Here is a 57671-nt window from a genome sequence, read left to right as displayed (position 1 = left end):
GATCAAGAGTATCTATTTATCTTAATCTACAATTGAATGAATCATTCATTTTAACGAGGGTTTTGACATCATGGAACATAAAAATCGTGAATATTATCTGGATTGGTTACGAGTCATTGTAGTTGCTCTTTTAATTCCACATCATGCAGCAATTACCTTCTCTCATCTCGGAGATGCCTATATATATAGCGACCATCAGATACCGTCGCTTTATTATTTTATTCAGTCCAAATTCCTTAATTTATGGTTTATGCGATTACTCTTTCTTGTCTCAGGATTTTCTTCATTCTATGCACTGAAAAAAAGGAATTTCAGAGAATACCTCTTAGAACGGGTAAAGAGACTTATGGTTCCATTATGTTTTGCTATTGCCTTTATTTGCCCCCCGACTGCCTATCTCATGGCAATAAAAACATATCATTTTGAAGGGAATATAATTGACTTTTATCCGGAGTTTTTTGAGGGCTTTGTAAATAGATATCTTGGTTGGGGACATCTGTGGTTTCTGGCCTATCTTTTCGTTTTTTCCTTAATCTTGATGGTACTGCTTAAGATTCTGCAAAACAAAATAGCCTATATAGAAAAAGCAAGCCGTTTTTTATCAGAGCATATTTTCTTTCCTATGATCGTTATTATCTTCCTTGAGGTACTACTCCGTCCTTTCTTTCCCGGACTTCAAAATTTATATTCCGACTGGGCGAATTTTGCGGTTTATTTAACCTTTTTCTTGTTAGGCTATCTCTTTGCTTTTAGAAAAACGAGTACTGAAACAATCCTCAAATATACACGCCTGTTTGGGATTCTCTCTCTTACACTGACCATCGTATTCATCTATCTGAATCACCGGATCATCATCTCAGAATACCATTTTGCAAAATATGAAAAAATGCTTTTAGCCCTTCTACAGGGAAGCGATGAGTATGTATTGGTTCTGTTTTTCATCGGTATGGCAAAGAGATATATAAATAAAAGAAGTCCATTATTATTATACTTATCCCGAACTTCCTTTGCCCTTTACCTGTTCCATTATCTGATTCTCAGCACAGTGATATACGGCTTGCTGAAAACAGGCTTACACCATTACGTCATATTTGTCATTTCAGTCCTTCTTACGTATGCAATTTTCTTTATCCTGTTTGAATTGGTAATAAAAAGAATTGAAATACTGCGGTATGTTTGTGGAATAAAGTCATAATCGCATTTGCGTCATGAAACATTTATGTTGCTCCAATAGATCAAATTCTTTTTCAGAACAAGCGCTTAAAAACCTTCTGGTACAGCTGCTTTCACGGCAAATATCGTCGTTCCGGGCCTGTCAGCGTCCTTACGTACAAATCCAGCCCCGACCATTTATGCCGATTTCTATCCAGGAATTCATAAGAAGATGTATAATAAAAAAACCGAGTGACAATACCATCGAAAAAAGCAATAATGGTCAAAACACGATCCGTATAATTAGCTATATTCCACAGACAAAGGGAATATACATGCACTATATCGCAAAAACAATACTTGCAATAGAATATATTGAGGACCACCTAACCGAAAGGCTCGATTTAAAATCGATTGCCAGCGCAATTCATGTATCCCCATATCACCTTCATCGGACATTCACCCTAACCACAGGAATGACTATTCATGACTACCTTAGGCGTCGTCGATTAAGCGAAGCCGCAAAAATGCTTTGTACCTCGGATAAGTCGATCTTAGAGATTTCTCTTTTATCTGGTTACGAAAGTCAACAAGCCTTCAGCAGAATTTTTACATCACTGTATAAGTATCCCCCAAACACATTCAGGGAAAAGAAGCTCTTTTACCCCCTGCAGCTACGGTTCGATTTTAAAGCGGATTTCGATATGCTTAGCAAAAAAAACGTGAATACTCACTTGGATATTAGGTTTGCACAAGAGGCTGATATTCCGGCATGGATGGACCTGGTACGGCTTGTAATAGATGGATATCCCTTTCTTAATGAAGACGAATACATACAAGTAGTAAAGAAGAATATCGGCAGAAAACAGGCATTGATTGTCAATGATGGGAATATCGTTGTGGGTAACATGCTTCTTTCTTACCAATCGGGAAGTATCGACTTTTTCGGAGTACATCCTCTGTACCGTAGGAGAACAGATCTTACAGAGACTCTTCTCGATAAAGCAATAGATATATTACGAAACGAAAAAAAAGAAATAAGCATTACTACCTATCGAGAAGGGGACAAGGCTGACACAGGGTACAGGAAGACCTTTCAAAAACTCGGTTTTATCGAATCGGAATTCTTGATCGAGTTTGGATATCCTTCTCAAAAATTCATATTTCATAAAAACACTTGAGGGAAAACATGCAGACACAAGAAGCCTGTGGAAAGGATACCTACAATCCCCTATCGCGAAACCATACGGTCGGTTCTCTTCTCAAATTCTCTTTTCCGACTTTATGCATGATGGTTTTCTCCGGGCTCTACACCATAGTTGATACAATATTCGTATCACGCCTTGTGAACACCGATGCCCTTTCTTCCATCAATATCGTAACTCCGATGATTAATATCATCGTCGGTTTAGGGGCCATGTTTGCAACGGGTGGTAGTGCAATTGTGGCTCGCAAACAGGGAGAAGGAAGGGATACTGAAGCAAGGAAAGATTTTACACTGATTATCCTGACAGTTCTGGCTATTGGTGTGATTATCACCCTTATTGGACTATTGTTTCTTGAACCGATTATATATGCTCTCGGGGCCAATAATGTGCTCCTGCCCTATGCCAAAGAATATCTCTTGCTACTATTTGTCTTTGCACCAGCCAACATGCTGCAGGTTCTTTTCTCAATCTTTCTTATTACAGCCGGAAATCCCAGGCTCGGCTTTATCTTAACGCTGTCGGCTGGGCTTACAAATGCATGCTTTGATTTCATTTTCATGGGCCCGCTGCACATGGGAATACGCGGTGCTGCATTAGCGACAAGTATGGGCTACCTCATCCAAACAACAGGCGGAGTGATTTTCTTCCTGCACAATAAAGGAAAGGCGCTTCATTTTGTTACACCACATATCGCTATACCGGTAATCACCGAAAGTCTTTCCAATGGACTATCAGAAATGGTGGGGCATCTCTCTTCGGCCGTAACGACGTTTTTGTTCAACAAAACAATGATGAAGCTTATAGGCGTGGACGGGGTTGCCGCCATAACCATCATTATCTACTCTCAATTTTTACTTTCTACCCTCTATATCGGATTCTCTATGGGAGTTGCTCCTATTTTCAGTTACAATTACGGAAGTCAGAATCATGTACAAATGAAACGGATATTTAAAATCTGTGTTTCTTTTATACTTTCCGTATCCGTGCTTGTTTTCTTTATCGCCGAGGCTGGAGGGCCATATCTGGCTGGAATTTTCGCATCGAAAGGTTCCGGGGTCTATTCGATCACCAAAGCCGGCTTTCTGATTGTCTCTTTTTCCTTTCTCTTCAGTGGCGTGAACATCTTTTCTTCTGCTCTTTTTACAGCCCTCTCCAATGGAAAATTATCTGCGATCATTTCATTCCTAAGAAGTCTGGTCCTCCTTTCCATCGGAATTTTGCTATTGCCCCTCTTCCTCGAAACAGAAGGACTTTGGCTTGCAATTCCCTCCGCGGAAGGTATCACGTTTTTGGTTTCAATACTGTTTATATGGAAAAAGAAAGAGACATACCATTACATATAGTAAGGCTCCCGCTCCCCAGAACTTCATGATTCCTCTTGGAATCTTTCAACTTCATAGCCGACATGTGTAACACCGAAGCTATTTGGCTTTTTTCTTTATCGACATTCCGGATAGTTTTCTAATTCATTTCTTTTTAGATAATCGTAACCAGAAGGTGACTAAAGACATCTTACCTTCTATCTTTTGTACCGTTATTATAAGCTCCGTTCAACAAATTGAATTCTCATACCATTGGGATCTAACGCAATGATAAATCTTGTTTTCGGATTGGGCTGAACTGGACCTTCAACGATTTCTATGCTCTCTTCCCTAAGAATCTGTATAGTATCATCAAGAGAGCGCACTTCAAATCCTATTGAAATGTCTTTACCGTATTCTTTTTTTCCTTCTTTAGAATCACAGATTAACTCTATCTTTGTCTCCTGAGAACCTAAAAACACTATCTCGTAGGATTCATTAGGTTTAAGCCGTGAATCAACCTCAAGGCCTACAATCCTAGTATAGAAGTCAAAAGACTCTTCCATATTGTTGACATGAAGTGTTGTCCAACAAAATTTCATACGTTTCTCCGTTAACTAAGATACTCTATGGACTTTAGCATTTATCATTATGTACTGACAAGCATTCTGAAGTGATGGACATCTCGATGAAGGGTTAGAGGCCACCTTCAGTTCTTCGGCGCGGAATCTTTCCTGCGAATAGTGACCTGCTACCTGATTGAATGCACCGAAGACTGGACAACAGGCAAATCCTATATTAAAAAGGAAGATATGACGAGTTCGACCTCTACGGAAAGAAGGGTTGCCATAAAATGATCCGCCCTGCCACAATCGAGGATACAAAGCCGATTGCCCACATCATTATAAAAGCATGGGAACAAGCATATACGGGTATTATTGATCCCGACTACCCCAAACGTATGAAAGAGAGCACCTTCATCGATATCATCGGCCCCAATATACTCCAAGAACGGGAAACCATATTTCTTTACGAAGACCATGCTCAAATCAGGGGGTTTATTTCTGGTAAACGCCAAGAGGGCACATATGATTGTCAAGTAATCGGCTTTTATATTCTGCCAGAGTATCAAGGCAAAGGGATCGGAACGGCTTTGCTCAGCCACATGAAACACCATTTTAAGGCCAAAGGTTGTAAAACCATGATTATTTGGACCCTACTTCATGCAAAAAACAATAGCTTCTACAAAAACCAAGGAGGCATAACCTCAGAAAATGCACAACTGGAAATTGGCAGCCGAAGATATCCAGGTGTCGGATTCTCTTATATACTCTGAGCCCATTTGCACAAGGAGAGGCTTTCATCTTGAGGCATACAACATGAAAAAGAGTATAAAAAGTGAACACAGGAAGAAGAAGAAAAAGGAGAGAAAACATATGAAACATACGGGATCTTGTCTTTGTGGTGAAATCACCTTTGAAATAAATGGAGATTTTGAAAATTTCTTTTTATGTCATTGTAGTCGTTGCCGTAAAGATACCGGCTCTGCCCATGCGGCAAATTTATTTTCTTCCACGGCTAAGTTGAGATGGCTATCGGGTGAAGATAAGGTAAGAACATATCAATTTAAATCAACCGGGCATATCAAAAGCTTCTGCCCCAACTGTGGATCCGCACTTCCAAATATTCAACAGGATGGAAAACTCTTAGTTGTTCCCGCAGGTTCTCTTGACAGTGAAGTCACTATCAGGCCCGAAGGCCATATCTTCATGGGAAGCAGGGCCAAGTGGGACAACGACTTGGAAAAAGTGCCCCGCTTTGACAAACTGCCATAGACGCTGTAAAACAACAAGGCGGGGAAGGAAGCCTTCTCCGCCTTGTATTATGTCGCGAGCGAATTGTACGAAGCGAATAGATAACCTACTCCACGTTTCGATGCCGTTTCTCCATTTCCTCAGAACTTACCTTACATCGTTTCTCCAAATCGAGAATCATCACATCAAAAAGCATGAAAAGGTGCTGCTCGAACAAGCTTCCCATAGGCTGAATGGACGAAACCACCTTATCGGTTCCATTGAACACCATTGCCGGTACAAAAAGTACCTGGTCGGCCAAAGCAGAGGCGGCTTTCCCGGAAGGTGATCCAGTTACGACCAAAACCTTACACCGGCTTTTTTTTGCTTGTTCAATAACATAATTAATATGACCGATGCGGGAACTTCCGTTGACGGCAATCAAAAGATCGTCTTCCTGCAGGCCCGGGGTGGTATCATCCCAGATCCAGTGAACCGTTTTCCCCACATGCATTAGACGCATGGCGAAGGAACGAGCGGCAAGGCCCTCGCGTCCTACACCGATGACAAAAATACGCTCATAGGATGCAATCAAAGCAACAGCAGCATCATATTGCTGCATATCCTGAGCAGCAAAAACCGCTTTATGCTCCTGCAAAATCGTTTCGGACAACTCTTTATACATATCCATAATTCTTTCCTCCACACTCCTTCAACAATCCTTTCGCCTTTTTGCGATACCCACTTTTTCAGAAATTCTTCTGGACACCCGCCTTATGCGATCAGATTCCCTCGTCAGGCCCATAACCACAACCAGCATCAGGCCCCAAATCATCTTCGTTGCATAGGGAGACAACTGCATAATGGTAAAAGAAGAAGAAAGCATCTGCATCAGGATTACCGCTATGACGATACCAATAGACCTTCCCCTGCCCCCCAGCGGATTAATACCGCCGATGACGCAAACGATCAGAGACTGTAAGAGATAGGCATCACCGTATCCGACTTTCGCGGAATTTACCCGGCTGATGATTGTCAGACCCGACAGACCGGCTAATACTCCAATTATGGTAAACACAATGAAGATGATCCGATCATTGTGAATTCCCGAAAACAAAGAAGCAACAGGACTCTCTCCACAAAGATAGATCTTTCGACCGAGTCTTGACCGTTCCAAGAAAAACCCTATGAGGAAAGCGACGATAATAAACATGATAAAGATGATGGGAACACCAGCCATGGATGCAATGCCGATTCTGGTAAAGGCTTCAGGAAATCCGACAATGCTCTTCCCGCCGGTAATCGCCATACCGATCCCCGCATAGAGCGTCATGGTCCCCAAGGTCGCAATTAGCGAGGGAGCCCCGAAACGGGTGATCAATAATCCGTTGAAACTGCCCAAAGCAGCGGAAACAAGAATAGCTCCGATGATTGCCACAGGGATCTTCATGCCCTCCGGAATAAACGGAAGCCACTGTCCTGTCAAAATATGCGCGGCCAAAATCCCCGAAAGGTTTGCATTTGCAATGATGGAAAGGTCGATACCGCCCAGCAGAAACGCCAACATCATCCCTAAGGTGACAAAACCAAATTCCGGCATCTGAAATGCCATGGAGGAAAGGTTTCGCCCCGAATACATGGCCCTGCCAAACACAATGGCAAAGACTACCAGTAATAAAATGGCCACATAGGACAGGGAGGTAGGATTTTTCTCAAAGGTCTTTTTTTCACATTTCATACCACACCTCCTTATATACTCACATTGAAAATCAGGTGTTTTTGGTTCTTTTTCTTTTCCTGATAGGAAGTAACTGCAACGGAAATAATCAGAATGGCACCCACAAACAATTGATTCCACGAAGATGTGAGGCCAAGGAAAATCAATGTTGAATTCAGGAGGTAGATAATAAAAATTCCCAAAAGGGCGCCTAAGATTCGTCCCTTTCCTCCGCTAATGCTGACACCGCCGATAATGACTCCCGCGACAACCATCAACTCATTTCCAACCATCTTGTCGGGATATACTGCATTCACCTGGCATACATAGATCATACCCGCACAACCGGCAAGAAAGCCCATATATCCATAGGCGACAATTCGCAAGAGGAGGGGCTTGTATCCAATTCGTTTAGTGGCTTCTTCAGAGTTTCCTAAGGCAACAATTCCCCGTCCCACTGTCGTGCGGTAGATTAAAAAGTAGGTAAGCAACACCGCTCCGAGCACAAAAAGGATACTGGTGCTTAGCCCCACATCGCCAATATCCGTATGAACCTTAAATAGGGTTGAAGATCCGAAATTGGAATAGCTCGGCGGTAATCTTCCTCCGCCATAGGTTTTCGCGCCGATAAAGGTCGCCATAACGCCGTGGAAAAGATTCGACGTCCCAAGGGTGATAATGAATGGAGGAAGCCGTAACCAGCTAACCAGTAAGGCGTTGATAATCCCCAAGCCGATGCCAACTCCCATGGAAATTGCAAAGGCAAGTAGAATACTGGAAGAACCCGTCGATACCAGGATCTTTGTCGCTGTATAGCTACCGAACAAGGCCATTGCCATAAAGGAAATATCAATGCCTCCACTCAGCATAACGACAAGTAGTCCCATTGCCAGCACCATGACGTAGGACGAGGAGCGAATGATATCGAACTGTGTATCAATATTGAAGAATCCGCTATTCACCACTCCAACTACAATGGAATAGATGAGGATGATAGCAAAGAGGGCCATTTCCGTATTGGTAATACCATTATGCCTTTTCAGCATGTTGCTTCCTCCTTGCACCGAGGCTGATCAGTTCCTGTAATTTCTTTTCGATTCCTGCTTCATGTAGTTCGGCGGCACCTAAGGTCTTCGAAACCTTACCATTCGAGAAGACCACCACCTTGTTGCAGTTGGTGAGAATCTCTTCCACTTCATCAGAAATCAAGATGATACCGATACCGGATCGGGCGAGATCCTGAATGACATGATAGATTTCGGCCTTAGAGCCGATATCTATCCCTACGGTCGGAGAGTCCATGATGAGTATAGTGGGATTGGTACGAATCCATTTGGCAATTGCAGCCTTTTGCTGATTTCCTCCGGACAGGTTTTCAATCAGTGTTGCGATCGACGGTGTCTTGATGTTCATCGATTTGACGCCCTCTTCGGCTATGCTGCGTTCCTTGCGCCAATCAAAAAAGCCTCTTTTCTCGGCCAAGCTATCTATCATGGCCGAAGAAATATTCTCACAAACCGTCTTCTGTAAGAATAAGCCTTGCGTGCTTCTATCTTCCGGTAATAATGCAATGCCATATTCCTTGGCAACCTGGGCATTTGCAATCGTACATTCCCTTCCATTTAGGGTGATGGTTCCACTTTTGGCAGGATTTAATCCAAATAGGGATAATGCAAATTCCGACCTGCCGGAACCAAGCAGACCTACAACGCCTACAATGTCGCCCTTGTTTACTTCTAAGGATATATTGGACAGTTTATTTGCTTTTAGGTTCCGAACCTGCAACAGTGTCTGCCGCTTCGTCTCGGAATTTTGATATTTCGGATACACAACATCTTTGCCGGTCATATAAAATGACAATTTCTTGGCAGTCATCTCCCCGGCAGGGAAATCACCTACTTTGTTGCCATCCCGAAAAACGGTAATGATATCGGATACCTGCAGAATTTCGTCTAATTTGTGGCTGATAAAGATAACGGAAAGCCCCGAACGTTTCAGATCAACGACAATATCCAGAAGGCGTTCGACCTCTTGTCGTGTCAAAGCGGTTGTCGGTTCATCCATAAAGAGGATTTTTGCATCCATGGCCAAGGCACGGCAAATAGCGGCAATCTGCCTGTTTCCCATGGAAGATTCACGGACCGTCGCATGCAAATCCAGGTCGACACCAATCTTGGAAATTTGCTTTTCCGCTATCGCCATGATATGACTTTGCCGCACAAATTTTTCATCACGGTGTATTTTGCTTATTGCAATATTCTCAGCAAGCGACATGTGCTCAAACAACGACAAATCCTGATAGATCACATGAACACCTTGGCTCATGGCCATGCTGGGATTGAGCTTCTCATATGTCGTTCCATGCAAAGAAATTGTTCCGTTAGTCGGCGTATATACTCCGGAAGCAATCTTTACCAATGTGGATTTTCCCGAACCGTTCTCCCCCGCAAGACAATGGACGCTTCCCCTATCCAAACGAAAATCAATATTTTTCAGAGCATGAACACCGGTAAAATACTTGTTTATCTTTTTGAATTCCAGCAAAGGCTCTTCATTCATAACATTCCGACCTTTCTCATACGAAAAGGCCAGTTGCAGAGCCCAAGGTATTGCAACTGGCCTCGACAGCAATGATTAGAAATTATAGTTGTCGACATTCTCGGGGGTAAATTCCAATGGAGCAAATCCATAGGCAATATTTCCTTCCCGAGTCACATTCTCATAGCCGGTAGCATGTAAATCGGTACCGGTCTCGATTGTCTCCTGATTAATGAGCATGAGGGCCGCAGCTGCCGTTGCATATCCGGCATCGGCAGGGCGCCAGGCAAATCCCGTACTCATACTACCATCTTTTATATAATTTGAAGACATAGACGGGACGGCAAGGGACACGACCTTAAGATCGGTTCGGCCCTTGTCCTTCAGCGCCTGAGAGATTCCAACACCATGAGCGGAACAATCAAAGAAGCCCTTGATGTTCGGATATGCCTTCAGGATTTCAACGGTCTTGCTATAGGCCGTGTCGATGCTGTTGCTATCCTCATAGGGTTCCTTGGAGATATTCTGCATACCGGGGTAGTCACTTGCAATTTTCTGCGTTGCCGCAGCATACCATTCCATGTGGGTGGTCATCGTCAGTCCACCGACAAAGCCGGCATACTGCCCCTTGCCTCCCAACGCCTTACCAAGGGCTTCACCAAACAAGGCACCGAACTCTTCACCCTTGAAGGCCTCAATATCAAGGTCGACATATTCTGCAATATCCGGAGCCTCGTGTGTCACTACGATGATTCCCGCGTCGCGAGCCTTCTTTATGGTGGGAATCAGGGACTTGGGATCATTCGGAACGATGCAGATAGCATCCACATTCTGGGCAATCAGATTCTCCATAATGGATATCTGTAAAGAGGGATCACCGGAGGCAGGAACCTGTACATACACATTCATGCCGGTATCTTTTTTCAGCTGTTCGATACCCAAAGCCATGTCGTCGAACCACGGATCACTCTGCTTAACAATCATTACAACTGTCTTCGTGGTACCGTCCCCGGCAGCACCAGCCGCCTCACCCGAGCCCTGAGCAAATACATTGCCCACAGCAAGAGCAACCAAGAAGCACATACAAAGAATCTTTTTCACAACACTTCTCCTTTGGTTTTCAAAACCATATCATTTGTTATGATTTTTACGTTATTTTGTTAATAAATTTTCTTATACATCCATATTTATCCCCAAAAAATGGATTTGTCAAGAAAGAAAAGCAGAGGAACATGGATAATCATGTAATTATTGTCACAAAACTATTTATAAGGAATCACACGAGGATAAGATTAACATCAAGATCTTCGAGGTATTTTCTATATGCATCCGGAATACCGGTATCGGTAATGATAATGTCGAAGGCTTCGGGCTCGGCAAAATAATATGGCCTGACAAAATCGAACTTACTGGAATCGATCATGAGGATCTTCTCCTGACTCGACTCCAATGCCGTTTGCTTAATAATGGGTTCCCCTTCATTCGAACAGGTAATTCCCAGCTGACTGCTAAATCCCGTTGCACCGATAAACGCTTTATTAGCACGGAACTGCCTGATTTGCTGTATCCCTTCGGGAGAATCAAACAACATGGTGTTCTCATGATAATGTCCACCGGCAAGGACCTTCTTGCACTGCTTCTTTTCGAGAATCGAAAACAGAACATTAAGGGTATAGCAAAGTACGGTAAGCTCGATATTGTCGGGAAGAAACTTCGCAAGAAACTCCGTTGTGGTTCCTGAATCTATGATGATGGAATCATGGGGGCAGACCAACTCCGCCGCCTTTCTCCCAATTTGTATCTTGGCATTTCGATTAAGACACGACTCTGATAAAAGTGAGTAAGATGAGTTTCTATCGACGGTACTTGCATCGTTGATGATTGCACCGCCGGGAACCTGCTTGATAATCCGATTTTCCTGAAGCTTTTCAAGATCTCGCCGGATCGTCATTGAAGAAACACGAAGACGGGCAGCAAGTTCCTGAATACTGAGGAATTGCCCATCCTTTAAAAGAGATACTATCTCAACGGCTCTCTGATTCTGTTTTCCCATTCTTGTCATTCCATATACCTCAAGAATGTGAATATATTAACATATTATCAAAATAAATCTACATCTTGAAATTTTTTATACAAAGCAATGAACCTTTCATAGCTTGCATCCATTGCAGGAAACCAATCCGGCTCGGGATCAATCACCCTATCAATGGAAACAGATTGAGAAACAGCTTCCGCATAATCGGAAAACCATCCACTTCCAACACCCGCAATCATGGCAGCACCCAAGGCTGTGCACTCCTGGCAAACAGGTATCGACAAAGATCGATGAATTTTTGTCGCTATCATACGACTCCAAAAATCAGAGAAAAAACATCCACCAGTCACATGAATGGGCTTTCCATTGTCGAAAAAGAGACCAAGCTTCATGCGTATCTCGTCGGCGGTTCCTTCCATGACAGCTTTTGCAAGATCCTCTGCAGTGGAACCTGAGCGAATACCCCAGAATACGCCCGTCGAATGATCGGAAGTGCCATACTCTGCCTGTCCCGCCAGGAACGGAAAGAACAACACATCGGTGCCGTCCCTTTCGTTTTCTAATACAGCATCGATTTCCGATAGCTTTTCACTGCCGATGATCTGCCGGAGCCAAGCATAACCGTTTCCGGCAGAAAGCAAAAGCGTCTCGTAATCCCAGCTCCTTGCAAAAACATGTCCTCCGATTATCATCCCTTTCTTGGCTGCCGGAAGATTTTTTTGCAAAGAAACGATAGCCCCCCCGGTCCCAAGGCTCATATGGATATCATGTTCGGATAGGGTCCCGGTGCCGAGTGCCGCACATTGCTGGTCGCCCCCTCCGAGGAAAATGGGAGTTCCTGCGGTAAGCCCCGTTGCCTCGGCGGCAGATGCCGAAACAGCACCGATGCAGATCCCCGACTGCTCAATCCTCGGTAATTGCGCCTTGGTAATCCCTATATGATCCAGGATCGTGTCTGCCCAGTCAAATGATCTGACATCCATCATACCGTTCATGGTTAGGGCAGAGGGAGACGTGGCAAAGAGATCGGCTCCAAGCATATGTCCGATCCACTCCTGTTCATTACAAAAGGCAAAGATGTCCTCCGGCTTGGGATAGGAATGAACAAGCCACCGTATCTTCGATGCCGTCCAAAGAAAAGAGGGAAGACAACCTACCATCTCTGCATGAGCATCGTCATCGATCTCACGGGCAAGAGCCTCAGCCTCTTGCTTTGCCCGCATATCGGACCAGACGATCGCATTTGCGAGGGGACGGAAGCGGCTGTCGACGGGAATGAAGGAGCCCCTTTGGCTGGCCATACTCACGCCCCGGATCTCCTCGACATCTACGGCTTCCCTCAAGGTTCGCTGTATGGCGCCGCACACCCCATTCCAGATTTCATCGGGGACCTGCTCCTCATATCCCGCCCGAGGGTAGATTCTGGAATAGGAAACAGAACCAACGGAAATAACCTTACCTGAGTCACCTATAAGCAAAGCAGTAGTTCCGCTTGTACCAATATCAATTCCTAAAAAGCTCATTTGGACCTCATTTCATTCCCACGAGTAGAAATATAGTATAACATCACCAATAACGATTCAACAAACAGAAGCCTCCAAGGTACAAGGTTGAAGGTGGTATATTTTCATGTTATGCCGCAGATGAATAAGAAAGGAGATGGTCATGCAAACGAACGTCTTATTACTCGGAGATCCGCGGTTACGCGAAAAAGCAGCCCGTGTTTCCCTTCCGCCCGATACACAGCGTTGTAGGGAAAATGAACCTTTGCAAAAGGCTCTCGAAGCGTTCAGGGCCGAAAAAGGGTTCGGCAGAGCCATCGCCGCTCCTCAGATCGGAATCTCAAAGCGCGTCATTGCATTGCACCTCGAAGGAAAGACCTTCTCGATCTTCAACCCCGCTATCACCAGCCATTCGGAGGAGACCTTTCTGCTTTGGGACGACTGTATGTCCTTTCCCGATCTTCTTGTGAAGGTCAGACGATATACATCGATCAGCATCGTATACCAGGATGCATTGGGCAGGGAACATCGATGGGAAAATCTTGACCGCTCCCGGTCGGAATTATTACAACATGAAATCGATCACTTAGATGGTATCCTGGCGATCGACCGGGCCATAGATCAAAAGAGCGTTATCTACCGATCTGTATTTGAAGAGAATAAACCCTACTTTGTCAGGCAGGTTGACTGAAAGACTACAGAGAATAGTATGAGTCTGTAAAGTTTTCTGGGTATAGGTGATATTCCCCTTCTATTCGTTTATTGGCTCCACCGCCAAACAGTACCCTTTGATTTTTGTTACTGTCCTCTTTCCTTTGTAATTGTATAAGATTAAAGCTTTCCATTGAATTATTCTGCTCAATCCTCAACATTTTTTTGTCCCACATGCTATTACTCATTAGATAGTAGCCCAAAGCAGAATTTCCCGATCCTGTAGCAGGGTCTTCCAAATAGCCAAACATTGGCGCAAAGACTCTCACACGGTAGTCATTTTCCATTTTCGCCGTTTTTCTTGTGAAAACCTCAATAATATCTATTTAGTTATCCACACAAAAATCATTTAGATGATTAATATCAGGCTCAATCCTGGTAATTGTTTCCAGTGATATTATTGGAACAATTAACGTACGAAGCCGGCATCAATGAGTTTGATCGGCAATTGAGAATACACACTACCGTTACTTATATGTAAACTTGCCGACTTTTGCATTTGACTTTCATTAATATCCTGTTTTGCAGTCAACCAAATCGTACCGGCAGGATTACCGTCGGAATATTCCGTTGCAAATGCATCCATTTTTTTAAATTTGTAACTCATTTTGTGCATCCCAATCCTCCTTGATCATTAACACCGCTAGGCGATTTGATATCCCCTTGAAAATGGACAGACCGACCGACACGTATAGCATTTGATCCTCCATTCACCGCCTTCCGCCGGTTCTCCAAAGGCAAAATTCCAGCACTTCTTTTGATCCATAAATGCACCTCCGTCCAGAGCATTGGCAGGACAGGCATCTATACATAATCGGCAGGAATTGTTGCATGGAGAATAGGTCATCACCTCATCAGGTGTTAAAGAGGCATCGGTTAGAACCGCTCCCAGCCAGACCATGTTTCCAAACTTGGGGGTTAGTAAAAGGGTGTTCTTGCCTATCACGCCAAGCCCAGCCTGATAGGCTGCGTTTTTCAATGAGATGAGTCCTACAACCCTATTAAGACTGGAATCATAATTGCAAGGCTCAATGGCACCCGTGGGAACAGCCCTTACACCTGCAGATTCCAGAAAATAGGATAGCTCTACGGTTTTTATATCTATGAAGCTGCTTAACTGGTTTCTGATAATTGTATACGGGATAGATGAATATATGGTAGTGGTACTATTCAGAAATTTTTTCGCCACAACAATTACGGAACGGCATCCCTCCATAATGTGCGCAGGATCACTCTTTTGCGAAACTCCTGAAAAGCGTTCAACAGGAGCAATTCCGCAAAGATCAAACCCAAGTTCACCTGCCTGTTCTTTAATCGTTTCTGCTGTAATCATAAAAGACCTCTCCTTTTTCAGAATACCATAGAATACAATGGGCATCGACATGTACGCAGAGATAGGGATAAACTGATTATTACTTGCACAATAAGGGAAAGGAGAAAAGGCCATGTTACAGCTACATGAGGCATTTATTGCACATGCTCTTGCATACTTTCAGCGTGATGAAAGGATTGTCGGCCTTGCCTGTGCCGGATCCTTCATCACAAAAACCATGGATGAATTTTCCGACATTGATTTCGTCGTCGCCGTCGAACCAGATCGTTATGAGCAGGTCATGGCCGAGAGATTCGACATGGTGGAACATCTGGGAACTCTGCTCTCGGCCTTTACCGGAGATCACGTCGGTGAGCCACGAGTCCTTATCTGCTTATATGGCAATCCCCTGCTCCATGTCGATGTGAAATTTGTCTCTCTTGATGATATTGCGCACCGAGTCGAAAATGTCAGCATCTTGTGGGAACGAGGCGGGCGAATATCCGCCAAGCTCAAAGAGGAGCCGGCAAAGTTTCCACTTCCCGACATCCAATGGATCGAGGAAAGATTTTGGGTTTGGATCCATTACGGGGCGACAAAGATTGGACGCGGTGAAATCTTTGAAACAATAGAGTTTATTTCATTTTTGCGTCAGAGTGTTATTGGCCCTCTCATTCTGCAAAAAGAAGGAAAGCAGCCGAAAGGCGTACGAAAGATCGAGTATGACGCACCGGAATATCTCGATAGACTCAAGGCAACGGTTGCCTGTTACGACAAAGGATCATGCTATTCAGCAATAAAGATGCTCATCGAACTCTATAAAGAGCTGCGAGAGGTGCACAAATTCGAAAGCTCCCGGTATAATACACAGGCAGAAAAGGCTGCTGTAGCATATTTGGATGATGTAGCAAAGAAGTATCTATGAGTCGCAACAAAAAAATAGAGACAATAATACGCTTTGGCGATCCCCGGCTTCGTGTCGTTTGTTCGGAGGTTGCGGTGTTTCACAAAGGATTGCATGATAAAATTGATTGCATAGCCCGGACGCTACACGAACATGGAGGAGGAGCAGCTCTCGCTGCTCCTCAAATTGCACTGCTTAAGCAGATTGTCGTTATCGACTATCTTGGTGAATACTATGAATTGATCAATCCGCGGATAGTCGAGGCTTCGGGAAGCTCAATTGACTACGAAGGCTGCCTTTCACTACCGGGCTTTTGGGGACAGGTCGAACGTCATCAGCGTATCAAGGTCAGCTATCAAGATCGATTCGGCGAGCTCCATAGCGTTGACGCACATGATCGAATGGCACGCTGCTTTCAGCATGAGATCGACCATCTCAGCGGGGTTTTGTTTATAGATAGGATGAGTGATGAATATGTGTTCAACGATGACACGAAAGAACGCCTTCCGGTAGCATACCTGCGCAATGCAACAAGATCACAATAAGGATGGTATGCATCCGCAATGTATGGATAGAAGCCGATCAGGCCGGGATGAAGAAGTAGCATGCTGAAAAACTCTATCTATCGTCAGCTTTTCGCCAACCGTTCGTTGAATCTACTCTACCGGGATATTGCAGGTATCGCCAGATTGGACGCCGACTTTGTATCAGAGCTGCTGGCCCGTAAGGCTTCCGGCAGAGGGCCAACGGAGGCTGAACTCGACGAGGCGGTCGATGCTGTCGTCAGAAGTCTCTATTCAGTGAATCAGTACCTGGATTTGGATACGACGGCCCTAAAGGCGTTACGCAACCTCTACCGGCGCACCTGGGAACGGTTCTCCCCCGGACAGGCAAAAGCGGTTCATGCCGATCATCTGGAAGCGCTTGGTAATATCATCGCCCGTTATTACCCGCAGGAATTTCGTACAGCCCTGGCTGGGATACCGGAAATCGGAGGAGTAGTCAATGCAGAATACGATCCCCGCTTTCAACTTCAGGCACTGGGAATCGAGACCACGGCGTTAAGAGAGCCGGTTCTCGATATAGGGTGTGGGCCTTCGGCAGCCCTGGTGCGTCATCTCCGTGGCCTTGGGATCGAGGCTTTCGGAATCGACCGGCTTTTGGACGATGAAACGAACTTCTGTTACCACTCCACGTGGTTCGACTTCGACCTGAAACCAGAGACTTGGGGCACGGTGATTGCGAATATGAGCTTCAGCAATCATTTCATTCACGCCCTGATCTATGCACCGGAAAGGAGCTTCGCATATCTGGATCGTTTCCAAGATATTTTACATTCTCTTACTATTGGGGGAAGTTTCTTTTACGCACCCAGCTTACCAGCGGAGCAGGAACTCATCGATAGTCGCTTTTATCGAACTCAATATATTTTCCGGACTTCTGGGGTATCCGTTACCAGGGTCGACCGCCTGTCCTGACCTTGTTCAAAAGGGGCGTGTGTGCCCTCGTTCTCAGTTTTTTTAGAAAATGGTGTATTGTTACTTTATGTCTATTCCTTTGGAACATGGAGACCCCAGAATGTCAAAATTTCTCTCTTTAACACTATTGCCTCTTTTTTGTCTCTCCCTATCTGCCTGCCTTAATCACACCAGCGATATCCTTGCCTCAGACCCGAAAGATTACCGCCAAGAAATGCGAACATTCGTTGAAGAGGTAAGTTATTATGCAAAGGGAATAAACCCCGGCTTCATCATAGTACCGCAAAACGGACATGAGCTATTAACGAAAACAGGAGAAGCAGAGGCTTCTGTTTCTGATTCATATGTGTCGGCAATTGACGGAATAGGAAGAGAGGATTTGTACTATGGATACACCGAAGATAACATAGCCACGCTGGAACCAGATAGAAAAGAAATGCTGCTATTTATGGACCTTGCCGAGACAAACGGGGTACAAGTATTGGTAACCGACTATTGTAGCGAAAGGGAAAAAATCGATGATTCATATCGAAAAAATGCAGCAAGAGGATATATTTCATTTACCGCCCATCATAGAGCATTAGACGCTATTCCTGACTACCCAGAAAATCCTTACAATGAAAATACATCGGATATTAATACCCTATCAGATGCAAAAAATTTTCTGTATGTAATCGATCCTTCGGAAAACAAAAGCGCTTTTACAGATAAATCGGCATTTTTATCACAACTTCGATCAACAAACTATGACATCCTTCTTATCGACGTATTTTACGACGGAAGTCCAACAACAAAACTATCGAAGCGTGACGTTGCCTCCTTAAAAGAGAAGGCTAATGGAGGAAGAAGGCTGGTGCTTTGCTATTTGAGTATAGGAGAAGCAGAAGATTATCGATATTACTGGAAAAACGAATGGAACATGAAGTCACCAAGTTGGCTAACAGAGGAAAATCCCAAATGGGTGGGGAACTATAAAGTTCGTTATTGGGAACATGACTGGAAAGCAATTATATATGGAAATGATCAATCATATGTGAAGAAAATACTTGATGCCGGCTTTGATGGAGCCTATCTCGATATCATCGATGCCTTTGAGTATTTTGAGGATCAATAAAAGAGAAGCTGTACTCACCCGTTATCCTCCCGTTTTCTCTATCCATTGAATCCCTCCGGCAAACATCGTAAGATCAAAGTCTATCGTTGACATCAGGAGGATAATAATGAATGGGAATTTCGATTTCGTCAGTGACAAGCGACTTGAAGGTCAACTTGATTTTATTGTTGAAATAGACAAGTTAAAAAATATTGCAAGAAAATCAATGGTCTTTGACGGAAGTCATTTCGAAAATGATGCAGAACACTCCTGGACCATCAGCGTTCTTGCCATCCTTTTAAAAGAATATGCGAACTTCAAAGTGAACATAGAAAAGGTCATCATCATGCTCCTTATCCACGATATTGTGGAGGTCTATGCAGGAGACACCTTCCTCTATTCTGCCAAACGCTCGGCAGCCCATATCGAAGAGGAGAAATCAGCAGAAAAAATCTTCGGTTTTTTGGAAGATGACCAAAAAGCATATTTTCTATCGCTTTGGAAAGAATTTGAAAAACGAGAAACAAACGAAGCCAAATTTGCGACGGTCTTCGACCGATTAGAGCCCCTTGTCCAGAATTACATGACCCAGGGGGGTACGTGGAAAAAATACAACGTAACCTACCAAATGGTAATCGACAAAACCTCGCATATACAAGAAGGATCGAAAGAGATCTGGGACTTTGTGAAAAAGCTGTTACAGACCTGCGTGGAAAAGGGCTACCTGGCGAAAGAGGAGTAAGGCTACACCTCCCCCTGAACCTGGTACCAAAGCGTTCGGTTCCTGGGGCCTGTATCACATTCGATCAGTAAAACGTTTTGCCAAGGGCCAAGCATGACCTCGTGGTTCAAAACAGGAATGGAAAGGGAATGATGCAACAGCAGTGAGCGGAGATGGCTTGAACCGTTGTCGTCATGCCAGGTTTCATGATGTTTGTAGGGGGTGCCGTCTGCGAAGCCCTGGCCATAGGGAATTCCCATTCCTTTTTCAAAGAGATAATCCAAATCATGTTTGACGATTCCCGGTTCATACTCCGTTACTGCCAGGGCTGCAACACAGCCGGCGACAAAGACCATGACATAGCCTTCTCTGATTCCACTTTCAGACACCACCTGTTTTATTGTGTCGTCAATGAGGAGTTTCGACATCCGCCCCTTAAGGCTATACTCCACCTTTTTCGTAAATACGGCCATACGGTGCCCCTTCTACCACAATTGTGTGCAATTGTGATTTCAGATCGTCATATTCATGACGGTACGTACCTCTTCGAGGGTCTTAATTGCCTCTTCCCGAGCCGCCGCAACCCCGCCACGAAGTACATCACGAACATAGTCAATATTCTGCTCCAGCTCCTTGCGTTTCGTCCTTAAGGGCCGAAGGTATTCATTAAGCGAATCGGTGAGAAGCCTCTTCAGCCGGCCGGAACCACCGTCGCCGATTTCCTCTGCAATCTGTTCCGGCTTCCTGCCGCTTGCCAGGGAGATAAGCAACAAAAGGTTTGAAACTTCCGGGCGGTGTTCAGGATCATAGGTAATGTGCCGTTCGGAATCGGTTTTTGCCTTTTTGATCAGCCGTGCGGTTTCATCTTCGTCAGCACTGAGCATGATTGCGTTGTTTCTGCTCTTGCTCATTTTCTGTGAGCCGTCAAGGCCGAGTATGATGGGAGCCTCGCTTAAAAGGGGCTGAGGCTCCGGAAAAACAGGCCTCTTTCCTGCAAAACGGTCATTGAAGCGCCTTGCAATGGTCCGTGTAAGTTCGAGGTGGGGCAACTGATCCTTACCGACCGGAACAACCGATCCCTTACAGAAAAGGATGTCGGCAGCCTGATGTACCGGATAGGTATACATTCCCGCATTGATCCGCTTCTGACCGGAAGCGGCAATTTCTTCTTTTACAGTTGGATTGCGATCCAACTCGGCATTGGTGACAAGGGTCAAAAAAGGAAGGAGCAACTGATTAAGCTCCGGAACATGACTATGCGGAAAGATAAAAGTCTTTCCGTCGGTAACGTCTATGCCTGCGGCAATATAATCTATCGTCAACTGCCGAATATTCTCAGAAATGTTATCAAAGGTATCGCGATCGGTCAAAACCTGGTAATCGGCAATCACAATAAAGGTAGAAACCCCAAGTTTATGCAGCCTCACCCGATTCTGAAGAGACCCGAACAGATGGCCGATATGCAAACGCCCCGTGGGTCTATCACCGGTTAGAACCTTATAGTTTTCCGGATGAACCTGAAGATCCGCTTCAAGCTTCCTGCTTTTCTCTAAAGTTGCCTCAAAGGTCCCGTAGTCAAGTTGTTCTTCCGCCATAAGCTCTTCCTCTTTTCCTGCTGTTGTTACTATTGGCATCATTCTACCATAAGCACATAGTATGGCAAAGAGCCGTCACCTCGCCCATTCCAGGATTGATTGTTGTGTGATCAAGAGATAAAAAATCGGTGAGTGTTTACTATGGAACATCTTCAGCCTTTCAGATAGCATCATGTGAAAAAGGAGATGCAACGTGGAGATTGCCATCCGAGAGTTCACCGAAGATGACATAGATGAAATGATAACAATCTGGAATGCTGTGGTGGAAGAGGGGCTGGCCTTTCCCCAAACGGAGCCTCTTATCCCCGCAACCGCTTCAACCTTCTTTGGTGAACAAAGCTTCACCGGCGTGGCAGTAGAGGACAATCGAGTCGTCGGTCTCTATATATTACACCCCAACAATATAGGACGGTGCGGCCATATTGCAAATGCTTCCTATGCGGTCGGAAAAGAAGAACGGGGGAAGCATATCGGCGAGCTCCTGGTCCGGCACTCTATCAAAACCGGAGGACGATGCGGTTTCAGAATTCTTCAATTCAATGCCGTGGTTGCAACAAATCACGTTGCTTTGCATTTATATAAAAAGCTTGGCTTTTCCCAGTTGGGTACGATCCCGGAAGGCTTCCTGGCAAAAAACAACGAGTATCTCGATATTATTCCCCACTATATCAAACTGGCAAACGAGTAATCAAGAAACGCAGATTTTGCCAACTCCATCGCAGCTTTTATCATGTACACCTCACGCCTCACAACGTAGGTTACAAAGGATCAAAAGCCAAGGAGTGTTACATGGAAAAGATGGTTCGTGAGATTGGATACGTTGTAGCGGGAAAGAACGTTTTTATCCAGATGTTGCCGAAGTATACCCAAGGCCTGACCGGCTTAGAGGGCTTCAGCCATTTGATGGTACTCTGGTATCCGCATAAAGCGAACAAGGAAGAAGAAGTCCCAATCCTGGTAGAAAAACCTTATCGGCTGGCCCCGGAAGCACTTGGAATTTTCGCAACACGATCGCCCCTGAGGCCGAACAACATCTGTGTAAGCATCGCCACGGTTGCATCTGTCGATGAATCACAAGGTACAATAGGGCTCTGGTGGATTGATGCCGAAGACGGAACACCTGTCCTGGATATAAAACCCTATCATCCATCTTCCGATCGTGTCCGTGATGTCACCCTTCCCGCCTGGTGCGCCGCTTGGCCCGGGTACTATGAGGAAAGCGGCGATTTCGCATGGGACAAGGAATTCCTATTCTAACCGGCAATCTTCCTCATGGAGAGCAATTGGAATACATATTTCAATTGTCTCTCCTTTATCGACATATCGCTGACACTCCCACGAGCCCACAGGCTTGACCTCATGTGAAGCAAACCAATCGTGATAGATGTACGTATAGGTAGCCCACAGATCAGAAACTTCGGAATTGTGGCGGAATCGGAGATAGGAAGCAGGAGGAACCCGTCGCGTATAAAAAAACGGATCCTGCTGCACATCACCTACCGTTTCAATAGCACAAAGAATCGACAGGCCACTTACCGATTCATTATCGGTCCAGGACGAATATTGACAATAGAGTTCCGGCAGCAAACGCCCTGACACCTGTTCTTGAACATTCATAAAAATCGCCCATTGTTTGTGAAACGATGTTGTTCCGGCTTCAATATAAAAGGGAAGACCCGTAAGGTAATGGGCATCCATTTCTACTATTTCCGGCTGATCGGAAAGAAGATTACCGGTTCCCTTTTCAAACTCCGGCATCACCCGTTTCAGATACCCGGCAGGAAGGGAATGATCGCTCCGAACGGAACGGGGTGGCACACCAAAAAATCTCTTAAATCCACGAGAAAATGTCTCATATTCATCGAAACCAAAATCGTACGCAATGGACTTCAAAGAGAAATCGCTCTCTACTATCTTCTGTGCCACCTCGGAAAAAATTCGGCCGGCCATATACTCTTTCGGGGAATACCCCGTCACGGTAAAAAAGAGTCTCGTAAAATGATATACAGAATAGCCAGTCAGTTCTGCAAGTTGCGATACCGTTCTGACGATTTCCCTTCGCCCGGCATTGCGAAGAGACGTCTCGAAAATATTAATTGCTTCACAGATACATTCATATCCGGTCATTGTTGTTTTATTCCGTCACAGAGACTGAAGGTGTAGCCAATGCGTGACTAAACGTCTCCCCTTGCTTGTCCGCCAATCCCTCTCGATCGCCCAATGGCACTCCCTGCCTAATCCTAAACGAGTATGATGACAAAATCGACATTCAAGCGGCCGAAATTTCGTTAAAAAGAGATCACAAAGGCCATTGTGGAAAAATGTACATGTATTACCTGCATATTCTTCCAGAGCAAAATACCCTTCATTGCCATGAAATGCAGGTGCAAGAACAGCAAAAGAAAAATCAGGGGCCCACTCAAGCATCATACGTCCGGCATAGCCATGATCCAAAGCTTCACGAGCCTCCGAGACAAGCCACCAACCAGGTCTTGTACAAAAATAGATGCATATATCACATGAACATGGATCGGAGTCCGGAAATTTTTTATAGAGAAGATGTGATTTCTCACTCAATATGCTACCCTGTAAAAGAAGGTATGCATTTCGGTTAGAAACATATATAGCGAGAATTGATCATTTTATGAACAAAGAATATGAACGAATTAGGAATTCGTTAAGCTGTTCGGTATCTCCGGAAGATTACAGAACACTGGAGCTACGTCTATCATACCTTGCCGAAATGGCGCAGATCGAAAACCGGTCAATATCACTTTATGACGTGCACAAAAAACAATTTCTCCTAAAAGTAGATAAACATATCCAACTTCTTGGTTATGATCCGAGCGAGATTAATATAAACGACATTGATGGCTACCATTCGATGATTCATAGCGACGACCTTCCATGTATGTACGATGCCGAAATAAAAATGTACAACTTCCTGCAACATATACAGGGGCCGGCAAAAAAGGATTACAAACTTATATACGACTATAGGGTTAAAGCAAAAAATGGTCAGTATATACGATTCCTCCACCAACTGATTATTTTTGAGCTGGATTCAAACTATCACTCATGGATTCTTCTCATCCTGTCGGATGTTCTTTCGAATCATCCGGCGAACGAACGGCCGAGACGTTTTTTGCTCAACACAAAGACAAAACGAGTTTGCCTTTTTAATGAAGAGGCCGGTATCGCTTCGGAGATAGTGACAAAACGAGAGAGAGAAATCATCGAGTTGGTCTCGCAAGGAATGGACAGCGATGAAACTGCAGAAAGGCTTTGCATAAGCAGACACACCGTACACAATCACCGCAGAAATATACTTTCCAAGACACATACGAAAAACATGATTCAAGCGATCACCTACCTAAACGCAATCGGCGTGCTTTCATAACGTGTTATACTTACTAATGATGAAAGTTATTTTTCAGGAGGAGAGGCGATGAGAAGATCTACCATTTTCACGCTTCTTGCGGGAATAGTCGTGGTGTTCTTTGCTTCAAGCTGTGCAAGCGATTCCCCGGATCTTGGCATACAACGGCCATAATCAGCAGGGGACTCCCACAACTCGGTTTCGGCCCTGCAATTTTGCTTCATAGAGACGGGAATCCGCTGCTTTGAGCAAAGCCTGGATGGAAGAGCTTTCTTCACTGGAGGCAATCCCAAAGCTTGCGGTAACCGAAGGTAAGTCAGGGATACGATGCTTGCTGATCGTATCCCGAAACCGTTCGGCAAGGATGAGTGACTGGTGGCAATCAGCTTCCTGACAGATAATCAGAAACTCTTCGCCACCCCATCTGCCACAACTATCGGCTTTTCGTATATTGTCCAGTAAGATTCTCGATAATTCTTTCAGCACAAGGTCTCCCGCATCATGGCCGTAGGTATCGTTAATCTTTTTAAAATGATCGATATCCATCATGATAACGGTAAATTTTGTCTTATAGCGAATCGCCCTTTCCCATTCGTGTTTCAAAAGATCATCAAGCTTGCGACGATTATACAAACCTGTCAGTTCATCTTTTACCGAAATCCTTTTTAGCTCTGTATTGATACGCTTAATTTGGTCATGTTTTTCATATAGATCCCGATTTTTCTCTTCAATGATTTTTTTGTTTCGGAAATTTGTTACAAAGTTACGGTAATTAATCATCGAAACTATCCAGGCAAGCATACCGTTGGAAATAATATCGGCCGCAAATACGGCACTCATTGCTTGCGGATGAACAATCGGAATAAGAGTAACCGCCAAAAGGCAAAGAAGGGCATAGAGCAAGAAACTTTTCCAATAGGGGAAAAAAAGAATAACCGCAATCCCGTAGATTACCCCGAAATAGATAGTCGGAATTCGGAATCGTGTAAATTCGATCCGAAGGAAGCGAAGAAGAGCAATCCCCATCCAGAAAAGCGCCGGTATAATCTCATACACGTTATGGAATATAGTTGTATGTTTCGGTGGCCGAAAAAGCAGATATCCGCTGATCAATGAGAAAAAGATCATCGACACGGCAGAATATACATATATTTGATGCAAAACAGAATGGGGCGATGCGATGAACAAAGCATATACACCCTGTTCAATCAGAAGAAAAATTGACAGCAGGAATATTTTGAGATTGTTCTGGTGGAACCGTTGCCGTACGAATTCATCACGATAGGTACCGGAAACGTTGGGCAGTACGCGTGAGTATAGTAGCTTAATGATACCTTTCGATAGCTTCGTCGCCACAAAAATCTGTCTCATAGATATTGGTATTATATAAAAAAACCCCTCGACGACAGAAGAGATCGAAGGGCTTCTCAAACGAAAAATAGTACCGATTATTAATAATGGTGGCCAAGACCTATAAACAGCTCGGGAGAATCAAGCGGGCTTGCCCCATCCTCTATCACCGCTTTCAAGTCAATACCGACAGAAACACGAAGGTAGAGACTCCGGGCCGCCTTGGCAAAGGCAAAACCCTCAAGGCCGGCCGTATAATATACGTTGTCGGAACTAAAACCGTCGTCAACGGTTCTGAACATGGCCGCATCAAAGAACGGAGAGAGATGGCCCTCAAACCAACGGCTCATAAACCATATCCACATCTTAAAGGGAAAATCAAGATTCATATACAAACCTGCGGTAGTATCGTCGATGTCGTCATCAAGAATACCGCGAAGAGGACCACCCTGGTTGTCACGGTCGTCACCATCAGAGAAGATATAAAATCCTCCCACCCTGCTATTTACGCCCCCCCAGCCCCATGTCTGATGGGCAGCAACGGTAAAATCCATGTCAAAGGTCCAATGATCATCGAAGGTATCATAGGAATTCCCTTCGGAGAGATCAAATTCGAGGCCTCTTCGAAAATTTCCGATCCAGTCAATCCTGCCAAAAGATAAGGTGTGGTCATAGTAAGCCGTAAGGCCCCGTCGCTCGTCACGAAGCGTCTCACCAAGGCCGTAACACCAGGAGATCCCTGGTGTACCGGAATATACCGCCTCCTTGTGTGCAAGAGAAAACCCAAGAGGAACGCTGCCGTTCAACCAAAGGGCGGACTCCATATAACTCTCATGCTGTTCTTCATCGTTGTCATCGTCATAACTGTTTTGCAGATACATGTTCTGTTCCAATGCAGTCTTAAAAGAGACGTCTCCAAGGGAAAAAAGATATGAAATGCTGTTTTTCAGATCATATTCCAGAGGATCATGCTCAACATATTGAAGTTCCTGCGAAAAGTTATATATCCATTCACCATTCCCAATTGTGAAGGGAATCTCGGCTTCATTGGTAAAACCCAGCTCATGCTCATTGTCCTCGTTATAACTATAATCAAGATTGAACTTGAGGGCCTCCATTGATCCGAGAAAATTGTAATCCCTTCCTCTGAGACTCAAAAGAAGTCCGTCATTGGAGTCATACTTTCCATAGGGCAGTACAACGACATTCCAGGTGTCCTCGGCATATACCGCAAGATCGGCTATCCGAACATCCCCTTCTTCTCTCAGATCGGAAATCTCAATTGAACCCGTATCAAGGATCCGTAAGTTTATAAGCTCCTGGGTCTTTCCCACAAGATACGCTGCCAGCTCCTCTTCATTTGCGAAAAGCCGTTTTTTATCAAAATCGAGGTAATCGTCAAGAAGACGTTCCTGAGTCCGGCCCTCAATGGTATAATCAATCTTGCCTATCTTTATCGGCAATTCCTGCGCATATAGCGGTGCGGTGAACAAGACCACACAGATTATCAGAAAAAATCGATTCATTCATCCTCCGCTGACATAGGTGTAAACGAGGATATCACATTACCATGAATTCCGCATCTAATTTCAAGTGCTATCTTGAGAAAATTCTCGTGTTGTTAAAGAAAATAACGGTAGAGAGATCTTCTTGTATCAAGTAGAATTATTATCTTGTAGGGATAGCATTTAATGGAGATGATGGATAAGCAAAAACGGCTTCTTGAGACGGCAATATCGCTAATAAGCCAATACGGGTATAACAATATCTCAGTAAGTAGAATCTGTAGAGAGACCGGAGTAGCAAAGGGCACATTCTATCTCTATTTCAATTCGAAGGCGGATATCCTCAACGAGATTCTTTCGAAACTTAATGACGAACTGTTCGGAAATATTATATGGAACACTGCGATTCCCGCTTCGGAACAGCTGCTTGAATATACACATGAGTATCTTACATTTGTGGATAAAAACGGACCTGATTTCTCCAGAGAAATTTTAAAAGTCATTATTGACGAACGCCCGACGCCTGATCAGGCAAATTCGAATATGCACGTGCAAAGGATTGAAAATATCCTCACCGCAGGTGTCCGTGACGGTTCCTTTCGTGACGACATTGACATCAAGCATGAAAGATTTTTTATTCAGAGCCTGCTCTTCGGCATAATCATCTTTTGGTGTGAGACAACGGCTGCATTCGATCTATCGGAACATGGACTAAGGGCCGTGGAATCCTACCTTCGCGGCTTAGTAGATAATAAAAAATCGATATAATACTACCTTTTCAAACCGGAATAATTGACTTTCTTTTCTGCTTTGACGTATGGTCAATAAAAATGACCGCGGTCATTTTGTCAAATCACAGAAAGGAGATACGTTGAATGAGTCAATGGAAAAAGCCAACTCTATCGTTTGTGTTGTTCTTTGTCCTTTTATCCCTATCACTGCTGGTATTCGGCTGTGGAAAAAGCAGCGGAAAAGCCGGAAGTTACAGTGCTTCGGCAAAGGGACTAGGTGGTAATGTTACCGTCACCCTGAGGCTTACAGATTCAGGCACCATAGAGGGTGTCCAGATCGATGCTGCTTCGGAAACCCCGGAGATAGGAGGTGCGGCGGCAAAAAAACTTGGGAAAAAGATTCTGGATACACAAAGCCTCGATATCGACGGCATATCAGGAGCGAGTATCACAAGTGAGGCCGTAAAGGCGGCGGCCGCTGCAGCCTTGGCAAAAGCAGGGCTTACGCCCCAGGATCTCAAAAGAAAAGAGCAAGGACCCGCTGCAGAGGAAAAAATCAATGCCGATGTTGTCGTTATCGGTGCAGGAACATCGGGAACAGGGGCTTCCCTTGCCGCCGCTCAGAATGGAGCAAAGGTGGTGGTCCTGGAAAAGACAGATCATGTAGGGGGGCTTGGAATCGTCGGGATGGGACTCCTTGCAACGGAATCGCCTCTTCAAAAGGAGAAGGGCCTTACCGTTACCACGGAGGACATTTTCAGGCATCTTATCGAATATAATCACTACAGGACAAACGGGCCTCTCATGAAGGCGGTACTCGACAAATCCGGCAGCACCATAACGTGGCTCATGGAAAACGGAATAGGGCTAAAACTTGGGCTTGGCATCGATCAGAAGGCCCACGTAGATTACCCAAAAACCTATCATATGTGGACAAATTCGAAAGAGGATTTTCCAAACCTTTATAAGCGCATGGCAGAAGAGTACGGCCTTGATCTTAGGCTCAATACCCGTGGATACAAACTAATCGTCAATGACGGTGTTGTCTCCGGGATTATTGCCGAAACGGAAGACGGGGGAAAACTTACGGTACATGCAAAATCCGTGATCCTGTGCACCGGAGGATTCGGCGGCGATCCTGATAGGCTGAAAGCCGCAAGCGAGATCAATGCATACAACTATTTCGGTCTTGGAAACAAGGGAGAGGGCGTGGATATGGCATGGTCGGCGGGAGCAGACAAGCTTGGAGAACATGTCATTCAAATTCACCTTGGCGACTTGGCGAACTCAACTGCAATATATAGCAATCATATGGACAGTGCAGTCTTCCAGGTAAAAGATGTGCCTCTGATGTGGGTTAATAAAGAGGGGGTGCGATTTGTTGATGAAAGCGTTGTATATGACAATGTCATTTGGGGGAATGCAGCATTCTCGGCTGGCGGCGAATATTATACCATTGTGGATCAGGCATCTGTAGACAGCTTCATTAAAAATGGAATTCCCTTCACCGGTGCCTACCAGATGAACGGCTCAGGTTTATCGCACAAGGACGGGGGAAACGACGTGAATGTCACGATTGCTCCTCTCCCAACCCTTCAGAAAGACCTGAAAGCCTTTGAAGGGGATGTTGTGTTTTCCGCCGATACCCTAAAAGAGCTTGCGACGAAAACCGGTATGAATCCTGATAAACTCACGGCAAGCGTCGCTCGCTACAATAAAGCCATCACATCGGGCCATGATGATAATTTTTATAAAGACCCGGCGTACCTTAAATTCAGCGTCGAAAAGGGGCCGTTCTATGCGATTAAGGTCCGCGGTTCCGTGTACGGTTCAATTGGTGGTGTAAGGATTAATGAAGAGACCCAGGCGGTCAGAGAAGACGGAACACCGGTTGAGGGACTTTTCGTTGCAGGAGCGGATGCGGGGGGGATGTATGACAATACCTATCCCGACCTGGAAGGCCTTACCATGTCTTTTGCAATGAATACGGGACGAATCGCCGGAGAAAACGCTGCCAAGCAATCCAGTTTATTCTGACGAGCCACCAGGATTCCGGACAGTACAAAAACAAAAAAAGCCGCCCGGCCGGGCGGCTTTTTATAAACACATGCTGTGTAGCAGGTGGAACACAGGACTCATTCCCCTTCGAAAGTATCCATAAATGAAGATATCAGACTCCCACGGATCCTGCACCCGAATACAAGCTCGGGCCAAGAAAAACCATCATAGTTGTAGTAACACAGGGACGTGTAGAGGGAACTCTCCCACCGTTTTCCCACAGGAAAACCGTAGCGAAACGTCAGGGCAGAGGCAATGCTTTGCACATGGTCCGCATCCTCTATCTCATCGGAAGAGTAATAATTCGTCGAAATAAGGGATGCAAGTTCGTTGTGATCAAGATAGGAAAAGAATAGCTCACTGGAAAGGCCTTGCTTCCCACCGACCTTTAAGGTTCCCTCGATCCAGGTGGCACCCGGCCCGTAGGGGCTGGTCAGGGGAATGGCATGAACACCGCTCTGGGTACGGTAACGATAGATGGCCCTGGCAAAGTAAATTCCATCTTTTCGCTTCTCCGACCAGGCATAGAAGTTTCCCCACAGATAGTGGGTCGTTCCCACCTCGGTAATCAGACCGATCGGAAGCGTTTTTTCTGAAAGGTTGAGATTTCCCTCCCAATCGGCGCCGAGAAGATAAGCCCCGATGGTCGGAATCGATCCCTTGTCGGGAATACCGATCAGATCGGTTGCATTGATATCGTCCCATCCGGCCTGAGCGTACAAATCGAGTCCGGGGGTGACATTCCACAGCCCGTCGAAAAGCAGGCTCATATTGTTGCTTCCCACACTGCCGTTATGCCAGCTGAAGACCGGAAAGATGTCGGCAATGTGCAGGGCATTATTTTCACGGGCAATCAACAGATGTGCGGTCACCCCGAAGGAGAACTTCGGCAATTCCAACACAAAGCGGTGCATGGAATTAAGAATGATGGTCCGGGCGAAGGCCGCATCAAGAACCTCATCGGCGGTACCCTGATCAGCATAATCCCACACCAAATTACCATCCTCATCCACCGTAAGGTAATCGTCCGTTCCGTCTATTTCCAGTCCTTTACCGGCAAAAAAGGCAGCCTCTTCTTCCGACTCGCGATTTTCGAGAGTCCCGAAATAGCTGACCATCCGCAAGGGACCGACTTTATAGCGGTATTCGAAGGCATCCAGGAACGGCAGGCGATCGGAGGGAAGAAATGACGAAAAGCGGGAGTCTCCATAGTGGACCGGCGACCTGCCCAGACGCAGGGAAAGATGGTCTCCCTCCCAGGCAAAGTATCCCGAAGAGATAAAGTAGTTCTCCATCTTGATGGGGTCATCGGAGGTACCGGAAATAAGGTTGACCTCCGGCATGTTGCCATCTTCATATTCCCGCTGCACAAAGGCGGAAATTTCCATGCCTGAATAGCCGGAAGAGCTTTTCTGCTCCGCAAAGAGGCTGTAATCGAGCATGGCAGGATAATCGACAAATTCGTTATAGAAAGCACGATAGGGATCCCAGGCGTAGGAATCATGGACATTGGCCTCGAAACCGGCATCAAAGCCCTGGCCGTAGATGGCCTCACCCTCTTTCGGAAGTTCAAGCGAGTTGAGGATCTGTCTTGCTTTTTCCCGGAGGGCAGGGTCGTCGCTATCACGGGAAATCGTCACAGTAAGCTTTCTAAGATCTTCCCCGGAGAGGGGGAAGCCGGAGATGGGAAAGGCCCTGCCGTCCAGGGTATAAAGTCGCTGCAGCTCGACAACCTGAGGCGAATCGGTGCCGTAGGTTCTAAAGGCAAAAAGCCGGGAAACGGAAAAAAAGAAGACAAGTGAAGCGAGAAACATCACCTTAACATTCTTTTCCCGCCATAGGTTTGCTCTCCTTTGTTTTTGTACTGTACAAGGCATGTAGCTTCCTTTTTTAAGATTCTAAGACAATCGGGGATAGATACGCGTCTTCGCCCGCTGAAGATGAGACTCGTCGTCGATCTCACTCCAGACCAGATCCGAAACGAGGTGACAGGCGATCGGCTTTTTCCGGGAAGAGGCAACAAGGGCTGTCTCATATTCGACCTTGAGGCTTTCTGAAAAAAGCCGTTCCGCCTCGATACAGAGGCGACTGTAGCCCTCGGGCGAGAGGAGGCTGACCCCAACAAGTTCCCCGCAAGGAGGCCCAGTCAAGGTTTCCCGCACCTTTCCCATATCGACAAGATAGCCCTCGGGAGCATAGATCCACACCTCGTCTCCGCTGCCGGTAAAACCCGACATGAGGATACAATCGGATTCAGACTGCTCCTTCAGCACCGCCAGGGCACGGCTTTCGTAGATAAGATCCGATTCAAGAAGGAAAAAGGCCGCGTCCCCAAGGACCTTGCGGGCCTGATAGAGGCTGTACATGGAACCGGAATCGGCATAGTCGGGATTATGGACGGTTCTGACAAAACCGCCGGAATCTGCTGCAAGTTTTTCGTAGAAATGGGCCAAATGCCCGGTAACGATAACAACCTTTTCAACCCCGGCGGCCTTGAGCCGGTCCAGGGATTCCTGGATAATCGGCTTTTCTCCGATCTGCAAAAACCCTTTAGGCGCTTCAAGACCGCGTTTTCCGAGGCGGGTGCCCCGGCCGGCGGCAAGAATCACCGCCGTTTTTACTCCCATCGGCATCGGAAACGTCCTATTTCCGGGAATCCATGAGCCGACGGAAAACAGCCAAAAGCCTATCGATATCCGCATCAAAAAGATCACCCATATTGGCGATGCGGAAAATCGAATGAAAGAGTCCGCCCTGTCCAGCATAGATGATGAAGTTTTCTTTTCTCAGCTCATCGTGGAGCTCTTCATAGCTGTAGCCCTCGGGCAGGTGAAAGCTCGAAAGCATGGAACTGTATTCATCTTCTTTTAAGAAGCGGCGGATACCCATGGCATCAAGTTCGGCACGAATACGAACCGAAAGTTCCCGGTAACGCTCGTTCCGCGTCTTCCAGCCGCCTGCCTCTTCGAACTCCTTCAAGGCTTCCTGGAGTGCGACCGCAACATGGGTCGCCTGGGTAAAGGGAGAAAAACCCTCTTTCTGTTTTTGGTAATAGGCAAAAAGATCGAGATACAGGGTGGCGGCGGCACTCTTGCCCTGTTCCAGAAGATCTTTTCTGACAAGAACGAAATTGAGACCGGGGATACCGTGGATACACTTGTTTGCCGTGGAAGCAAGGGCGGCAACGTTCCATTTTTCAAGCTCGATTCGTTCGCCGCCAAAACTGGAGACCGCATCCAGGAGCATCGGCTTATTGTATGTGACACACAAGGCACCAAGAGCATCAAGGTCGTTAAGCCGCCCGGTGGTGGTTTCGTTGTGAATAGCGGAAACATGGGTAATGGAAGGATCTTCCTTCAAAAGCCGCTCCGCCTCGGCAAGATTCATCGGATCGGGCCAGGGACTTTTTACCAGCACCATCTGCTTTCCATGGGTCTTGACCATAGACGCAATTCGCTCGCCGTAGACCCCGTTTGAAATCACCAGCAGCTTTCCGTCGGAAGGAAGAAGGCTGGAAATCATCGCCTCAACGGCACAGGTTCCGCTTCCGGTCATCACCAGGGCCTCGAAATGTTCGCTTCCACCTTCATAGATCGCAGCAAGCCGTTTCTTGACATCAAGCATCAAAGCTGCAAAATCAGGCTCACGGTGGCACATATCTTCTCTCTGCAGGCTCTCCCTCACCCGGTCGCTGATGGTTACCGGGCCGGGGTTAAGCAGAATAACAGGTCTCTTTTTCGTCATACGCTCATTTCTCCTTCGCTATCGCGCATTATCGGTTTTGTAAGAAAGCGGCAAAGCGCTTTGAAAGCTCCTCCGGCCGCTGCGTAGGTCTGGGCAGGTTTTCCGGACTGCCGGGAATCGTCCGAGCCCTGATAAAGGTGATGCCGGAAAGATCATGTTGGGACAAGAGGTCCCGAAGCTCTTCCGGACTCCTGGTTTCAAAAACATTACGATAACCACAGGCGGCGGCTACGGCACAGAGATCAACGGAAGCGGAAACGGTGGCCTGACCGCCGGTAGATTCGTGCATGCCGTTGTCGAGGACGATATGCACAAGGTTTTCGGGACGCTGGTAGCCGTTGGTCGCAAGAGCCCCCATACGCATGAGGATCGCTCCGTCTCCGTCCACGGCAATAACCCTTCCCGATCGTACCGTGGAGATACCGAGGCCGATGCTTGAAACACAGCCCATGGAACCAGCCATATAAAAGTTGCCCGATCGGTCGTTGATCGCATAAAGCTCTCGTCCGGTATAACCGGTGGTCCCGAGAATCGGTACATCATCGCCGGCTGCATCAAGAATAGCCTTGAGCATGTCGCTACGGCTTGCGTTTGCCTCGGTCTCGAAGAAGGCACCGCCACGCCGGCCAACTTTCGGGGCACGAATTTCCATGCTGCTTTTCAGCGCCTTCTTTGCCACCGATCCCTTTCGCATCACCAAAGCATAAGGAAGAGATGTGCCATTCATGGAGGTAATGGCCCGATCGAGGGCCTCGCTCACTTTTGATTCCTCGTCTGGAAAGTACTCCCATGGAATCTGAAGCACATCAAGCATGGCGGTAGTTATCGGCCCCATGAGGCCGTGTTGTACCGCATCGGGCGGAGCCCCAGGTTCTCCCCTGAGGGTAACGATCAGCAAGACCGGAATACGGTAGGTATTGTTCAAGCTGGTCAGCGGATTTACCGCATTTCCCAGCCCGGAGTTTTGGAACATGGCCACACCCCGAATTCCCGCAAGATGACTTCCGGAAGCAATGGCAACGGCATCCCCCTCGTTGACCGCCGGGATATAGCGAACGGCAGGATCATCGATAACATGGTTGATAAAGGGTTTCAGGTAGGAGCAGGGAACCCCGCTCCAAAGGCCGAACCCCCGTTCTAAAGCCTGGCGCACAAAAAGATCGGCTTCAATCATTACAGCCCTCCGGTGTTAGAAGAGGTTTCCGGCAAGCACGACATCTTCCAGCGTGTCGATATCGAGCCAGTAACCAGTCGTATAGATAACCCTCACACGCTCACCGTTGGCAACCAAAGCGTTGAGCAGATCACTCATCCGCGCATACGGATCTTCCACCGTAAGGTTTTCGACAAGCTTGCCAAGGAGAAGACGGTGATCGGCAGAGACCTTAAGAAACCCGGTCCATTCGCCATGGGTCCTCTTTTCGGGCAGATGTTCACTCATCTCGGTTAATGAAATTTCCTGGCCGAAGGCATCGCGGCCGTAGGGGCGGCTGCACTGAACATAGTCGGCAAACCTGCCCTTATTAACACTTTCACTCCAGTTGGTATCCACCACGATGGAAAAATCGGCATGGCTTTCGAGCAGTAGTTGGAGGATATGCTTCTTAAAAAGGACATCACCGTAGGAAACGACCAACTCCTTGCCGGTATCTTCCGAGGCAAGGGACTTGAGGGCGCAGGAAAGGCTGACAAGCTCTCCGGTGCTCTCAAAGTTGTCGTTATCCGCATAATCTATATTGGAAAGATTGACTGTCTCTTTTGCATATCCCCTGACAACGGTGATATCCTTCACGCCGACGGAATTGTAACCGTCCACCACATGGGCAAGAAGGGGCTGGCCGGAGACCGGGACCATCGCCTTAGGCCGTTTTTCGGTAAGTTCACCAAGCTCCTTACCGCGGCTGGCGGCAAGGATCACGGCCCGAACCGCCTTTCCCCGTTTGGGAAGATAGCGTTTTTCAGCCTCCTGCAGCTCAGCCGCCCCCTGAAGGCGAAATATTTCCTTTACCGGAGCGATGGAATCCTCTATGGCCATGAGAGACTCTTCGGCCATAAGGGTGGCCGCATTCTTCTGCATCGAGGCAATGGCCGTTCGTATCATGTGGTTTGCCCAGATGGCGATGGAAATGCCGGCCTCTCTGAACTGATCCGTAGGGGTAGCATAGTACTTTGTCGGAACGATGACCACCGGAAGCCGGTCGCCCCACTCCTTTTTAAAAGCAAGGATCTCATCGGGTACCGACAGAGCACTGTGCATGAGAATAGCATCTGCTCCGGCCTTCCGATAGGCTTCCGCCCGGCGCATTGCCTCCTTCAGCCCCCAGCCCGCAATAAAGGCCTCGACCCGTGCAATGATGGAGAAATCATCGTCGCCCTGGGCATCCTTTCCGGCCTTGATCTTACCGCAGAACTCCTCGATGTCAGCCAAAGGCTGAGCAGTCCCTTTAATAAAACTATTGGTCTTGGGAAAAAGCTTATCCTCAATACAAACCGCGGCAATATCACGCTGTTCGAGCTTACGCACCAGCCGCTGCATATTGTTGAAGTTGCCGTAACCGGTATCGCCGTCGAGCAAGATGGGTATCGTGGTGGCATCGGACATAAACTCGAGCATGTCCAGAACCTGAGTCCAGCTTGCTTCATTGTTGTCACGTACCCCGTACTGAGCAGAAAGGGAAAGGCCGCTTCCCCAGATCCCCTTGAAACCAGCCTCTTCGACGATTTTCGCACTGATACCGTTGTGCGCCTCGAGGATAAATTCGAGACGATCGGAGGCAAGTAAATTCCGAAACTGTGTGGTTTTCTTTGTCATGACATAGTCCTGTTGTTCTTTCTTTATCAAGGTAATGAGTATACCCCGGCCGGATGTAATAATCCAGACGGGGAGGATTATCTCCCTCGAAACAAAACCAGAAACGTTTTTAGAATAATCTTAAGATCAAGCCATATCGACCAGTGATCGATATACCAGGTATCAAGTTTAACGATCTCCTCGAAATCGGAAATATCGTTACGCCCACTCACCTGCCAAAGGCCAGTCAAACCGGGTTTCACACTGAGCCTCCGACGATGGTAATTTCTGTAGGAGCCGAACTCCTCTACCGTTGGCGGCCGGGTCCCAACAAGAGACATATCACCGCGCAGAATATTGATGAACTGCGGCCATTCATCAAGGCTTGTCCTACGCAGAAAATTTCCCAAGGGGGTTATCCTCGGATCATATTTCATTTTGAAAATTTGGCCTTGCATCTCGTTTTTATCCAGTAACGACCTTTTCTGATCTTCCGCATCGAGGCACATGGTCCGAAATTTAAGAAGTACGAAATTTCTACCGTTCTTTCCTTTCCTTACTTGCCTGAAAAGTATGGGCCCGGGACTAGTTATCTTAATCAGAGGAGCAATAACAACAAAAAGCAATGAACATATAAGAGTTCCGATAATACCGGCGCTAATGTCGGTAAGTCTCTTTACCAAACGTTGAACCGGGGAATAGTCGAAGGTTTGGAACGTGATAATATTGAATGGTCCTACAACATCAACCTCACTTTTGCGAAACTCAATGTTGGAGGTATCCAGAACAACGTTGACCGATATGCCCATTCGTCCGCATTCGGTAACGAGCGAACTGATGGAGGCAAGGTTCAAATCAGAATAGGCAAAGATCACCTCGTCGACCACATTGTTCCAGATAAAATCAAGAATTGCCTCGGACAGTTCCTCTTGCTCCTTCTCGTTTAAAACGGCATCTGCGTTGATAATGAACTCAGATTGTGTGATGATGTCGAACAACAGCTCCGGCATCTGTTTTTCAGTGGAAAGGAAGTAATCGACAGATCTTTTATTGCCAACCAACAAAGCCCGGCGATGGTACTTCTTTATCTTTCCTTCCCGCAGAAAATAGGCCATGGTTAATATCTTGGTCATCAGAAGCATAAGATAATTAATGGCCGCAAAAAAGAGAAGAAAGGTCCTACTAATGATCTGATCACGAAGGAAGAAAAGGATCATGGTAAGAAGAGCAAGTCCGACCAATTCCACCGGCAGTAAATTGACAAAAATCCTACGCCACGACTTCTTTCCTCCCCCGAGAAAGGCATAATTATTGAAGAAGCGAAGGAGCAACAACCAAAAAACCAGTGAAATGAGAAGATAGGGGAAATAGTTCGAAAAGGGAAACAGGGCCTTAAGACCGAAAAAAAACGGCGTGTTACGAACATAGTAAGCAACTATGAAAGAAAAAAAGGTCACAATACCGTCTATGGCCATAAGAGCATTACGGACAAAAACCCTGCGCCTACGATTCATCTCTCATTCCATCAATCTTTTTTCTTGGCTATCATATCTGCAATCACTCCGGTAGCCAAAACCTGTATACCACCCACAAAGAGTATCGTGATGGTATCGTTCGGCGTTTCGGCGAAGAAAATCCCCATCCGTCCGATGATGAAAAGCAAGAACCCAACAAGGAAAAGCAAGAGACTCACAGGAACGAATACTTTCAGCGGGTTAAAATAGGCAACGGTACGAATAATAAGCTGGATAAAATTGATGGTGTCCCGAATCGGCCTTATTTTCGATTTTCCTTTCCGCTTGAAGTATTCAATTGGTTCATAATGAACCTGATATCCATTTGAAAACATCGCAAGGGTAATTGTGGTTGTAAAACTAAAACCATCGCAGATGATCGGAAAAAATTTCACGGCAATCGAACGCCGAAATATCCGCAATCCCGAATTTATATCAGGAATTTTATCGTCAACCAGAAAACTTGCAAGCTTGGTAATAAACCATTTTGCCGGTTTGGTCAGCGTGGGTAATTTTTTGAAACTCCGCCGACCTACCACCATATCTAATCCCCGTTCACGGAACATTCCGAACAGCTCGGGAATGCGATTATTTGGATAGGTTCCGTCGGCATCGGTAATACAGATTGCTTCATTCTTTGCCGCTCGAATACCGGTCTTCAGGCTGGCCCCATATCCACGATTGTGCGCATGCTCGACAAGGCGAACCCGCTCGGCAAGCTGGGGATGATCATGGAGATACGATTGAATAATAACCGCAGTCTTATCCGTAGAGCCGTCGTTTACCAGAACCACCTCATAAGGCGTTTGGGACGGCTCCATAACCCCAGTCACGTGTTCGATGGTCTCTACTATGGCCTTTTCCTCGTTATAGGCAGGGATGACAATCGACAGTCCATTCATTTCGGATGCTTCACTCATATATATCACCTAAATTGGGTATTTCCCGCAACTTCAACATAGTCATATCGAAGTTAAAACGATCACACCATAAAACGTTCGTGCTTCCCTCCTGAACATCAAAGGCAAAAGGGACATTTCCGATACCATCGAGGTAGTATACAACATGGCCCTCGATTTCCAGTTTTCCAATGGGACGAGCCCATCTACCCTTTTTCGGGTCATCAAAAAATACACGGTTGGCAGTGTCCAGCGGCTTTCGGGTATCGACACTTAAAATTGGAATATTCTCCTCGATAGCAGAGGCAATGAGATGCTGGAATTCAAAGGTCTTGGCAATGGGATGATCATGAATCCGCTGCAACGGAGTATAGAAGCGTTCGATCGACTTCGGCATCGGAAGAGCTGTTATCAGCAACATCACCACAGAAAGCCCGGCAGTAAGAGAGATCAATACACCTCGTCGATTTAGTTCACCTACTATCGATAGGGGCAGAAGCTCATGAAGAGCGTATACAATAACGAGAGACATCGTCGGCAGGCAGGCAATAAAATAACGGTCAAGAAATGCCTCTACAGGAACGATCGGCTTTATGCTCTTCACCATAAAGGTAAGGAAAAAGAAAAAACTGGCATGAAGAACCGTCAATTCCCGAATCCACGGCTTTTTCTTGGCAAGCAGGTAGATGGAAGCGGCAACAAAGGCAATAAGCAACAGATGCCACGGGAACTCAAGATAGATCGTATAGCGCTCGAAGAGCCCCCAGAACGATTTCGGTAACTTGTCGGCATACGAGGAAGCAAGATGATTTTTTGCAATAATGCCGAGCCGCCCCAAAGGATCACCAACAGCCACGAAGTAGGCAACGTGCTCGATGACATAGAGTCCCAAAAGATAGAGGCCATAACGTATTGCCGGTCCCATCCGACGGTGCCGCAGAAGGAGAACAATGAGAATTCCCGGAAGAAAATAGAGATTTGTTATCTTGCTTTCATAGGCCAGAAATAATGCAAGAACCGACCCGACGAAACAGAGCCTGCTTCGACGGGAATCATCCTGAGCATGTTCAAGGTAGAAAAAAAGCAAGCAAAGTGCGGCGAGGACATAGGTAAGAGAAAAAACGGCAGGGCGAATTTGGCTTCCCGTACGCCACATGTAAGGCCAGGCGGTAAAAAGCAGCACCGCATAAAACGATACCCCCCTGCCGAACAAATGCTTTCCCAAGAGGAAGAGGAGCACCGTCTGTACAAGTGAATTGAAAACAGGAACAACGTAGTAGACAAGAGGATGCATCCCCAAAAGGAGCTGAAAAAAGGCCGTAGGGAGAATAATTGCCCACCGTATCGTCCTGTGCATTAAATCAGGGTATGCACCTGGCCCTATCAGCCGCTTGGCACTAAACCAGTAATCAATCTCATCCGGCCCGACATTGATCATCTGCAAAAAGTAGAGCCGAACAAAAAGGGTAAAAGCAATAAGGACCGCTAATAATAAACGGTCCGTCTGCTTATCGGAAAAGGATGATTTTTCTAACGACATATTTCCAGGCATATCCAATCCCCGCTGAAAAAACACGTGAAAGCATATAGTAGAGCATCAAAACATCGGTAAACAGCCACATGAGGATTTCATTGACCCCCAGGCCGATAACTCCGACAAGAGCAAACACCGAAAATTCAACGGCACGGTTGGAAACTCTTCGCTTGGCAAAGACCCAATACGTGCTCAAAAGGTAGTTGACGATCAGACCTGCCATATACGAAAAGACCGAGGAGATCAGGTAGTGAATACCTGCCACACTGGTCAACAGGAAAAGCAGCAAGAAGTCGGCAACAAGAGAAATTGCAGACACGAAAAAGTAGCGAAAAAACTCTACAAACCGATGAGAGCTTTTATCGACAAAAAGAACGCGAAATAGTCCCGCCACCGTCATGCGTTGTCGTCCGTTCCGCTACTTAAGCCGCCAGGAATAATTGAACCCGACGGTGACCCCAAAAATCGGAAAATTGTTTCCATTCTGCGGTACATAGATCTTCGGTTCGGTCCAATCGATTGTGTTATAATCTTCATAGTTTGCATCAACCTCGATCAGTTCTGCGCCATTGATAACATAACCGGCCTGCACCTCCATCAGCACGGTAAAGTCGCCGATCGGTTTACGGGCGTTCGCCTTTGCCCTGAAGACATACTCGATAGGGGCTCCGGTGAACATACACCAGGCAGAATCCTCGATATCAGAATTACGCGGGCTATCGTATTCATGCCAGGGGTTGGAAGGAGACTTGGATCCGTTCATCACATACTCGAAAGAGGCATATAGCTTAAATTCCTGAGGAGTACCGGCAAACATCAGATTTTCGTAATCGACAAGAAAGGCGAGGTTGTTTTCCCCGTATTTGTACCCGGCATAGAGGTCCTCGTAGGGGATGGCCATTTGCTCTCCGTTCTTCAAGGTATATTCGTTTACCGGATAGTAGGCATACTCGTAGGGAAGAATGCTGTAAGGAACATCCACGTATCCGACATCTCCCCAGCTACCGTCGCTTTCAATGGTCCGGGTCGATTCAAAGGTGTATTTGGTGGCTCCGGCATGGTGGAAACCCATGGTACCGAAACTGAAGTCCTTCCATCCCCCTATATTCCAGGCAATCTTGTCCTTGAAGCTGCGGTCGGGCACAAAGGGAAGAAAACTTAGGTTTATATCGTCAATCAGAAGCTGTGTCTCCGCCCCCCAATCATCGCGGGTTACATCGACAAAAAAGCCCATCATGCTCTTGGTATTTCCGGCCTGTACCCAGGGATTTCCGTCCTCGCTGGTGATCAACTGGAGAAAATACTGCGGAATGGGATTGAAAAAATAGTTGGCATCAAAGGAGCGGCCGAGATAGACCACTACATCCTCGAATCCGACCCGCCACCCCTCGCCGAGGTTGAAACCGTAGACCTTGAAATTCATCCCCTTGTCGAGCCAGTAGGTCTCACCATCTGGAGGGTCAGCGTCCGGCCATGTAGTAGTCGTCATACTACTCCAATCATCATCCGATCCATAATAGATCTGCGAACTGTCGTTGTTCATGCTGACCCAGCGGGTCTTGTAAAAGAAGAAATCCCCGTCGTAGTCGATCTCGGCATGAAGCACGGAAAAATCGTTCGAGGAGATAAAGAGGCTATAGGGGGTATCAACCACATCGTGATGGGGGCCCTGCCCAACCTTGAGCTGAAACCGATCGAGGTTGGTTTTGAGATAGGCATCATTGAGGTAGAAGTATCTTCCCCCCAGATAGGGCTCCTGTTCACTGTACGTTCCGTCATCGAGTAGCGATCCATCGATGAACATCTGAAATAACTGAGTACGATAATCGAAACTGAGCCGCTCTTCGTCGAAGAAGCTCGGAAGATCCGCCTGATCGTCCAACAATTCCTCTCGCTTCTCCGCCGTAAGAAAACCGGCGAAGTTAAAAGCCAGGTATTCTTCTCCCGCAGGAGGAAGCCAATCCTCATCCTCTCCCATCATGGTAAAATCCATAGCCCAGATTGGAGACAAGATGATCTGGCAGAACATAATTGCACATAGGGCACTAAAATATTTCTTCATGTCGTTATTCCTTATCGGCATCTTATCGTATGGCGGGCCATTTCACAAGAGAAAATGGATTCCGCTTTGGATTACGCCAAAACCTCACGATAGAGTTCAACTGTTTTCTCATACATGATCTGAAAGGTAAAATACTCTTCATAACGCCGGCGACCGGTCCTCCCCATTCGCCGACGCAGGGCGGAGTCGTTGATCAGTGTGGCGATCCGCTTCCGCAAAAGCTCTGCATCGCCTCTGGGAACCAAAAAGCCGCTCTCCCCCTCGGCAACCGATTCATTGCAGCCGCCGACATCGCTGGCGATCACCGGCAGTCCCCCTCGCATTGCCTCAATAATACTACGGGGAAAGCCCTCCCAATTGCTGATAAGCAGATAGATATCGGCCTTCTCCATCCGCTCGGGAACATCTAGCCGTTGACCCGAAAATTCGATACGCGTTTCCAATCCCAAGTCCCGGGCACGTTCCTTCTCGGCTTCCATACCGGGGCCGTCTCCGACCAGATCAAGCTCCCATGAAAGCTCTTTTAAACCGCCGAGAGCAGTCAAAAGGCTGGTGTGGTCTTTCTGCTCCTGAAACCGGGCGACCATGAGTAAGCGGCAGGGCCTTTCGGCAGGGGACGCCCCGAAGCTGTCCCGATCCTCCATCCACGGAAGGCCGTTGTGAATAGTAAGCATCTTTTTAGGGTTCACCGCACGTTTGCGCACAGCAAGATCATAATCATACCGACTGACCGTAATGACTTTGCGGCACAATGGCGAGATAAGCTTTTCAATAAGCAATACCGCTTTTGCCTGCTTGCCGGGTATTCCATCGGCAAACTGCCAGCCGTGGGCGGTAAAAATAGAAGGCCGGCCCGCAACGAAAGCGGCAAGTCGCCCAACCATACCCGCTTTGGCGGTATGGCAGGAAACCAGATCGGGCTTCAGACGCCGAAGCCTCGAAGCGACAGAGAAAACGGCGCGAAGATCCTTCCATGGACGAATGGGACGAACAAGGAGAGGGACATGTTCCCAGGGAATCCCTGCTCGCTCCAGTTGATCAGTCAAATCCCCTGGAGAGCCAACCAAAACCGAGGCATCATGACCATCTTTACGCAGGGCTATGGCCATATCACGAACATGGATCTGGGCACCGCCGATGGAATCTCCGCGGGTTATGATAAAACAAATGTGCATTCTCATCTAATAGGCATTCCTGTCGATAACACTTTTAAAAGGGGTAAGCAGAATAATCTTTAGATCGAGCAGAATCGACCAGTTCTCAATGTAATAGATATCGGCGGCCACCCGTTCCTCGATGGAGGTATCGCCGCGAAGGCCGTTGACTTGAGCCCATCCGGTGATACCGGCCTTCATGCCGTGACGCTGCATATAGCCGGTATAGCGCTCTTTAAATTGTTCGACCCAATAGGGGCGCTCCGGTCTGGGGCCGACGACCGACATCGTTCCCGTAAATACGTTAAAAAACTGCGGGGTTTCGTCAAGGGACAATTTTCGCAAGATTCGACCAACAGGTGTTACTCGGGGATCGTTCTTGGTGGTCCAGATGATATCGGAATCCCCCGGCTGTTGCACAGACATGGTACGAAATTTCAGTACCTTGAATAACTTGTTGTCGAGTCCAACACGCTCCTGTGAAAGGAAGACAGGCCCTTTTGATGTAAGCCTGATCGCCAGAGCAATAATGATGTAAAAGGGAGAAAAAAGGATGATAAACAACAGGGAAAAGATAATATCAAACAAACGCTTAAAAAAACGATTAAAGCCCCTTCGAGCAGGGATATCGCGCAAAGTGATGAGAGGAATTCCTTCAAGGCTCTCAAGCCGGCCCTTTGAAGTAATCAATTCGCTGAAACTGGGTATCACATGCATATGGATTCCTTCATGATTGCACATCTGTATTGCCCTTTGGAGCATATCACTGCTGGTGGAATCACATGCAAAGATAACGTGATGAGGCCTGATCTCGGTTAGGAGCCGGGGAATGTCCTCAAACGAACCAAGGATTTTATCGTTTTCGACCTTTACCTCTCCCTCTTCAGGGAGCCGGACAAAGGCCTTGACCAGATAGCCGTAAAGCCGGTTTCGTTGAATTACCTCTTCGAACTGCTTTGCGGTTCTGCCGGTACCGAGAACCAGAATAAGGCGTATACGCCGGCCTTTCAAGAGCATTTTCTTAATGAAGAATCTGGCAATAGCCCTGCCGAGGGAAACAAAAGCGACATTCAGAATTCCGAAATAGAGTACGACCAGACGACTATATCGATGGGTCTTGAGAAAGAAAATAACACCCAGCGCCATGAAGATGGTGACGATTGTCCCCAGTACTACCCGATTAAACTCATCGGTTACCAGGCCAACCTTCCCCGGACGATACAAATCCATAAAATAGAAGACCATCACCTGCGAAGAAGCAAGAACCAGGCCTATATACATATATTCCCGAAGATCGATGGCATAGAACTCGAATAGATTTGCTTCCTGAATGATAAAACGAACGGCAACTGCGGCGCAAAAGGCAAGGATGGTTGATAAGGTATCGACCACCACAAAAAGCAGCATGTAGGTCTCATTTCTTTCTCGAAACATGCTCTACCTTCCGAATCAATTTAAGGAGGACCAGTACGCATCCCAACCCATAGAAAACCGTATAAAAAATCATAATATATCCCAGCCCTCCGGCAAGAAGGGCCACAAAAAGCGCTGGCATCAACACCCCGGTAACACCCAGATTTTCACTCAGGAGTTTTTCCAAACCGATTGACTTTTTTGCTTCCGCCTTTCCTTCAGGAGCAATATTTCGGTAGCTTTGGAAGGCAAGCCGCATAAGAATATTAGAGGCGGCGGCTACTCCCCCAAGTAATACCCAGACATTACCCTTGGGCTCCCACGCAAAAAAAAGTGCGTTTCGAACGGCGGCAGCATAGCCGAGGCTTAACAAGACCGTAACATAGGCCACATATCCGCCGATTGCATCGGCCCATGCTCCATATGGCCCGGTAGTACCAGTGGCTCGCGCCATGTTTCCATCGGCACAATCAAGAACAGCAAACACATTAAAAAGAAGAGCCCCAATAATCGCCCAGCCCAAGGAAGCCGATCCAAACAGAAGAGCGGCAAACACGCAAATAAGGGCTGAAAGATACGAAACAATATTGGCCCGTAGCCCCCAACGTAAACAAAGCCAGGCAACGGGTACCGAAAGCGGCCTAAGAATATAACGAGTCCAAAGAGAATCGGCACGGTTCTTTTCTTCCGGGAGCGAATCTCTGATCTCTTTCATTGAAATATGGGTCATGGAAATTACCCCTCCCCGGATACTATATCTTGGAGTATGATTTCAAATCGCTCATCAAGTCTTTGTAGCTGATCATGATAGGCAGTATAGCTGTTTTGAGCAATACGTCGGCAAAAGGTATCATCCGTCAGCATCGCATCTACTTTTTCCAACAGGTCTTTTGCGTCCCAGGCGAAAGGGATATAGGTTTCACCAGCAACAAATATATCGGGCCAGGTCTCCAAATGATTCATATCCGGTTTGAGCAAGACCGCACCGGAAAGAACCGCTTCGAAGTCCCGAAAACAGAGCTCACCCCAGCCGAAGGGGGAGAGGACTATTCGGGACCTGGACAATTCGTGATTGTATTGGCGCTGACCAACCTCACCTGTGAGAAAACGAGGATCCCCCTCTATCTTTTGTAAAATAAGTCGGCGGTGCTCCGCAAGGCTGGGTTGCTTTACCAATCCCAGGCGTGCGTGTACATCGATATCACGTTCCTCAGAGAAAAGCTTGGAAAAAGCGACACGGCGGACAGGGGAATGAAAGGCTCTCACAAGCTTGAGATCCACCAGACGTGCCATAGCCACGGCAAAACGCTGTCGGTACTTTCTTTTGGGGAACTGACCGATACCGATATTCCACGAAAGCCTTAGTTTCTTTAATTGTTCGGCATCTTCTACCGCCGCCCTTGTTATCGGGTCCGGATCATCAACACCATGCTCGCGATGGAAATAGTCGGAGTAAAGTTCCTTTCCGTAGAGAGAACGCTGGTATAGAGAACGATCCCGGAATAGTGCTTTCTGATAAAAGCGGTCTACATAGGGCAACACCTGTGCACGGGGTATCCCTCCGCCGGCATCATCATGAAAAAAAATGATGCGATCATATTTATCACGAAGGCGACGCATCACCTCCATATCGACCCGGTCGGGTTTAAGAAACCAGCGAACCATAACGAGAATCCGATTACGATCACGCTGCAAGCAAAAATCAACAGAGTTTGTGTAATCGAAAAGTTTTTGATCACGATAAAGAAGGAAAGGCCGTAAGGTGTGAAAGCAGGCAATACGATCATAGATAGACAGCACGGTAATCTTAGCCATTACGTTAACCTCTTTCTGCTTGCTCTCTGTCTCCGGATACGCTAAGCTACCCGGACGGAGGGTAAGCTATGAACCACCCTACCATAGGTGTATTTTCAAAGCAACTTGACAATTGGACAAGCGGGAGCGGCCATCATTTGCATGAAATGATGAAGCATATCCTGGAACTGAATACCAAACTCCGCTTTGTGTTCATCCACTACGAAACAAGCGAGAATTCGATCTACAAACAAGTGGACGAAGAGATCCTCATTCCCCGCAATCCCCTGCGTGCGGCGGCAATTCTCCGCCGACACCATTTTAATGTCCTTCATTTCACTCCGCTGACGGTATTCGCCCCTATATGGGCCACTGCGGGCAAGAAAACGGCAACCATCCATGGAGTCGAGCAGCTTTTAGTCCCCCAATTCTATGGACATGCCGAAATGCTGCACGAAAGAGTACTTGTACCATACTATGCCCGGAAGATGGACCATATTATTACCGTATCACAAACCAGCAAGAATTACTTTGTCGAGCACTTTCGAGTACATCCGGAACGGGTGAGCGTTTGCTATAACGCTGTTAACAGTGCCTACCGGCTGCTGCCGGAGGACGAGCGGCGGCCACCGGAACGTTTGCTTCTGAAGCCCGGAGAACCGTTTATTTTTCACTTAAGCCGTTTTTCAGAGCGGAAAAACCCCTGGACTCTTTTGCGTGCCTTTGCCGAATTTATAAAAAAACGGACCGACTCCGGGATGAAGCTGGTCATTGGTGGAGGACGATGGGAAAACGAAAGGGTTCGTGCCGAACTACAACGTCTCAACATAGAAAATCGGGTCATTCTTGCCGGGTTTGTAGAGGAAGAAGAGGCTGTTCAACTTTACAACAGTGCAAAGCTTTTCGTGTTTCCATCATTGGCCGAAGGATTCGGCATGCCCAATATCGAAGCAATGGCCTGTGGTTGCCCGGTCATCACCTCGCCAATTTTCGCAATTCCCGAAATTGTAGGGGATGCAGCTCTGGTGATGAAAGATCCCCAGGATTTCCACGAACTGGCGAACCTGTTTGAACAGCTTGTTTCCGATACGACACAACGACGGGAATTGATCCGACGCGGGCTTCAGCATGCGGAAAGCTTCAAAAGCTGGGTTCCAAGTGCCCGAAAGATGTTGGATGTCTGGGAAAAGCTGGCAGGGGTTACAGAATAGCATATATGAGCTTCTCGAATTCCGCGACCCAGTCGAATTCAAATTTGGCTCGAAGTTTTTTTACCAAGGCCTTATTACGGGAAAAGGCTTTTTCATCATACAGCCCTTCTATTCGCGTTTGAATCGCCACGGCCGATCCGGGCTCGAATAGGAGCTCGTCGTATTCCAGCATCTCCGGAATGCCTCCGGTTCGTGAGGCGAGGAGCGCAGTCTCCGTGAAGATCGCCTCCAATACGACATTGGGATAGCTGTCGAACAATGAAGGGACGACCAGCACATCCGTGTCCTGCAAGTAGGGAAAGGGATCTCTGCATCTCCCCACGACATTAATCTGCTTGCGAGCGGTAGAATGCAAAACGCGATCTCGTAACTTCTCCTCATCGGGACCGAAACCGATTATAGTCAGTGTAAGATCATTGTTATCGGCACACAGCAATTCAAAGGCATCCAGCAAAAAGCGAATCCCCTTGCGCATGTTGATGCTGCCGATATAAAGGATATTACGAAGAGATCTGCTCTTGTTTGCTCCAGAAAATTCTGCGGCAAACCACGGTGTACAGATATTTCCACCGATTATCCTGCACTTTTCACCGGCAGAACCATTTCTCGATAGAAAAGAACCTTGATCGTATCTGCTTTGGAATATGATCATATCGGCATTCTTGGCGATTAGCTTTTCATACCACCAATATTTTCCCATCTCCACACATAGTTTTAACCGGCCGCCTATGTTCATGTTCTCACTTTTTAGCTTGTAAAGGTCCTCCTGGATAACATTGCTGCGAAAAGAGAAAAGCAGCTTTGCATGATAGTATTTCTTGAGGAATAGCCCTGCAAAATAGTGTGTTTCACCAAAGACCACAACAAGATCTATAGCCGGAACACGCTCAGTGATGTTCCCGACATTTTGGCGCACGCTTTTTTGAAACGCTACAGCCCTTTTACGGCCGCTTTTTACGGAGATTGGCAGCAGCGTGCATTCCACGGTAAAGGGGAGTTGCATGTCCTGATTCACTACAACGTGGACGCTGTGTCCCTTTGCCGCAAGCCCCGAAAGGAGCTCCAAATAACGACGGTGCCCGCCGGTTCGGAGCTCATTATTTAATAAGAGGCCTAATATTCTATATTTCTTCATGTTCCGCTCGAAACAGGGGAAGCCATCTTTGCAATAGATGGTATATCGTACGCGCATCAAATGCAGACAAAAGTGTCAGCAAAGGATATTGCGATAATGATTTTCTCCAGAATTCGAATCCACCCTTCACGCCCTCTTTTGCCAGCAAAATTGCGATACTCGATCTGATACGATAATAGAGCATCTTATTTTTCCAGTACTCTCTTTTGATTCGCGAATAATAATTATGTTCTTTCAAATAATTATATACTGTCATCACGTAGGTGATGTTTTCCAAGCGGGCATCCACATCCTGGATTCTGCTCGCATTATCACCATGGCTTCTCCACATGCCAACTATCTTCGGAATATATACGACATTATGCCCGGGAAGTAAGCGTAAAAGAGACTCCAAATCGGAACTGATAATATCAGAGCAATAAAAATCTATGGAAAGCGCTAGTTCCCGGTCATAAAGAGCCGTTAAATGATTTAGTTGATAATGCTTCTTCCAATATGAAAGGAAAATCTCCTCTCCCAACAAAATTCTAAAATCTGTCTCAGATAAGGTACTTTTATAAGATGGAGCCTGGTCAGTAGATATGACACCCTTATCAGCATAGATAATGGAAATATTTTTATTTTCTTGTGCAATCTTCATCGCATGCGAAAAATAATGACGTTCGGTAAGGATATCATCGCCATCGACATTAATGACCCAATCCCCGTGCGTTCGTTCATATAAGGTTTTTCTATAATTCTCAACCCTTCCTATGTTAACTTCGTTTCGATAATAACTAATGCGAGGATCATCGAGGAACGATTTTATCTTTTCAAATGTGCCATCGGTAGAGCAATCATCAGATATGATTACCTCAATATTTTCATAATCCTGCCTCAATATTCCATCCACAGCCTGAGCGATAAAGTGTTCTTGATTATACGTTGGAATCATTACCGATATGAGCTTATTATCATCTTTCATTACTGTTGGAACTCTTTTGCTGAACAATAATTAGTTTTATCGCAATTGTCATAAACGACTGTAGACCTAAAGCAAAGGTAATGCCTAAAAGGCCGTACTGGGAGCCTAAAAACCAAGCGACCACCAAATACAAGCAATTTGCAATGCAGGTAATCCAGAACCTATGCTGTATAAGGCCCATTGCTGTAACCAAAGGATCAAGGGCCGTAAAAGAAACTCCTATCATACGAATAAAAACATACATACTTAGAACATACCAGTAGTGAATAAAATTTTTACTAAACAAATAGGCAAGAATATTTTTGGATAAAAAAGTAAATACTATCACAGGAACAATGGAAGTGCTGAATATTATAATAACAATCTTGAAGAAACTATGGATAGCCTTTTTTAACTTTCCATCCGCGATTAACTTTGCCAATTCGGGATAGATCGCCTGATATATCGGATTAACAAATTTCGAAAGGATTTGAGATATCTTCTTAAATAAATCGTATACAGCAAGAGCTTCTTTGGATATCAGTTTTGCTACAAGTATTTTATCGAATTCTTTTACGGGCAAGGCAATGGTGGTATTGAGATTACTCCAGATAGAAAACTGAAGGAATTGCTTGCTCTTCTTTATGGAGCCATACATCCAGTCCTCCAGCCCCTCGGCCTTCAACGTATACAACGAGAAAGCAACCAACAATAAATTACCGAACACTTCAATGGCCAAAACCGCAAGCGTGTAGTTATAAAGATTGATTCCTTTTATCAGCAAAAGTAACAGTACTATTACTTTTGTTATCGACATTGCAATTTTTTGTACAGAAATCAACGAAAAGCGGTTAAAAAGCCGTAATATGCCGATTGGCGTACCGTAAATGTGAGAAATAATAAAGAGCGAATAGATCGTGGCTAAACGTTGCGTTGTGCCATCCCAACGGAACCACCTACCGGCGAATTTCACTAACAAGAGGGCACAAAGAAGGCCTAATACAGCACTGGCAACATCAAGCAAGAAACCTAACTTGATATATTTTTTTAGTTCGGATTGATTATTTTCCGAAATTGCATCAGATCCATATTTTATAAGTGCTTGCCAGGATTGGAAATTAAGCAATCCATCAATAGAAAGAATATAGGTCTGAATCAGGATAAAGGATCCATACGCAAGGGCCCCTAGGGATTTCATCGCTATGGTCATGGAGATAATCCCAAAGAGCGAGGCAACAACATTGCCCGATATTAAAACGGATACATTTTTTATTAATCGCTTAAAAAATGTATCGCTGAACCATTTTTTGATCATAGTCATAGCTTTTGGGTCAAAAATTCCACTCTGCCGAAATCAGAAGACCAAAGGAATCTTCTAATGAACCAAAATCATAACCGATACCTATTCGACCGGATAGATAGCCATAATTAAACAAACTCTTACGCTCCAATTCGAAATAGGTATGTATGAGATATTCTTCCCTGTCATACAAGCTTACAAGATTATTGTCAGCATCAAGAACATATGCCGGATAATAGCGGGCAAAAGAACAGAGCGCGGTATATTCAAGAAGGGCTGCGATGCTCCCATGTATTCCCACATGATGGATCTTCATACGGTTGTTGGCAATTTTCAAATCTTCATCAGACCCAATAGTCGAAAAGAAGCTGTTTCCAATCACCGAATTGAGGTGGGTCCAACCGTTTTGATAAAACCAGTTGTCGTAGTAACGATCAAAACCGCCTAAGATTTCATCACCAATATTATGAACATCACCACTTTGGTCAGTAGTTTGTACATACTCATACAGGAACGTATCAATATAATGAAAGGGCAGATGTTCGATCGAAAGCCCCCATAGGCCATCAATTCCATTCTGGAAGAATTTCAATCCGCTTCGATCTTCAAAAAAGTGTTGATAATAGGCGTGCAGGTCAAGACCTGCAATCTCGCCATAAATTCCGAAATCCCAGATACCGAGATGATTGCCCAACCTATTGAGCTGTTCATTTGTCGGGGCATCGTCGCCCCCTTCGTCTGCGAAAAAAATACGCCAGAAATTCTCCCAGGTAATACCGCCGTCTTCTCCTATATCATTTGAACCACCCCACATGGCTTCATGAACCAAACCGACATAGGGTGAAATCCCAAAGGGAAGATTTATCTTCCCGTAAAGAGCTTTTTCATGCAGCAAAATACCGTCCGTATAACGATCTCCCTGGAACCAACCATGGGAGATTAATCCCTTTACCTCAAGGATATTGCGTGTAAAGGGAACAGGAACATAGTCGAAAAAACCGGCGCTTATGCGTGGTATTGGTGATGCATGTTCGCTTACCACCATTGAACCAGTGGAAAGAGGTTCATACACGTCGCCCAAGGTTTGCCTTTTTTTTCCGGCATACACCGAAAAGCCGTAGAGGTTGAACTGGTAGTATAATTCTTCGATCGATATACTCGAAGATTCAGATACATTAGTCGCGACATCAAAACCGTAGATGAAGCTGATTATGTCGTTTATTTTAAAAAGTTGAGCAAATGAGATGTCTATTACATCCTGTATATCCGTATCTTCGGTTGTACCCCAGCTATTGGCAGTAAGCCAATGGGGAAGATCATCGCCCGATCCCAAAAGGAAGCTATTTTCAATTCGTATCGTTGCAGGTAATAATTCCGAAAAAGAAAACAGGGGATGAAAAAAAACAAGGCATATCAATATACATATTATTCTCCGCATAGAAACATTACCTATAACACTAATGTTGTTCGTTTATCATGCTCATGAACTTACCAAGGCTCTCTTGCCATGGTTTTGTCTTTATACCGAAAGCCGCTTCAGTTGCAACCGTCGATAATACAGACCATTTTGGTCGTTTCGCCCGAGAAGCAAATTCATCGCTGGTGCAAGGTTCGATTAAAACTCGTTTTTTTTGGATACCCAATTCTTGCGCTAAACGGGCAATTTCCAAACTGAATTCATACCAACTAGCTTGCCCTCTCCCACAAAAATGGTATACCCCATAGTTATCGGAATTCCTTTCGATTATTTCGGCAATAAATTCGGCCATTACACGGCTCCAAGTCGGGCAGCCAATTTGATCCCGGACAACCTTGACCATGCTGCGTTCTTTGAATAGCTGCAGCATACTGAATACAAAATTCTTTCCCCACGTACCATAGAGCCAGGCTGTACGAATTATAAAGGCACGTCGAGTTGCCTTCTTTATTGCAAACTCCCCAGCCAATTTGGTCCGGCCGTACACACACTCAGGAGCAGCAGGATCACATTCCTCCAGCGGCCTGTCAATCGAATCCCCTGTAGAACCAAATATGTAGTCCGTTGAGACGTGAATAATCCTTGCACCAATCTCTTCAGCCGCCATTCCTAAATAACGAGGCCCGAAGACGTTCAATTTTTCGGTAGCCTCAGGTTCATCTTCAGCCTTATCTACAGCGGTGTAGCCTGCACAATTAATAATCCAATCGATGCCATTTTGCTGTGCTACAAATTTTTTGGCTACCTCACTATCAGTGATATCAACTTCTATATCGGTACCGATATATTGTAGTTGTTTCCTTTCCAAAACATCAGCAACCTCCCGTCCAAGTAATCCCTTGCATCCAACTAACCATATCATGCGTATGGTTCTTCCAAGTCGCTAAGCCATGGGAGGCCTCTATCTTTTTCCGAAATCAAAGCTTCATCTTCACTAATAGGCCACTTGATTCCTATGTCGGGATCATTCCACCGTATCCCTCCGTCGCTTTCTGGAGCGTATTCAGCAGTTACTTTATAGACCGACTCTGCAGTATCGCTTAATACAGCGAATCCATGAGCAAAGCCTGGCGGCAAAAAAAACATGCGCTTGTTTTCTGCAGAAAGTTCCAGGCCATACCATTGTTTATAGGTAGGAGACCCAACCCGTAAATCAACGGCAACATCCCACACCACCCCAGCGACACATCGAACCAATTTCCCCTGACCATGAGGAGTCCGCTGAAAATGTAATCCTCGCACTACGTTTTTTCGTGATCGACTATGATTATCTTGCACAAATATCTCATGAATACCAGCCGTCTGAAATGCAGATGCTTTATACGTTTCCATGAAAAATCCCCGCTCATCCGCAAAGGCATGTGGTTGTACAACGACAAGCCCTTCAATGGCCAACCTTTTGAATTCAAACGGCATTACAATCCCCCATCATAAAATGCTGCAATTTTTCTCTCTAAAACGATATAATCGCCACATAATTTTTTTCTTCAGGATTCGATATTGTCTTCTTATCATACCAATTGCTTTAGTATCGTGTTGCCACCATCTGAAATACCTATTGGGCAATCGTATATCCAATGCAATTGCTTTCACGGTTATACCTGTTTGCCATTGGCAAAAAGGGAAACATATCTGATCTCTTTTTGACCATCTCTGCAATTGTTCCCACCAACAATCCATAAGCTTTATTACCTCAGGATCATTATGCCTCCGCACTAAAAGGTTATTCTCTGTCAATCCCCAGTTCCGAGGAAATCCAGCGGCCTCGTAGTTGGCTAATTGATCGAGAACATCTTTTTGAGGAGCCTTATTGATCTTGATACAATACTCGCCCTCTTCATAGGCACAGTTTTTCATGCGGTGCTGGGGTGCAGCAATCCTCTCTTGTAATAAAATAGTATCTAAGAGGCGGGAAGGATCCTGCAAAACTTCAATATTCCCGTCTATATATAATGATTTTTCATATTGCCCCAGCACAAGATGCGGATGAATCTTAAGAAATCTATTGCTCATAACAGCATCAAATCTGTCGTCAGAAAAAGGTATGAGCGTCCACCCCCGATATTTTTTCCTTTTATCACATGAAGTAAAACATACGAAATCACAATGCGTCGCATGAAATTTGATGGGCTTTAAACGATCGTAATTATTGAAGATTGCAGTATATACAACATTGCGTGCCAAGATTACTATCCCGCTTTACGATTCATCATGGGCACGCTACTCGCCGTAAAAATCGCGATACCATTCAACAAATTTTGCTACCCCCGTTTCCACAGGCGTAGAGGGCTTGTAGGCGAAATCCCGTTCCAGGCAGGAGGTATCGGCCCAGGTGATAGGAACATCGCCCGGCTGTATAGGAAGTAAATTCCTTTGGGCCTTACGTCCGGAATATTTCTCAAGCAGGTCGATGAATTCCGTGAGATCGACAGGTTTCCCCCTCCCTATATTGTAGAGAGTGTGGGAGCCATCATTTTTAGGAGAAGAAATAACCTGGACAACCCCTGAAACAATATCGTCGATATAGGTAAAATCCCGCTTCATATTACCGTTATTGAATACCTTGATGGGCCTGCCTTCAAACATTGCGGAAAGAAAAAGTGTCGGAGCCATATCGGGACGCCCCCAAGGACCGTATACGGTAAAAAAGCGGAGCCCCACAGTAGAAAAGCCGTATAGGCGACTATAGGCAGATGCCATAAGCTCGTTGGCTTTTTTAGTGGCAGCGTACAAGCTGACCGGATTATCAACCCGATCGCTTTCCCGAAAAGGAACCGAACGATTTTCCCCATAGACACTGGAACTTGATGCATACACAAGATACGGGACGTCGGCATGACGGCATGCCTCAAGAATCGAAAGGAACCCAGTCAAATTGCTATCCGCATACGCAAAAGGATTTTCCAGACTATAACGAACCCCGGCCTGCGCCGCCAAGTTACAGACAACATCAAAATTCTCTTCCCGAAAAAGACGGGTAACGACATCTTTATCTTCAAGGGCCAATTGCATAAAACGGTATTCGGGGTAACGGGAAGAACCTATCATTTTTCCATATTCCACAACCTTCTCCCCGATACCGGTCGTATGAAGGCGTGCATATTTCAAGGCTGTATCATAATAGTCATTGATCGAATCGATACCGACAACCGCCCATCCTGCATCAAGCAATGTGCAGACGGTTGCATGACCGATAAACCCCGCCGCTCCTGTTACAAGTATTTTCTTCACTTCAGCCTCTGCATCAATTGGTCTTCCAGCCATGTTGCCATCACATCCATCCGCTTTCCGAACATACTCGGCAAATGAATGGGAACACCCAGCTTTCTCGCTCCCGGTTCTTCTTCGACTTGACTTGCACTGTACACATACAGATATCCATCGGCAGTGAACATCAGCATTTCGCTTCGAGTTCCTCCGGCTTTCAGAACAGGGACAATGGTGTACCACATCCGTTCAATATTTGTCGAACGAAAACTAAGAAAGTCGTCACCAACCTCAATTTCTTCCTTCAAAACAGTTCCGGAAAAATTTGCCTCGTCGACATATTGGTAGTATGAAATTGACTGAGGTACATCCTCAGGCGTGTAGGAAAAAGAATCCTTCCTTTTCCCCTTCTTATCCGAAATATATGTCTCCTCAAACAAAACGACATCCTCATCCCGCCTGGAACTGTGATAGGTATAACCTACTTGTGTTTCCGGAGTGCCAAGAACGTTCACCACTGCGGTAAAAAGTTCCCTATCCGAAAGATCCAATTGGGTGGGAAGCGTTATACGATACAGTTTCTGAACCGTAACCTCCGGCCGGTAGTCGAAAAACCGCTCTCGCAAGGCATCGGCACCAGGCACATCAGGAAGCAATGTCAGGATAGGTATCTCTCCCTCTTCCCAACGAATCGTATCATGCAGAGGATAATCGCCATCGGGATGGTCGGATAGTGCGGAGAAAGGGACCGCGAAAAGAGGAGTTCCCATTATAAGAAAGAGAATCAGAGAAAAACCATTAATGGGATACCAGATGTTGATTTTTTGCTGTTTCATAATGTAAAAGTAACACAAAAAGTCTATAGATTACTATTAAAGCGCCCCGACTATTCTAAAAGAATGGCGAGGATTGTGTTGACGCCGGAAGCAAGATCTCAAACATATCATTATTCCAAACTGTCTCGTAGCGGTTCCTTTGAATAAAATCATTCATAAGATTACGAACGCCGACGGCCTCCCTTTTTGAAGATAACGGCCCATTGTTCGGCCAAGCACTACGGGTGTCATGCAAAGCACGAATTATTGGCGGGTAGCGCGTAGTTGTCGCTTCAATTTTTTGCAATAATTGGCGAAAGGGTAGTGTCAATAAACTTGCGCAAATTCTTTTTGCCTCAATCTGAAGAATTTACTTATGAGACCTGATCCTCCCGATCGTAATCAATCAGCAGGTCCATATTCAGATACTTCCGTTCACTCCATGTAGAACCTGAAATATGACGCAGCCGGGCCGAGACCAGCATCAGGGCAGATTCTCCATCAGGGAATGAACCGATTACTCGTGTCCTCCTTCTGATTTCTCGCATGATTCTTTCAAGTCCATTGTTGGTCCTGATTCTTTTCCAGTGCTCCA

At 46.0% G+C, this 57671-nt stretch carries 57 protein-coding genes and 1 pseudogene; 18 read left to right on the top strand and 40 right to left on the bottom strand.

All coding sequences use genetic code 11. The features are described from left to right. Nucleotides 1-70: 70 nt before the first annotated feature. From F459_RS0117410 to F459_RS0117400, 3 genes are all read left to right on the top strand, one after another. The gene (locus F459_RS0117410) at nt 71-1195 is read left to right on the top strand and encodes an acyltransferase family protein (protein ID WP_020613994.1); all 1125 of its coding nucleotides are present in this window, start codon (nt 71-73) and stop codon (nt 1193-1195) included. A gap of 157 nt (nt 1196-1352) precedes the next feature. Further along, nucleotides 1353-2333, top strand: a complete 981-nt coding sequence (locus F459_RS0117405; protein WP_245540218.1) for a helix-turn-helix domain-containing protein — start codon at nt 1353-1355, stop codon at nt 2331-2333. Nucleotides 2334-2341: 8 nt separating this feature from the next. Next, the gene (locus F459_RS0117400) at nt 2342-3703 is read left to right on the top strand and encodes an MATE family efflux transporter (RefSeq protein ID WP_020613992.1); all 1362 of its coding nucleotides are present in this window, start codon (nt 2342-2344) and stop codon (nt 3701-3703) included. A 194-nt stretch (nt 3704-3897) separates the two neighbouring features. Here the strand turns inward: F459_RS0117400 and F459_RS0117395 are convergent, their stop codons facing one another. After that, complete coding sequence (locus F459_RS0117395; protein ID WP_020613991.1) at nt 3898-4263, bottom strand: VOC family protein; 366 nt, start codon at nt 4261-4263, stop codon at nt 3898-3900. Between the two features lie 123 nt (nt 4264-4386). Between F459_RS0117395 and F459_RS24760 the strand changes: the two are divergent. The 3 genes and pseudogenes from F459_RS24760 to F459_RS0117385 form a co-directional block, all read left to right on the top strand. Then, nucleotides 4387-4518 (top strand): annotated as a pseudogene (locus F459_RS24760) (IS256 family transposase); the annotation flags it as partial. Next, nucleotides 4515-4997 (top strand): GNAT family N-acetyltransferase, encoded by a 483-nt coding sequence (locus F459_RS0117390; RefSeq protein WP_020613990.1) that lies wholly within the window; start codon nt 4515-4517, stop codon nt 4995-4997. The pseudogene F459_RS24760 and the gene F459_RS0117390, both read left to right, overlap by 4 nt. Before the next feature lie 43 nt (nt 4998-5040). Continuing rightward, nucleotides 5041-5496, top strand: coding sequence for a GFA family protein (locus F459_RS0117385; RefSeq protein ID WP_020613989.1), 456 nt, complete (start codon nt 5041-5043; stop codon nt 5494-5496). An 85-nt stretch (nt 5497-5581) separates the two neighbouring features. Here the strand turns inward: F459_RS0117385 and F459_RS0117380 are convergent, their stop codons facing one another. The 7 genes from F459_RS0117380 to F459_RS0117350 form a co-directional block, all read right to left on the bottom strand. After that, nucleotides 5582-6145, bottom strand: coding sequence for an SIS domain-containing protein (locus F459_RS0117380; protein ID WP_026295085.1), 564 nt, complete (start codon nt 6143-6145; stop codon nt 5582-5584). Between the two features lie 21 nt (nt 6146-6166). After that, nucleotides 6167-7192 carry an ABC transporter permease gene (locus F459_RS0117375; protein ID WP_020613987.1) on the bottom strand — a complete coding sequence of 342 codons (1026 nt, stop codon included), beginning with the start codon at nt 7190-7192 and terminating at the stop codon, nt 6167-6169. Between the two features lie 11 nt (nt 7193-7203). Continuing rightward, on the bottom strand, nt 7204-8217 hold the full coding sequence (locus F459_RS0117370) for an ABC transporter permease (RefSeq protein WP_020613986.1): 1014 nt from the start codon (nt 8215-8217) through the stop codon (nt 7204-7206). Next, on the bottom strand, nt 8201-9730 hold the full coding sequence (locus F459_RS0117365; protein ID WP_020613985.1) for a sugar ABC transporter ATP-binding protein: 1530 nt from the start codon (nt 9728-9730) through the stop codon (nt 8201-8203). Before F459_RS0117365 ends, F459_RS0117370 begins: the two co-directional genes overlap by 17 nt. Nucleotides 9731-9805: 75 nt before the next feature. Continuing rightward, nucleotides 9806-10810 carry an autoinducer 2 ABC transporter substrate-binding protein gene (locus F459_RS0117360; protein ID WP_020613984.1) on the bottom strand — a complete coding sequence of 335 codons (1005 nt, stop codon included), beginning with the start codon at nt 10808-10810 and terminating at the stop codon, nt 9806-9808. A gap of 175 nt (nt 10811-10985) precedes the next feature. Beyond that, nucleotides 10986-11762: a DeoR/GlpR family DNA-binding transcription regulator gene (locus F459_RS0117355; RefSeq protein WP_020613983.1), complete on the bottom strand. Its 777-nt coding sequence runs from the start codon at nt 11760-11762 to the stop codon at nt 10986-10988. 47 nt (nt 11763-11809) lie between these two features. After that, nucleotides 11810-13267, bottom strand: a complete 1458-nt coding sequence (locus tag F459_RS0117350) for an FGGY-family carbohydrate kinase (protein WP_020613982.1) — start codon at nt 13265-13267, stop codon at nt 11810-11812. A 142-nt stretch (nt 13268-13409) separates the two neighbouring features. Between F459_RS0117350 and F459_RS0117345 the strand changes: the two genes are divergently transcribed. After that, nucleotides 13410-13937: a peptide deformylase gene (locus tag F459_RS0117345; protein ID WP_020613981.1), complete on the top strand. Its 528-nt coding sequence runs from the start codon at nt 13410-13412 to the stop codon at nt 13935-13937. A gap of 4 nt (nt 13938-13941) precedes the next feature. Here F459_RS0117345 and F459_RS24295 read toward each other — a convergent pair whose 3' ends face one another. The 3 genes from F459_RS24295 to F459_RS0117330 all read right to left on the bottom strand — a co-directional run bounded on the left by F459_RS24295 (nt 13942) and on the right by F459_RS0117330 (nt 15290). Then, the gene (locus tag F459_RS24295) at nt 13942-14244 is read right to left on the bottom strand and encodes a PhzF family phenazine biosynthesis protein (protein ID WP_020613980.1); all 303 of its coding nucleotides are present in this window, start codon (nt 14242-14244) and stop codon (nt 13942-13944) included. Between the two features lie 122 nt (nt 14245-14366). Then, nucleotides 14367-14573 carry a hypothetical protein gene (locus tag F459_RS24290; protein WP_020613979.1) on the bottom strand — a complete coding sequence of 69 codons (207 nt, stop codon included), beginning with the start codon at nt 14571-14573 and terminating at the stop codon, nt 14367-14369. A 27-nt stretch (nt 14574-14600) separates the two neighbouring features. Beyond that, nucleotides 14601-15290 (bottom strand): epoxyqueuosine reductase, encoded by a 690-nt coding sequence (locus F459_RS0117330; protein WP_020613978.1) that lies wholly within the window; start codon nt 15288-15290, stop codon nt 14601-14603. Between the two features lie 112 nt (nt 15291-15402). Between F459_RS0117330 and F459_RS0117325 the strand changes: the two genes are divergently transcribed. From F459_RS0117325 to F459_RS0117305, 5 genes are all read left to right on the top strand, one after another. Beyond that, on the top strand, nt 15403-16194 hold the full coding sequence (locus F459_RS0117325) for a nucleotidyltransferase domain-containing protein (RefSeq protein ID WP_020613977.1): 792 nt from the start codon (nt 15403-15405) through the stop codon (nt 16192-16194). Next, nucleotides 16191-16718 carry a peptide deformylase gene (gene def, locus F459_RS0117320; RefSeq protein ID WP_020613976.1) on the top strand — a complete coding sequence of 176 codons (528 nt, stop codon included), beginning with the start codon at nt 16191-16193 and terminating at the stop codon, nt 16716-16718. Before F459_RS0117325 ends, def begins: the two co-directional genes overlap by 4 nt. A 60-nt stretch (nt 16719-16778) precedes the next feature. Beyond that, nucleotides 16779-17651: a methyltransferase domain-containing protein gene (locus F459_RS0117315; protein WP_020613975.1), complete on the top strand. Its 873-nt coding sequence runs from the start codon at nt 16779-16781 to the stop codon at nt 17649-17651. A 67-nt stretch (nt 17652-17718) separates the two neighbouring features. Then, on the top strand, nt 17719-18765 hold the full coding sequence (locus F459_RS0117310) for an endo alpha-1,4 polygalactosaminidase (RefSeq protein ID WP_211214023.1): 1047 nt from the start codon (nt 17719-17721) through the stop codon (nt 18763-18765). A gap of 106 nt (nt 18766-18871) precedes the next feature. After that, nucleotides 18872-19486, top strand: a complete 615-nt coding sequence (locus tag F459_RS0117305; protein ID WP_020613973.1) for an HD domain-containing protein — start codon at nt 18872-18874, stop codon at nt 19484-19486. Nucleotides 19487-19488: 2 nt separating this feature from the next. Here the strand turns inward: F459_RS0117305 and F459_RS0117300 are convergent, their stop codons facing one another. Further along, complete coding sequence (locus F459_RS0117300; protein WP_020613972.1) at nt 19489-19938, bottom strand: secondary thiamine-phosphate synthase enzyme YjbQ; 450 nt, start codon at nt 19936-19938, stop codon at nt 19489-19491. A gap of 39 nt (nt 19939-19977) precedes the next feature. Beyond that, complete coding sequence (gene trpS / locus F459_RS0117295) at nt 19978-21060, bottom strand: tryptophan--tRNA ligase (protein ID WP_020613971.1); 1083 nt, start codon at nt 21058-21060, stop codon at nt 19978-19980. Nucleotides 21061-21253: 193 nt separating this feature from the next. Here trpS and F459_RS0117290 point away from each other — a divergent pair, with 193 nt between their 5' ends. Continuing rightward, a complete protein-coding gene (locus F459_RS0117290) occupies nt 21254-21748 on the top strand; it encodes a GNAT family N-acetyltransferase (RefSeq protein ID WP_020613970.1) in 495 nt (164 codons plus the stop codon). Nucleotides 21749-21849: 101 nt separating this feature from the next. Beyond that, a complete protein-coding gene (locus tag F459_RS0117285; RefSeq protein WP_020613969.1) occupies nt 21850-22317 on the top strand; it encodes an SAM-dependent methyltransferase in 468 nt (155 codons plus the stop codon). Here the strand turns inward: F459_RS0117285 and F459_RS0117280 are convergent. Further along, complete coding sequence (locus tag F459_RS0117280; protein ID WP_020613968.1) at nt 22309-23187, bottom strand: helix-turn-helix domain-containing protein; 879 nt, start codon at nt 23185-23187, stop codon at nt 22309-22311. The two genes, F459_RS0117285 and F459_RS0117280, sit on opposite strands and share 9 nt — an antisense overlap. A gap of 616 nt (nt 23188-23803) precedes the next feature. Between F459_RS0117280 and F459_RS0117270 the strand changes: the two genes are divergently transcribed. Next, entirely contained in the window at nt 23804-24460 is a 657-nt protein-coding gene (locus tag F459_RS0117270; protein ID WP_020613966.1) for a LuxR C-terminal-related transcriptional regulator, read from the top strand. Between the two features lie 153 nt (nt 24461-24613). On the opposite strand, the gene F459_RS0117260 is transcribed toward F459_RS0117270, so the two are convergent. Both F459_RS0117260 and F459_RS0117255 read right to left on the bottom strand, forming a co-directional pair. After that, the gene (locus F459_RS0117260) at nt 24614-25495 is read right to left on the bottom strand and encodes a GGDEF domain-containing protein (RefSeq protein ID WP_245540217.1); all 882 of its coding nucleotides are present in this window, start codon (nt 25493-25495) and stop codon (nt 24614-24616) included. Nucleotides 25496-25890: 395 nt separating this feature from the next. Continuing rightward, nucleotides 25891-27315 (bottom strand): BamA/TamA family outer membrane protein, encoded by a 1425-nt coding sequence (locus F459_RS0117255; RefSeq protein WP_020613963.1) that lies wholly within the window; start codon nt 27313-27315, stop codon nt 25891-25893. Between the two features lie 174 nt (nt 27316-27489). Between F459_RS0117255 and F459_RS23295 the strand changes: the two genes are divergently transcribed. Further along, nucleotides 27490-28062 carry a TetR/AcrR family transcriptional regulator gene (locus F459_RS23295; RefSeq protein WP_020613962.1) on the top strand — a complete coding sequence of 191 codons (573 nt, stop codon included), beginning with the start codon at nt 27490-27492 and terminating at the stop codon, nt 28060-28062. A 107-nt stretch (nt 28063-28169) separates the two neighbouring features. Beyond that, complete coding sequence (locus F459_RS0117245; RefSeq protein WP_020613961.1) at nt 28170-30062, top strand: FAD-dependent oxidoreductase; 1893 nt, start codon at nt 28170-28172, stop codon at nt 30060-30062. 98 nt (nt 30063-30160) lie between these two features. Here F459_RS0117245 and F459_RS0117240 read toward each other — a convergent pair whose 3' ends face one another. From F459_RS0117240 to F459_RS0117175, 14 genes are all read right to left on the bottom strand, one after another. Beyond that, the gene (locus F459_RS0117240) at nt 30161-31960 is read right to left on the bottom strand and encodes a hypothetical protein (RefSeq protein WP_033301982.1); all 1800 of its coding nucleotides are present in this window, start codon (nt 31958-31960) and stop codon (nt 30161-30163) included. Nucleotides 31961-31981: 21 nt separating this feature from the next. Further along, on the bottom strand, nt 31982-32716 hold the full coding sequence (locus F459_RS0117235) for a phosphocholine cytidylyltransferase family protein (RefSeq protein WP_020613959.1): 735 nt from the start codon (nt 32714-32716) through the stop codon (nt 31982-31984). 10 nt (nt 32717-32726) lie between these two features. Continuing rightward, a complete protein-coding gene (locus F459_RS0117230) occupies nt 32727-33827 on the bottom strand; it encodes a 2-aminoethylphosphonate aminotransferase (RefSeq protein WP_020613958.1) in 1101 nt (366 codons plus the stop codon). A 28-nt stretch (nt 33828-33855) separates the two neighbouring features. Further along, nucleotides 33856-35001, bottom strand: coding sequence for a phosphonopyruvate decarboxylase (aepY, locus tag F459_RS0117225; protein WP_020613957.1), 1146 nt, complete (start codon nt 34999-35001; stop codon nt 33856-33858). A 15-nt stretch (nt 35002-35016) separates the two neighbouring features. Then, nucleotides 35017-36669 (bottom strand): phosphoenolpyruvate mutase, encoded by a 1653-nt coding sequence (aepX, locus tag F459_RS0117220; RefSeq protein WP_245540216.1) that lies wholly within the window; start codon nt 36667-36669, stop codon nt 35017-35019. A 47-nt stretch (nt 36670-36716) separates the two neighbouring features. After that, on the bottom strand, nt 36717-38132 hold the full coding sequence (locus tag F459_RS0117215) for a sugar transferase (protein WP_020613955.1): 1416 nt from the start codon (nt 38130-38132) through the stop codon (nt 36717-36719). Between the two features lie 11 nt (nt 38133-38143). After that, nucleotides 38144-39052, bottom strand: coding sequence for a glycosyltransferase family 2 protein (locus F459_RS0117210; RefSeq protein ID WP_020613954.1), 909 nt, complete (start codon nt 39050-39052; stop codon nt 38144-38146). Further along, a complete protein-coding gene (locus F459_RS0117205) occupies nt 39045-40571 on the bottom strand; it encodes a glycosyltransferase family 39 protein (RefSeq protein ID WP_245540215.1) in 1527 nt (508 codons plus the stop codon). The genes F459_RS0117210 and F459_RS0117205 overlap by 8 nt, the downstream gene beginning before the upstream one ends. Beyond that, nucleotides 40540-40965, bottom strand: a complete 426-nt coding sequence (locus F459_RS0117200; protein ID WP_020613952.1) for a GtrA family protein — start codon at nt 40963-40965, stop codon at nt 40540-40542. Before F459_RS0117200 ends, F459_RS0117205 begins: the two co-directional genes overlap by 32 nt. A gap of 18 nt (nt 40966-40983) precedes the next feature. Then, entirely contained in the window at nt 40984-42627 is a 1644-nt protein-coding gene (locus F459_RS0117195; protein ID WP_020613951.1) for a hypothetical protein, read from the bottom strand. Nucleotides 42628-42698: 71 nt separating this feature from the next. Then, nucleotides 42699-43808: a glycosyltransferase family 4 protein gene (locus tag F459_RS0117190; protein WP_020613950.1), complete on the bottom strand. Its 1110-nt coding sequence runs from the start codon at nt 43806-43808 to the stop codon at nt 42699-42701. Beyond that, nucleotides 43809-45215 carry an undecaprenyl-phosphate glucose phosphotransferase gene (locus F459_RS0117185; protein WP_020613949.1) on the bottom strand — a complete coding sequence of 469 codons (1407 nt, stop codon included), beginning with the start codon at nt 45213-45215 and terminating at the stop codon, nt 43809-43811. Beyond that, nucleotides 45196-45924 (bottom strand): CDP-alcohol phosphatidyltransferase family protein, encoded by a 729-nt coding sequence (locus F459_RS0117180; RefSeq protein WP_020613948.1) that lies wholly within the window; start codon nt 45922-45924, stop codon nt 45196-45198. Before F459_RS0117180 ends, F459_RS0117185 begins: the two co-directional genes overlap by 20 nt. Before the next feature lie 5 nt (nt 45925-45929). Then, complete coding sequence (locus F459_RS0117175) at nt 45930-47009, bottom strand: glycosyltransferase (RefSeq protein ID WP_020613947.1); 1080 nt, start codon at nt 47007-47009, stop codon at nt 45930-45932. Between the two features lie 68 nt (nt 47010-47077). On the opposite strand from F459_RS0117175, the gene F459_RS0117170 reads away from it, so the two are divergent. Beyond that, complete coding sequence (locus tag F459_RS0117170) at nt 47078-48199, top strand: glycosyltransferase family 4 protein (RefSeq protein WP_020613946.1); 1122 nt, start codon at nt 47078-47080, stop codon at nt 48197-48199. Here F459_RS0117170 and F459_RS0117165 read toward each other — a convergent pair. From F459_RS0117165 to F459_RS0117120, 10 genes are all read right to left on the bottom strand, one after another. Beyond that, nucleotides 48189-49334: a glycosyltransferase family 4 protein gene (locus F459_RS0117165; RefSeq protein ID WP_020613945.1), complete on the bottom strand. Its 1146-nt coding sequence runs from the start codon at nt 49332-49334 to the stop codon at nt 48189-48191. The two genes, F459_RS0117170 and F459_RS0117165, sit on opposite strands and share 11 nt — an antisense overlap. Next, on the bottom strand, nt 49321-50298 hold the full coding sequence (locus F459_RS0117160; RefSeq protein ID WP_020613944.1) for a glycosyltransferase family 2 protein: 978 nt from the start codon (nt 50296-50298) through the stop codon (nt 49321-49323). Before F459_RS0117160 ends, F459_RS0117165 begins: the two co-directional genes overlap by 14 nt. Beyond that, nucleotides 50288-51592 carry a lipopolysaccharide biosynthesis protein gene (locus F459_RS0117155; protein WP_245540214.1) on the bottom strand — a complete coding sequence of 435 codons (1305 nt, stop codon included), beginning with the start codon at nt 51590-51592 and terminating at the stop codon, nt 50288-50290. The genes F459_RS0117160 and F459_RS0117155 overlap by 11 nt, the downstream gene beginning before the upstream one ends. Before the next feature lie 16 nt (nt 51593-51608). Then, nucleotides 51609-52994: a capsule assembly Wzi family protein gene (locus F459_RS0117150; RefSeq protein ID WP_020613942.1), complete on the bottom strand. Its 1386-nt coding sequence runs from the start codon at nt 52992-52994 to the stop codon at nt 51609-51611. Nucleotides 52995-53034: 40 nt separating this feature from the next. Beyond that, nucleotides 53035-53916 carry a dTDP-4-dehydrorhamnose reductase gene (gene rfbD / locus F459_RS0117145; RefSeq protein ID WP_020613941.1) on the bottom strand — a complete coding sequence of 294 codons (882 nt, stop codon included), beginning with the start codon at nt 53914-53916 and terminating at the stop codon, nt 53035-53037. Next, nucleotides 53913-54470, bottom strand: coding sequence for a dTDP-4-dehydrorhamnose 3,5-epimerase (rfbC, locus tag F459_RS0117140; protein WP_020613940.1), 558 nt, complete (start codon nt 54468-54470; stop codon nt 53913-53915). Before rfbC ends, rfbD begins: the two co-directional genes overlap by 4 nt. A gap of 12 nt (nt 54471-54482) precedes the next feature. Next, nucleotides 54483-55238: a glycosyltransferase domain-containing protein gene (locus F459_RS0117135; protein WP_020613939.1), complete on the bottom strand. Its 756-nt coding sequence runs from the start codon at nt 55236-55238 to the stop codon at nt 54483-54485. A gap of 36 nt (nt 55239-55274) precedes the next feature. After that, on the bottom strand, nt 55275-56285 hold the full coding sequence (locus F459_RS0117130; RefSeq protein WP_020613938.1) for an NAD-dependent epimerase/dehydratase family protein: 1011 nt from the start codon (nt 56283-56285) through the stop codon (nt 55275-55277). Next, complete coding sequence (locus tag F459_RS0117125) at nt 56282-57097, bottom strand: DUF6675 family protein (protein ID WP_020613937.1); 816 nt, start codon at nt 57095-57097, stop codon at nt 56282-56284. The genes F459_RS0117130 and F459_RS0117125 overlap by 4 nt, the downstream gene beginning before the upstream one ends. A 353-nt stretch (nt 57098-57450) precedes the next feature. Then, the coding region (locus tag F459_RS0117120; RefSeq protein WP_020613936.1) for a transposase at nt 57451-57671 on the bottom strand (221 nt) is incomplete at its 5' end.

The sequence above is a fragment of the Sediminispirochaeta bajacaliforniensis DSM 16054 genome (assembly GCF_000378205.1).
Taxonomy (GTDB): Bacteria; Spirochaetota; Spirochaetia; order DSM-16054; family Sediminispirochaetaceae; genus Sediminispirochaeta; species Sediminispirochaeta bajacaliforniensis.
Note: the sequence above shows the minus strand (reverse complement) of the source record. Positions and strands in the feature narration are given on the sequence as shown.

Bases quoted from the DNA above. Each gene is read 5' to 3' on its own strand.
- F459_RS0117255 (WP_020613963.1), bottom strand. From the start codon at position 27,315: ATGAATCGATTTTTTCTGATAATCTGTGTGGTCTTGTTCACCGCACCG.
- F459_RS23295 (WP_020613962.1), top strand. From the start codon at position 27,490: ATGGATAAGCAAAAACGGCTTCTTGAGACGGCAATATCGCTAATAAGC.
- trpS (WP_020613971.1), bottom strand. From the start codon at position 21,060: ATGGCGGAAGAACAACTTGACTACGGGACCTTTGAGGCAACTTTAGAG.
- F459_RS0117315 (WP_020613975.1), top strand. From the start codon at position 16,779: ATGCTGAAAAACTCTATCTATCGTCAGCTTTTCGCCAACCGTTCGTTG.
- F459_RS0117230 (WP_020613958.1), bottom strand. From the start codon at position 33,827: ATGACGAAAAAGAGACCTGTTATTCTGCTTAACCCCGGCCCGGTAACC.
- rfbD (WP_020613941.1), bottom strand. From the start codon at position 53,916: ATGATATGGTTAGTTGGATGCAAGGGATTACTTGGACGGGAGGTTGCT.
- F459_RS0117365 (WP_020613985.1), bottom strand. From the start codon at position 9,730: ATGAATGAAGAGCCTTTGCTGGAATTCAAAAAGATAAACAAGTATTTT.
- F459_RS0117405 (WP_245540218.1), top strand. From the start codon at position 1,353: ATGCCGATTTCTATCCAGGAATTCATAAGAAGATGTATAATAAAAAAA.
- F459_RS0117210 (WP_020613954.1), bottom strand. From the start codon at position 39,052: ATGAGTGAAGCATCCGAAATGAATGGACTGTCGATTGTCATCCCTGCC.
- F459_RS0117345 (WP_020613981.1), top strand. From the start codon at position 13,410: ATGCAAACGAACGTCTTATTACTCGGAGATCCGCGGTTACGCGAAAAA.
- F459_RS0117280 (WP_020613968.1), bottom strand. From the start codon at position 23,187: ATGACCGGATATGAATGTATCTGTGAAGCAATTAATATTTTCGAGACG.
- def (WP_020613976.1), top strand. From the start codon at position 16,191: ATGAGTCGCAACAAAAAAATAGAGACAATAATACGCTTTGGCGATCCC.
- aepY (WP_020613957.1), bottom strand. From the start codon at position 35,001: ATGATTGAAGCCGATCTTTTTGTGCGCCAGGCTTTAGAACGGGGGTTC.
- F459_RS0117245 (WP_020613961.1), top strand. From the start codon at position 28,170: ATGAGTCAATGGAAAAAGCCAACTCTATCGTTTGTGTTGTTCTTTGTC.
- F459_RS0117190 (WP_020613950.1), bottom strand. From the start codon at position 43,808: ATGAGAATGCACATTTGTTTTATCATAACCCGCGGAGATTCCATCGGC.
- F459_RS0117400 (WP_020613992.1), top strand. From the start codon at position 2,342: ATGCAGACACAAGAAGCCTGTGGAAAGGATACCTACAATCCCCTATCG.
- F459_RS0117215 (WP_020613955.1), bottom strand. From the start codon at position 38,132: ATGAATCGTAGGCGCAGGGTTTTTGTCCGTAATGCTCTTATGGCCATA.
- F459_RS0117185 (WP_020613949.1), bottom strand. From the start codon at position 45,215: ATGTTTCGAGAAAGAAATGAGACCTACATGCTGCTTTTTGTGGTGGTC.
- F459_RS0117375 (WP_020613987.1), bottom strand. From the start codon at position 7,192: ATGAAATGTGAAAAAAAGACCTTTGAGAAAAATCCTACCTCCCTGTCC.
- F459_RS0117165 (WP_020613945.1), bottom strand. From the start codon at position 49,334: ATGAAGAAATATAGAATATTAGGCCTCTTATTAAATAATGAGCTCCGA.
- F459_RS0117390 (WP_020613990.1), top strand. From the start codon at position 4,515: ATGATCCGCCCTGCCACAATCGAGGATACAAAGCCGATTGCCCACATC.
- F459_RS0117380 (WP_026295085.1), bottom strand. From the start codon at position 6,145: ATGGATATGTATAAAGAGTTGTCCGAAACGATTTTGCAGGAGCATAAA.
- F459_RS0117195 (WP_020613951.1), bottom strand. From the start codon at position 42,627: ATGAAGAAATATTTTAGTGCCCTATGTGCAATTATGTTCTGCCAGATC.
- F459_RS0117160 (WP_020613944.1), bottom strand. From the start codon at position 50,298: ATGAAAGATGATAATAAGCTCATATCGGTAATGATTCCAACGTATAAT.
- F459_RS0117305 (WP_020613973.1), top strand. From the start codon at position 18,872: ATGAATGGGAATTTCGATTTCGTCAGTGACAAGCGACTTGAAGGTCAA.
- F459_RS0117175 (WP_020613947.1), bottom strand. From the start codon at position 47,009: ATGGCTAAGATTACCGTGCTGTCTATCTATGATCGTATTGCCTGCTTT.
- F459_RS0117200 (WP_020613952.1), bottom strand. From the start codon at position 40,965: ATGACGGTGGCGGGACTATTTCGCGTTCTTTTTGTCGATAAAAGCTCT.
- F459_RS0117180 (WP_020613948.1), bottom strand. From the start codon at position 45,924: ATGACCCATATTTCAATGAAAGAGATCAGAGATTCGCTCCCGGAAGAA.
- rfbC (WP_020613940.1), bottom strand. From the start codon at position 54,470: ATGCCGTTTGAATTCAAAAGGTTGGCCATTGAAGGGCTTGTCGTTGTA.
- F459_RS0117410 (WP_020613994.1), top strand. From the start codon at position 71: ATGGAACATAAAAATCGTGAATATTATCTGGATTGGTTACGAGTCATT.
- F459_RS0117270 (WP_020613966.1), top strand. From the start codon at position 23,804: ATGGCGCAGATCGAAAACCGGTCAATATCACTTTATGACGTGCACAAA.
- F459_RS0117205 (WP_245540215.1), bottom strand. From the start codon at position 40,571: ATGTCGTTAGAAAAATCATCCTTTTCCGATAAGCAGACGGACCGTTTA.
- F459_RS0117170 (WP_020613946.1), top strand. From the start codon at position 47,078: ATGAACCACCCTACCATAGGTGTATTTTCAAAGCAACTTGACAATTGG.
- F459_RS0117330 (WP_020613978.1), bottom strand. From the start codon at position 15,290: ATGATTACAGCAGAAACGATTAAAGAACAGGCAGGTGAACTTGGGTTT.
- F459_RS0117350 (WP_020613982.1), bottom strand. From the start codon at position 13,267: ATGAGCTTTTTAGGAATTGATATTGGTACAAGCGGAACTACTGCTTTG.
- F459_RS0117355 (WP_020613983.1), bottom strand. From the start codon at position 11,762: ATGGGAAAACAGAATCAGAGAGCCGTTGAGATAGTATCTCTTTTAAAG.
- F459_RS0117235 (WP_020613959.1), bottom strand. From the start codon at position 32,716: ATGCCGATGGGAGTAAAAACGGCGGTGATTCTTGCCGCCGGCCGGGGC.
- F459_RS0117240 (WP_033301982.1), bottom strand. From the start codon at position 31,960: ATGCCTTGTACAGTACAAAAACAAAGGAGAGCAAACCTATGGCGGGAA.
- F459_RS24290 (WP_020613979.1), bottom strand. From the start codon at position 14,573: ATGCACAAAATGAGTTACAAATTTAAAAAAATGGATGCATTTGCAACG.
- F459_RS0117385 (WP_020613989.1), top strand. From the start codon at position 5,041: ATGAAAAAGAGTATAAAAAGTGAACACAGGAAGAAGAAGAAAAAGGAG.
- F459_RS0117125 (WP_020613937.1), bottom strand. From the start codon at position 57,097: ATGAAACAGCAAAAAATCAACATCTGGTATCCCATTAATGGTTTTTCT.
- F459_RS0117310 (WP_211214023.1), top strand. From the start codon at position 17,719: ATGTCTATTCCTTTGGAACATGGAGACCCCAGAATGTCAAAATTTCTC.
- F459_RS0117395 (WP_020613991.1), bottom strand. From the start codon at position 4,263: ATGAAATTTTGTTGGACAACACTTCATGTCAACAATATGGAAGAGTCT.
- F459_RS0117325 (WP_020613977.1), top strand. From the start codon at position 15,403: ATGTTACAGCTACATGAGGCATTTATTGCACATGCTCTTGCATACTTT.
- F459_RS0117370 (WP_020613986.1), bottom strand. From the start codon at position 8,217: ATGCTGAAAAGGCATAATGGTATTACCAATACGGAAATGGCCCTCTTT.
- F459_RS0117155 (WP_245540214.1), bottom strand. From the start codon at position 51,592: ATGATCAAAAAATGGTTCAGCGATACATTTTTTAAGCGATTAATAAAA.
- F459_RS24295 (WP_020613980.1), bottom strand. From the start codon at position 14,244: ATGGAAAATGACTACCGTGTGAGAGTCTTTGCGCCAATGTTTGGCTAT.
- F459_RS0117285 (WP_020613969.1), top strand. From the start codon at position 21,850: ATGGAAAAGATGGTTCGTGAGATTGGATACGTTGTAGCGGGAAAGAAC.
- F459_RS0117300 (WP_020613972.1), bottom strand. From the start codon at position 19,938: ATGGCCGTATTTACGAAAAAGGTGGAGTATAGCCTTAAGGGGCGGATG.